We start from the raw sequence: 55,457 nt of genomic DNA on the forward strand, positions 1-55,457 counted from the left end.
GGCTGGAGCTGCGGCCGTTCCTGACCGCCCCGCCGACCGTCACCGACTGACGGGTGGACGGTGACCTGCTGCGTCGGCTCATCCCGGAGGTGATCGGGGTGCTCGTGCGGCGCGGGGCCGACTTCGCGGCGGCCGAGGACGCCGTGCAGGACGCGCTGGTCCGGGCGCTCGACGTCTGGCCGGCCGACCCGCCCCGGGACCCGAAGGGCTGGCTGGTCACCGTGGCCTGGCACCGGTTCCTCGACGCGGGCCGGGCGGACGCCGCCCGTCGTCGGCGTGAGGACCTCGTCGTCGAGGAACCGGCGTCCGGCCCGGCGTCGGGGGTGGACGACACGCTCCGGCTCTACTTCCTGTGCGCCCATCCGTCGCTGAGCCCGTCGTCGGCGGTCGCGTTGACCCTGCGCGCCGTCGGCGGGCTGACCACCCGCCAGATCGCCCGCGCCTACCTGGTGCCGGAGGCGACCATGGCGCAGCGGATCAGCCGGGCCAAGCGCACCGTGTCGGGCGTGCGCCTCGACCGTCCCGGCGACGTCGCCACCGTGCTGCGAGTGCTCTACCTGGTCTTCAACGAGGGCTACTCCGGCGACGTCGACCTCGTGGCCGAGGCGGTCCGGCTCACCCGGCAGCTCGCCGCGTTGGTCGACCATCCCGAGGTGGCCGGGCTGCTCGCCCTGATGCTGCTGCACCACGCCCGGCGCGCGGCCCGGACCACACCCGACGGTGGCCTGGTCCCGCTCGCTGCGCAGGACCGCAGCCGGTGGGACACCGACGCGATCGCCGAGGGGGTGCGCATCCTCCAGGCGGCGCTGGCCCGCGACCGGCTGGGCGAGTTCCAGGCCCAGGCGGCCATCGCCGCGTTGCACGCCGACGCGCCCGTCGCCGCGGAGACCGACTGGGTGCAGATCGTCGAGTGGTACGACGAACTCGTGCGGCTGACCGACAGCCCGGTCGTCCGGCTCAACCGGGCGGTCGCCGTCGGGGAGGCCGACGGGGCACGGGCGGGGCTGGCGGCCCTCGCGGCGGTGGACCCGGCGGTGCCCCGCCACGCGGCGGTGACGGCGTACCTGCACGAGCGCGCCGGTGATCCGGTGACGGCGGCCCGGTGGTACGCCGAAGCCGCCCGCCGGGCCGCTCACCTGGCCGAACGCGACCACCTGATCCGCCAGGCCGCCCGCCTCAACGCCCGTCCGGCCGGCTGACCTCCGGCCCGCGCCTGCCGGGCGGGGCTGACGGCGGCGCCGTCGACCCCGGGACCTGATGGATCGGTATTCTTGAATACTGCCGGGAGGGTCGCCTCCGCGGGTGCTGGGACGGGGGACCGGGCGATGACGGACCGTCGAACCCCCGCGGTGACCGTTGCGCCCCGGGCGGTCGCGGCGCTGGTCGCGCTGTCCGTCTCGGCGTTCTGCTACGTCGCCGTGGAGACGTTGCCGGTGGGCATCCTGCCCCTGGTGGCCACCGACCTGGACGTGTCCGTGTCGCACGCGGGGCTGCTCGTCACCGGCTACGCGGTCACCGTCGCGGTCGTCTCGGTGCCGCTGACCCACGTCACCCGGCGGGTGCCGCGTCGCCGGCTGCTCGCTGTCCTGCTGGGCGTACTGGTGGTCGCCACGCTGGTGTCGGCCGCCGCCCGCGACTACCAGGTGCTGCTCGGGACCCGGGTGGTCGTCGCCCTCACCCAGGCGCTGTTCTGGGCGGTGGTCGCGCCGGCCGCCGCCGGCATGTTCCCGGCCCGGGTACGCGGCCGGGTCACCTCCGTGGTGTTCGCCGGGGCGTCGCTCGGGCCGATGCTCGGCGTACCGGCGGGCACCTGGCTCGGTCAGCAGTGGGGCTGGCGGGCGGCGTTCCTGGCCCTGGCCGCTCTGGCGCTGGCCGCGTTCGTGGCGATCGTGACGCTGATGCCGCCGGTGCCGGTCGGGGCGACGCACGCGTCGACCGGCACCGCCCCGGACGCCCGCCGGTACGCGGTCGTGGTGGTGGCGACCGCGCTGTCGGTGGGGGGCCTGTTCACGGCGTTCACCTACACCGCCGTGTTCCTGACCGACGTCTCCGGGTTCGCCGCGGGCGCCCTCGGGCCGCTGCTGCTGGTCCGGGGCCTCGCGGACTTCGCCGGTATCACCGCAGGGGGGATCGCGAGCGACCGTCACCAGCGGGTGGCGCTGGTGACCCCGGTGCTGCTGCTGGTGGTGGCCCTGCTCGGGATGTTCCTGCTGGCCGCCTCGCCGGTGGCGACCGGGGTGCTGCTGGCGGTGTCCGGGTTGGCCATGGGCGCGTTGACCCCCGCCCTGCAGAACCGGGTGCTGGAGGTGGCCCCCGGCAGCGCCGACCTGGCGGCGGCCGGCAACTCCGCCGCCTTCAACGTCGGCATCGCCGGTGGGTCACTGCTCGGCGCGGCGGTGCTGTCCGGGTTCGGGGTGCGCGGCACGGCGTTGGCGGGTGGCCTGGTGGCCGCGGCGGCGCTGGCCGTCCTGCTGGCCGAGCCGCTGGTCGCCCGGGACGGTCAGGCGCGACGGGCCGCCCGGGAACGCGGATAGATCGTATTGCGAGACGGTGTCTCTGTTGACGTTGCGGCGGGGGTTGGTTAGCCTGGACCGATCATCGCCAGCCGCAGGAGAACGCCATGATCCGAGTTCCGCAAGGCTCTGGATTGCTGGTGCGCGGTTACGAGGAGCCGCTGCGGGTCCACCCGCCGCGGGAGGGCATGCGCCCCGGGACCGCCGCCGGGGACCCGCAGACCCCGTTCTGACGGATCGGCCCGCCGTCTCCCGCCCGGGACGCGGCGAGCGCCCACGTCGTTGATCAGCCCGGTGGCGGCACCGCCCGCCCGGGACACCGACCCGTTTCCGCAGAACCGAACCTCGGAGCGCATCATCATGACCACCGCAATCGATCTCGCCCCCATCTCCGGTCCGTCCGCCTGGCGCGGTGACGAGCTGCGTACCTCGACCGAGTGGGTCTACCAGCTCAGCGACGCCGAGCGCGCCGAACTGGAGACCGTCGGTCGTCAGTTCGTCGCCGACAACCCCGACCTGCGTACGGTGACCGCCGCCGACTACCCGCTGCCGGCCTGCGCCGGCCTCAACGAGGAGTGCGCCCGCCAGCTCGACTCCGGACGCGGCTTCATCCTGGTCCGGGGCCTGCGCACGGAGGAGTACGGCGACACCCTCGCCGGGGCGATCTTCTTCCTGATGGGGCTGCACCTCGGCGTGCCGATGGGGCAGAACCAGATGGGTGACGTGCTCGACCACGTCATCGCCACCTCCAACAAGACCCTCGACGACCCGTCGGCCCTGCCGTCGCGGGTCCGCGACCGGCTGCCGTTCCACTCCGACAGCTCCGACGTGGTCGCGCTGATGTGCCTGCGGGCGGCCAAGGCCGGCGGGGCGAGCAGCCTGGTCAGCGGCACCACGATCTACAACGAGATCCTGCGCCGCCGGCCGGACCTCGCGCCGCTGCTGTTCGAGTCGTGGCACTGGGACTGGCACCGGCAGGACCCGGACGCCCCGGCCCGCACCTACACCTCGCCGATCTGCAGCTACGTCGACGGCGTGTTCAGCACCTACGCCGGCAGCTCGATGATCTTCTCGGCGCAGGACTACCCCGAGGTGCCCCGCCTCACCGAGGCGCAGATCGAGCTGCTGCACCTCTACGACGAGGTGTCCCAGGCCCCCGGCCTGGCCCTCGACATGGACTTCCAGCCCGGTGACGTGCAGTGGCTGCTGAACTACGCCGCCCTGCACTCGCGTACCGGTTACGTCGACTTCCCGGAGCCGGAGCGTCGCCGGCACCTGCTGCGGCTGTGGCTCAAGCGCGACGTCGGCCGGCCGCTGGTCGACGGGTTCGGCAAGCACGTGGTGACCGAGCGCGGCACCGAGATCGCACCGGGCGGCCGGTTCCGCATCGCCGAGGCGGTCGAGCCCAACTTCGAGTGGGGCAACTGACCCACCGGCCCCTCGTCAGGACGGCCCGCAGCGCCCCAGTGTCGTGGCGCGGCGGGCCGTCCGCGTACGGTCACCCACTTCGAGGTGCGGTCACGTCGTGGCGAGCGGCCGGGCGTCGGCGACCGGGCATGCCATGGGCCGCCCCTTCGGCCTCGACCTGATCCGCGAGACCTGATCCGCGAGACGCTGGCGAACGCGGCGTGACGACCACCGCTGGCGGACGGCCGGACGGGCCGGCCCCGGGACCCGGGCCGGCCCGTCCGGACAGGACCTACAGGTCCAGCACCAGCCGCTCCGAGCGGCACCGCCCGACGCAGATCATCATGCTGCGCCCGGCCGTACGCTCCTCGTCGGTCAGCAGCGAGTCACGGTGCTCCGGCGTGCCGGCGAGCACCCGGGTCTCGCACGCGCCGCAGTAGCCCTTCTCGCAGTCGTAGGTCAGGCCCGGGACGGCCTCGCGCAGCACGTCGATCATGCGACGGTCCCGGGGTACCCGTAGGGTCGCCCCGGTGCGCGCCAGGTGCACCTCGAACTCGGTGTTCGTCGCCGGGTCGAAGGCGACCTCCAGGTCGTCCCCGGCGGTGAACCGCTCGACGTGCAGCCGCTCCGAGCGGCCCGTCGCAGCGCAGACCCGCTCCAACGCGTCGATCATCCCGGTCGGCCCGCAACAGTAGACGGCGGTGTCCGGGCCGGTGGAGTCGAGCAGCGCCCCCAGGTCGGGCAGGCCCGCCTCGTCCTGCGGCAGCAGGGTCACCCGGTCACCGGCGAGCGCCGTCACCTCGTCGACGAAGGCCATCGAGGCCCGGCTGCGACCGCCGTACACCAGCCGGAACGGCACGCCCCGGCGGTCGGCCTCGCGGGCCATCGCCAGGATCGGGGTGATCCCGATGCCCCCGGCGAGGAAGAGGTAGTCGGGGGCGTCGACGAGCGGGAAGTGGTTGCGCGGGCCGCGTACCGACAGGGTGGCGCCCGCGCGGGCGAGCGCGTGCAGTTCCACCGAGCCGCCCCGGCCGGCGGGCTCGCGCAGGGCCGCGATCCGGTAGTGCCGGGTGTCGTCCGGGTCGCCGCACAGCGAGTACTGCCGGACCCGACCGGACGGCAGCCGCACCTCCAGGTGCGCGCCCGGCGCCCAGGGCGGCAGCTCCGCGCCGGTCGGGTCGGCCAGGCGGACCTCCAGCACCTCGTCGGTGGCGGTGGCGGTGCCCGCCATGACCAGCTCGCGGTCCCCGGTCAGGCTGGCGGTGGGCCGGGTCCCCGCCGCGTCGGCGTCGCGGCGGGGACCCGGGGTGAAGACGGCCGGGATCGCGTCCCAACCGCTCTGGTTGCCCCGGGTGGGATAGGCGACGAGCCCCTCCTCCACCACCCGGAAGTCGGGCAGCCGGGTGAGCACCTGCGTGATCATCTCGCGGAACATCAGCCGGGCCAGGTGCGCCCCGGCACAGCGGTGGCTGCCGATGCCGAAGCTCAGGTGCCGGGCGGCGTCACGGTCCAGCCGCAACTGCTCCGGGTCGGGGAAGACCGCCGGGTCGTGGTTGGCCGCGACCCAGGGGATCAGCACCCGCTCACCGGCGGCGACCGGGCAGCCGCCGACCTCGGTGTCGGCGCGGACGGTACGGGCCATCGACTGGGACGGGGCGAACACCCGCAGGAACTCGTCGGTGGCGGTGAGCAGCAGGTCGGGGGAGTCGATCAGGCGCTGCCGGTCCTCGGGGTGCCGGCTCAGGTGCACCAGGGTGGAGCCGGTCAGCGAGGTGGTGGTGTCCACCCCGCCCGCGATCAGCAGCCCGATGACCGAGACCAGCTCGTCGGCGTCGAACAGTTCCCCGTCGGGGCGGCGCTGGGCGGCCAGGTAGCTCACCGCGTCGCCGGTCGGCGCGGCCCGCCGCTCGACGATCAGCTCGCGGATGCGCTGGTCGAGGTAGGCCAGGCCGGCGGCTCCGCGTACGGCGCGTTCGCTGCCGGGCAGCGCGGCGAAGATGTCGTGGATCGGGCCGGCGAGCTTGGCCCAGTCGGACTCGGGGAAGCCCAGCCAGTCGAGGGTGACGGCGGCCGGCAGCGGGTTGGTCAGGTCGCGGACGAAGTCCACCGACCCCTCGGCGATGAACGCGTCCACCACGCGGGTGGTGTGCCGGGCGACCATCGGGGCCAGCTCGGCCACCGCGTCCTGGGTGAGCAGCGGGTTGATCAGGTCGCGGTAGCCGGTCGCGGCGGGCGGGTCCAGCTCGATCGGGTACTGCTCCAGGCCGGGACCCCGGGGGATGACGATGGCGGTGCCGTCACCCCCGGCGGTGGCGCGGGCGGAGGAGAAGGTGTCGTCGTCGCGGGCGATCCGGACCACGTCGGCGTACCGGGTGGTGTAGACGAAGCCGCCGTGCGCGTCGGTGCGACCGACCGGGCAGGTCTGCCGGAACTCGCGGTAGTAGCCCACCGGGTCGGTGTTGCACTCGGCCGAGTGGTGGTCGAAGGGTGCGGCGGGCCGGTCTGCGGTCGCGGTCGGCGCGGCGGCCGGGGCGGTGCGCTGCTGTTCGGTCATCGGGACGTGCTCCACAGGTGCGGGACGCTGCGCGGTGTTGCCCAGCCGCGCCACTGGGTGTGGGTCTGACGCCAAGGGTAATGTCGCTCACATTGCGAGACAATGTTTCACGATGAGATGCAGGGATGTTGATGGGTGGGTGGCACCCCTGCTCAGAGGGTCAGGACGGCCTTGCCGACCTCGCCGGAGCGCAGCGCCGCCACCGCCTCGTTGATCTGCGTGAAGGGGAACCGGGTGATCAGGCGGTCCACCGGGAAGTTGCCGGCGGCGTGCAGGTCCAGCAGCTTGGGCAGGAAGACCTGCGGCAGGCTGCTGCCGCCGATGATGCCGGTGATGCTGCGGCCGTTGAGCACGCTGCGCCACTCGAAGCTCATCTGCTCGCTCGGGCCGATCCCGACCACGCCGCACCGGCCGAGCGGGCCGAGCGACTCGACCGCGAGCCGCAGCACGTCCTCCCGGCCGGTGGTGTCGATCGCGACGTCGAAGCCGTGCGGGGCGATCGCGGTCAGCAGCTCGCGCGGGTCGCCGTCGGTGGAGTTCACCCCGTGGGTCGCGCCGAGCAGCCGGGCCGTGTCCAGCTTGCCGGCGTTGACGTCGACCGCCGCCACGACGGCGCAGCCGGCCACCCGGGCGGCCAGGATCGCCGCCACGCCCACCGCGCCCGCGCCGAAGACCACGAGCGAGGAGCCGACCTCCGGGCGCAGCACGTTGAGCACCGCGCCGGCACCGGTGCCGAAGCCGCAGCCGAACGGGCCGACCACGCCCAGGTCGATCTCCTTGCTGATCGGCACGACCGCGCGGGCCGGGGCGACCACGTGACTGGCGAACGACGACTGGCCCAGGAAGTGGCCGTTCACGGGCTGCCCGTCGCGGGAGAGTGCCGAGCTGCCGTCCGGCCGGCGGCCGGTGAAGTTGACCGCGTCGAACCGGCGGCAGTAGGCGGGGTTTCCGCCGCGACACAGCGGGCAGTCGCCGCAGGAGGTGAAGCTCATCGCGACGTGGTCGCCCGGGGAGACGCCGGTGACCCGCTCGCCGACCTGCTCGACGACTCCGCTGCCCTCGTGGCCGAGCACCGCCGGGGTGGGGAAGAAGTTGGCGAACTCCAGGTCGGTCGCGCAGATCCCGACGCTGTGCACCCGGACCAGCACCTCGTCCGGTCCCGGGTCGGCGAGGTCGATCTGCTGGAGGGAGAACGGCCCTCCCGCGTTCTCCAGCACCGCCGCTGTGATCCGCACGCGCCCTCCTAGTGACTCACAAAGCGAGATTGCATCTTGACATGCGAAACGTGAAGGGTCAAGGATTCGCACATGGCTGACCTGGACATTCCCACCGCCCGCCAGCTCGTCGACGGCGACTGGACCCCCGCCGCCGACGGCGGTGAGCTGCCGGTGCTCGATCCCGCCACCCGGGAGCCCATCCAGTCGGTGGCCCGCGCCCGCGAGGTGGACGTCGACCACGCCGTCGCCGCCGCCCGCCGGGCCGCCCCCGGCTGGGCGGCCACCTCGCCCAGCGAGCGGGGCGCGATCCTTTCGCGCTGGGCCGCGCTGATCGGCGAGCACGTCGAGGAACTCGCCGCGTACGAGGCGCGTGACGTGGGCAAACCCCGCTCCGGCGGGCGGCTCAACATGTACATCACGCAGGGCATCGTCGACTACTTCGCCGGGGCCGCCGACAAGCTCACCGGGGTCACCCTGCCCACCCGTACGCCCGACTACTTCGGCTACACCCGGCCCGAGCCGTACGGCGTCTGCGCGGTGATCATCCCGTGGAACGTGCCGGCCGTGCTCACCGCCGCCAACGTCGCCCCGGCCCTGGCCGCCGGCAACACGGTGGTGCTGAAGCCGTCCGAGGTCGCCCCGTTGTCGCCGTTCGCGCTGGCCGAGCTGGGCCGCCGGGCCGGCCTGCCGCCGGGCGTGCTCAACGTGGTCACCGGGCTCGGCCCCGAGGCCGGGGTGGCGCTCACCGGGCACGCCGACATCGACCACATCAGCTTCGTCGGCTCGACGGTGACCGGCCGCTCCGTCATGCGCGCCGCCGCGCAGCACCTCGTCCCGGTCAAGCTGGAGCTGGGCGGCAAGTCCCCGAACGTGGTCTTCGCCGACGCCGACCTGGACGCGGCGATCCCGGCGATCATCGCCTCGATCACCGAGAACGCCGGGCAGAACTGCTACGCCGGCTCCCGGCTGCTGGTCGAGGAGTCGATCCGGGCGGAGGTGGTCGAGCGGGTCGCCGCCGGCATGGCGGCCGTCCGGACCGGCCCCTGGGACCAGGACCTGGACATGGGTCCGCTGGTCAGCCAGGCCCAGTACGAGCGGGTCCGGGGGTTCCTGGCCGAGGCCCCGGCCGCCGGGGCCCGGCTGGTCGTCGGTGGCGAGCCGGCCACCGCCGCGTTCGACGACGGCTGGTACGTCGCCCCGACCGTCTTCGACCAGGTCGACTCGGACATGCGGCTGGTCCGCGAGGAGATCTTCGGCCCGGTGCTGGCGGTGCAGGGGTTCCGGGGCGTCGACGAGGCGGTGGCGATGATGAACGACACCGACTTCGGTCTGCTGGCCTGCATCTGGACCACCGACGTGTCGCGCGCGCTGCGGGTGGCCGGGCTGGTCCGCGCCGGGCAGGTCGCGGTGAACCAGTTCCACGACGCCGGGGTGATCGGCTTCCCGTTCAACATGCAGAAGGAGAGCGGCTTCAGCCGGGGCGGCGGTTACGCGGCGCTGCGCGAGTACACCCAGGAGAAGGCTGTCGCGGTCCGGCTGCTCGACCGACCGTCGGCGTGAGCCGATCGGGTGAGCTGGCGGCGGCCCGCCCGCGGCTGGCCGTCGCCGCCGCGCCCCCACCTGCCGCGTTCGCCCAGTGGCTCGCCGAACTCGCGTTCGGCGGCGCCGGCTGGCCGGAACTGCTGGCCGCGGTGGCAGAGCGGACCGGTGCGGCCTGCCGGCTGGTGGCCGAGACGGGCGAACTGCTCGCCGACAGCGACGGCGCGGGCGGTCCCGGGCGCGACGCCCCGCCGGACGACGTCCGCCGCGCCCTGGCCGCCGGCCGGGCCGGCGGTGCGGGGCCGGGGGGCGTGCCGGCCACGGTGCGCTGCGCCGACGGGTGGACCGGCCGGGCGGTGGCGGTCGGCGCGGGGCCCCGACGGATCGGCGCGTTGCTGGTGGCCGAGCCGGTCTCGGCCGGGCAGTGGGAACTGGCGGCGGCGGCGACCACCGCGCTGTTGATCGAGGCGGTCCGGCACGAGTCGCCGCCGCCCGTCGTGCGGGACGCCCCGACGGTGCTGCGGGCCCTGCGTGACGGCCCCGGCGGTCCGGCCGGATCGGGGTCGCCGCCCCGGCTGGGCGAGGCGGAGCTGCTGCGGGCCGGTGCGGCGCACGGGTGGCGGCTGGACCAGCCGCACGCCGTCGCCGGGATCGCGTACACCGGGGAGCAGCAGCGCCGCTGGGCGTCCGCGCTGAGCTGGCTGGACCGGCCGGTGCTGGCCGAGGGGCGGCTGGCCTGGACCCTGCTGCACGGTGACGTCGAGCGCGAGGTGACCCGGCTGCGGGCGAGGCTGGACCAGATCGTCGGCCCCGGGCAGGTCCGGGTGGTCGCCGGGCCGCTGGTGACCGGGCCGGCCCGGACGGCGGCCTCGTTCCGCGACGCGGACCGGCTGCTGCGGCTGCTGCTGCGTTCCTCGGACGGGCGGCCCGAGCTGCCGTTCGGGCAGGCCGGTCTGGCGCAGGTCCTGCTGGCGGTGCCGGACGAGCGGCTGCGCTGGTTCGTGCACCGGCACCTGGGGCCGATCGCCCACCGCGACGACCTGCTGCGCACCCTGGACTGCTGGTTGGCGACCGGGGGCAGCCGGCAGGCGGTCAGCGAACGGCTGCACCTGCACCGCAACTCGGTGGGCTACCGGGTGGGCCTGATCAAGCGGCTGCTCGGGGTCGACCCGCTCGACCCGCAGACGGTCGCGGTGCTGCGTACGGCGCTTGTCGCCAGGGAGTTGCTGGCCGCGTCCGAGGCCGGTTGATCCCCTGGTGGGTGGCCTGTGAGCGGCCTGGACGCCCGGCTTCGTTAACCGTTCCGCCTCTTTTGCGGCAAGCCGTTGACACGCCGCCGCCCCACAGGCAGAGTACGACCCCAAGCAGCGAGAATCACAATGCAAGACGCCATATTGACTGGTAGACCGTGGGGAGGTTGCGATGCGGGCGATGGTCCAGACCGGTTTCGGCGGCGCCGAGGTGCTGAGCCTGCGGCACCTGCCCGACCCCGAGCCGGGCCCGGCCGACGTGGTCGTCCGGGTGCACACCGCCGCCGTCAACCGCCTCGACCTGCTCCAGCGGCGCACCGCCCTGCTCCCCGGCTTCGAGCTGCCCCACGTCGGCGGCATGGACGTCGCCGGCCAGGTCGACGCCATCGGGCCGCAGGTCACCACGGTACGCCCCGGCGACCGGGTGCTGATCGACCCGACCATCGGCTGCGGAACCTGCGCCACCTGCAAGGACGGCCAGCCGGGCTACTGCGCCACGCTGGCCGTGGTCGGCGGCAACCGCCCCGGCGGCTTCGCCGAGTACGTCACCGTCCCCGCCACCGTCGTGCACCGGGTGCCCGACCACGTCGACCTCGCCGAGGCCGCCGCGCTGCCCACCGCCTGGAGCCTCGGCTGGCACGCCGTGCACCGCGTCGGCGGCGTCCGCGCCGGGGAGTGGGTGCTGGTGCAGGCCGCCACGAGCGCGGTCAGCATCGCCGCCATCCAACTCGCCCGCCGGGCCGGCGCCCGGGTGCTCGCGGTGGCGCGTACCGAAGCCAAGCGGGCCGTCGCCGCCGACCTCGGTGCGGACGTGCTCCACCTCGATGAGCACACCGCCGAACGGGTACGCGAGCACACCGACGGCCACGGCGTCGACCTGGTCGTCGACCACGTCGGCACCGCCACCTGGGCCACCTCGCTGGCCAGCCTGCGCACCGGCGGCCGGATCGTGCTGCTCGGCAACACCACGGGCGACCAGGTCAGCTTCTCCCTCTCCGACGTCTACCGGCGGGGGCTGCGGCTGCTCGGGGCCGGGGCGTACCGCCCGGCCGACTTCGCCGACATGCTCGACGCCTACTTCACCGGCGGCCTGCGGGTGCTCCGCGGCGCGGAGTACGCGCTGGCCGACCTGGCGCAGGCGTACGCCCGGCAGGAGTCCGGTGACCTCGTCGGCAAGATCCTCGTCCGGCCATGACCACCACCCCGACGGCGGCCACCGTCGACCCCCGCCCGGCGGACCTGCTGATCGTCGACGCCGAGATCGTCACCATGGACCCCGACCGGTCGGTCGTCCCCGGCGGCACGATCGCCGTGGTCGACGGCCGGATCGCCGCGGTCGGCCCGGCGGCGACCCTGCGCGCGGCGTACCCGGGCAGCCCGGAACTCGACGCCACCGGCTGTGTGGTCGTCCCCGGCCTGGTCAACGCCCACCAGCACACCACCGCCGACCCGCTGGTGCGCAGCAGCATCCCCGACGACGTCCCGGCCCGGCAGGCGATCTTCGACTGGATCGTGCCGCTGCACGCCGCGGTCACCGGCGACGACGACGAACTGTCCGCCACCCTCACCGCCGTCGAGTCGCTCAGCTACGGGGTCACCACCCTGCTGGAGCCCGGCACGGTGGCGCACCCGCTGCGGGTCGCCGCCGGGCTGCGTACCGCCGGCATCCGGGCCCGGGTCGGCGGCTGGGGCTGGGACGCCGACGACGCGCCGTACGCCCAGCCGGCCGCCGACACCCTCGCCGTGCAGGCCGACACCGTCGCCGCGCTCGCCGGCGACCCGCTGGTCACCGGCTGGATCACCCTGGTCGGGCACGACCTGGTCAGCGACGCGCTGTTCACCGGCGCGGCGGAGCTGGCCGAACGGCTCGACGTGCCGATGACCTGGCACCTGTCGCCCGGCCCCGAGGACGCCGCCGCCTACGCCGCCGCCGGCCGGGCCCGGCCCGTACGCCACCTGCGCGACCTCGGCGTGCTCGGCCCCCGGCTGCTGCTCGGCCACGCGGTCTGGCTCGACGACGCCGAGGTTGACGCGCTCGTCGGGACCGGCACCGCCGTCGCCTCCTGCCCGGGGGCCTACCTGCGGCTCGGGCAGGGCTTCACCCGGGCCGGCCGGCACACCGCGCTGCGCCGGGCCGGTGGCCGGCTCGCGCTGGGCTGCGACTCGCACAACGCCGGGGACACCCCCGACCTGTGGCGGGCCGCCCGACTCTTCGCCGGCCTGGAGCGGGACCGGGGCGTCCCCGACCCGCTGCGCGCCGACGAGGTCTTCGCCCTGGCCACCGTCGACGGCGCCACCGCCGTCGGGCTCGGGGCGCTGACCGGCTCGATCGAGGTCGGCAAGGCCGCCGACCTGGTGCTGCTCGACACCCGGACCATCCTCTGGACCCCGCGCGGTGACCTGCCCACCCAGCTCGTCTGGGGCGCGGCCGGGCACACCGTCCGGGACGTCCTGGTCGACGGCCGGCTGGTGGTCCGCGACCGGCGGGTCACCACCGTCGACGTCGACGCCCTGCGCGAGGAGGCCGCCCAGCGTCGGGCCGCCCTGCTGCGCCGGGTCGGCATCGACATCCCCCCTCGCTGGCCCAGCGTGCCAGCGACCGAGTACTCCGCGCGCCGGTCCGTGCCGGGCGGCGCGCCGACCCCACGTGAAGGGAAAGCACCATGACAATGAGGATTGGTCGGGGTCCGGCGGCGCTGCTCGCCGGAGCGCTGGGGTTCGCCCTGGTCGGTTGCGCGAGCAACGACGCGACCGCGCCGTCGGCGGAAGGGTCGGCCAGCAGCGGTACGGCCCCCGCCGGGCAGCCGGACGCCAACGGTGACGGCAAGGTCGTCATCGGCGTGCTCAGCCCCGGTGACATCAACGACAACGGCTACTACGAGAGCTTCGTCGTCGGTGCCGAGAAGTTCGCCACCGAGAAGGGCTGGCAGGTCATCAAGCGCGGCAACGTGCCGCCGACCGAGGCGCTCAGCGCCGCCCGCGCGCTGTGTCAGCAGGGCGTGGACCTGGTGGCGCTCGGGGCCTCCGAGCTCAAGGACGCCATCCCGGCCTCCGAGGAGCCGGTCTGCGCCAAGACCTCCTGGTACGTGCCGTCGTCGGAGAACATCCCGCAGACGCCGCGGGTGACGCTGTCCAGCGACGACCCCAACCAGAGCATGCTCGCCGCCGGGTACGCCACCGGCCTGGTCATGCAGGCCAAGAACGCCACCAAGGCCGGCTTCGTCACCGGCATGGAGGCCGACTTCTCGGTCAACGCCGCCAAGGCGTACAAGGCCGGCATCCGGATGGTGGTGCCGAACGCGACCCTGGTGACCACCTACACCGGTGACTTCAACGACTCGGCGAAGGCCCGGGAGGCCGTCCAGGCGCAGATCAGCCAGGGCGTCAAGGTCGTCTACCCGTACCTGGGCGGGGCCACCGACGCGGCCGCCAAGCTGGCCAACACCGGTGGCGCGCTCACCCTCACCCCGGGCACCGACCGGTGCGACTCGACCGACCCGCGCTTCGACATCTCGGTCATCTTCGACCCGGGCGCGTACTTCGCCGCCGCGCTGGAGCTGTTCGCCAAGGGTGAGATGACCCTCGGCACCACCAAGAAGTGGGAGCTGGGCAAGGACCCGTACCCGGCCGTCAAGATCTGCAAGGCGACCCCGGAGCAGACCCAGAAGATGGACGCCTTCGTCGCCGACGTGGCCAGCGGCAAGACCGACACCGCCGCGACGGTCGCCAAGCTCGGCTCCTGACCCCCGCTGCCCGACGACCAACGAGGTGTAACGGACTGTGGACGTTGACGACCAGCTGACGCCGGCTCTCACCCTGCGCGGGGTCAGCAAGCGTTACGGTCCGGTTGTCGCCTGCGACGCCGTGGATCTCGCCGTACGACCCGGCGAGATCCACGGCCTGCTCGGCGAGAACGGGGCCGGAAAGTCGACCCTGATGAAGATCCTGCTCGGGTTGGTACACCGCGACGCCGGCACCATCACGCGCGGCACCGAACCGGTCGAGATCGACAGTCCGCAGGTCGCCGCCGACCTCGGCCTGGGCATGGTGCACCAGCACTTCAGCCTGATCGAACCGCTCACCGTCTGGGAGAACGTCATCCTGGGCGACACCGGGCGGATCGACCGGGCGGCGGCCTGCGCCCAGGTCGAGGAGGTGTCCCGGCGCTACGGGCTGCCCATCGACCCGCACGCCCGCATCGACCGGCTCTCCGCCGGGGAACGGCAGCGGGTCGAGCTGATCAAGTGCCTGCGCCGTGACCCGTCAATCCTGATCCTGGACGAGCCGACCTCGGTGCTCACCCAGGCCGAGTCGGCGGAGCTGTTCACCGTGCTGCGCCGGGTGGTGCAGGCGGAACGGCGGGCGGTCATCCTGATCAGCCACAAGCTCGCCGAGATCATGGCGGCCACCGACCGGGTGACCGTGCTGCGGCGCGGCGCGGTGGCGTTCCACGGCGCGACGAAGGACACCACCGCCCAGCAACTCGCCCGGCAGATGGTCGGCCGGGAGGTGTCGTTGCAGTCCGAGAGCGCGGCACTGGGCCTGCTGCCCGTCGAACGTCCCGAACCGGTCGACGGCGTCGCCCCCGCGGCGGGGAACCCGACGACGCCGGAGCAGCCGGCGGCGCTGCGGCTGCGCGAGGTGACCCTGCTCGTCGGCGGCCTGCCGGTGCTGGACAAGCTCAGCCTCGACGTCGCCCCCGGCGAGATCGTCGGCCTGTACGGGGTCGAGGGCAACGGCCAGGCCACCGTCGGTGAGCTGCTGTCCGGGCTGCTCGTCCCCGACTCCGGCACCGTCGAGATCGAGGGTCGCCCGGTCGACCTGGTCCGGCCCGGCGCGCTGCACACCGCCGGACTCGGCATCGTGCCCGAGGACCGGCACCACTCCGGCGTGGTGCTCGACATGAGCGTCGCCGAGAACCTGGTGATGAAGTCCCTCGCCGGGGTCACCGCACGCGGGGTGCTCAGCCGGCGGAAGATGCACCGGATCGCCCAACGGCAGATGGCCGAGTTCAACATCGTCGCGCCCTCGCCGGACACCCCGCTGCGCAGCCTCTCCGGCGGCAACCAGCAGCGGGTGGTGCTCGCCCGGGAGCTGTCCGCCGGGCCGAAGGCGCTGGTCGCCGCGCAACCCACCCACGGGCTGGACGTCGGCGCGATCGAAGACATGTACGTGCGGCTGCGGCAGGCCGCCGCGGAAGGGGTGGCGGTGTTGCTGATCTCCACGGAACTGGAGGAGGTGATGGCCCTGGCCAACCGGATCGCGGTGATCTCCTCCGGCCGGATCGTCGGGGTGCTCCCCACCGCCGAGGCCACCGCCGAGCGGCTCGGCATGCTGGTCGGCGGGGTGAGTCACTGATGGCCACCCTCGGTATCGACGGCACCGGGCAGCGGCTGCTGCGCCGGCTCAACCCCGGCCCCGGCGGCTGGCAGGTCGGCCTCGCCACCGTCGCCACGGTGGGCGTCGCGCTCGGCCTGTCCGCCCTGCTGATCGCGGTCACCGGCGGCTCACCGGCCGCCTCCACCAAGGCCCTCTACCAGGGCAGCATGGCCACCCCGGCGGCCTGGTCCACCTCCCTGCTGTACGTCGCGCCGCTGCTGCTGGTCGCCGTCGGGGCCTGCGTCAGCGCCCGCTCCGGCTTCTTCAACATCGGCCAGGAGGGGCAGGTGCTGATCGGCGCGCTCGCCGGCGCGTGGGTCGCCCTGCGGCTGGCCGTACCCGGCCCGCTGCTGCTGGCCCTGGTGCTGCTCGCCTCGGTGGTCGGTGCCGGCGTCTGGGCCGGGCTCAGCGCGCTGATGTACCGGTTCCGGGGCGTCAACGTCGTGGTCAGCACGATGCTGATGACGTTCCTCGCCCAGCAGCTCATCTCGTTCGCGGTGAACACCCCGTGGCTGCTCCAGGAGTCCCGGCTCGGCCGGGGCACGCTGTCCCCGCAGTCCAACCCGGTGCCCGAGAACGCCCGGCTCGCCTCCCTCGGCGAGTACCCGAACCTCCAGCTCAACGGGGGTCTGGTGCTGGCCGTCGTGGTGGCGGTCGTGCTGGCGCTGGTGATGGCGCGTACCCGCTGGGGTTTCCGGTTGAAGATGGTCGGCCTCAACCCGGCGGCGGCCCGGCACGCCGGGGTACGGGTCGGTGCCCTCGGCGGCATCGCTCTGGCGATCTCCGGGGCGCTGGCCGGCCTGGCCGGGGCGCTGCTGCTGACCAGCCCGGTCAGCACCAACCGGTTGCAGCCGGGGATGTCGCTCAACATCGGCTGGGACGGCCTGCTGGTCGCCCTGGTCGCCCGGAACAACCCGCTGCTGGCCATCCCGGTGGCGGTGCTGTTCGGCGTGCTGCGGGCCGGCGGCAGCTTCCTGGCCGCCACCGGCGTGCCGTCGTTCCTGGTCGACGTGGTCAAGGCGCTGCTGGTGCTGGCGTTCGTCGCACCGCCGGTGGTGATCGGCATGCTGCGCCGACGCCGCCTGGCCGACCAGCCGGCTGCCCCGACCACCCCGACCACCCCCACCGCCCCGGTCACCGCGCCCGAGCCGACCGACCCGCCGGCCCCGGCCACCCCGACCGCGTCGGTGCCCGGCCCCCGCGGCACCGCGCCGGAACCGGCGGACCCCGGCGACGCCGGGACCGCCGGCACCAAGGACGCCATGGAAGGCAGGTTGGCATGAGCGCCGCCGACAACATCGCCACCATCCTCTCCAGCGGGGCCCGGCTCACCGTGCCCCTGGCCTTCGCCGCCTGCGGGGAGTACGTCGCCCAGCGCGCCGGAACCCTCAACATCTCCGTCGAGGCGATGATGCTCGGTGCGGCGTTCGGGTCGATCGCGGTCGCCAGCGCCACCGGCAGCGCCACCATCGGCCTGGTGGCCGGCGCGCTGGTCGGGGTCGCGGTGGCGTTCGTGCACGGCATCCTGTCGCACCGGGTGCAGATCAACACGTTCGTCGTCGGCCTGGTGCTCAACGCGCTGGTGCTCGGCCTGACCAGCTACCTGATCACGGTGAGCACCTTCACCGGCCACCAGGTCTGGCAGGTGGACGTCCCGGTGCTGCGCGACATCCCGATCATCGGCCCGATGCTGTTCGTCCAACGCTGGCCGGTCTACCTGCTGCTGGCGGTGGTCCCGCTGACCTGGTGGCTGGTCGAGCGCAGCCGGTGGGGGCTGGAGCTGCGGGCGGTGGGGGAGAACCCGCAGGCCGCCGACGTCAGCGGGATCGAGGTCAACAAGCGACGGCGGCAGGCGCTGCTGTGGTGCGGGCTGCTCGCCGGGCTCGGCGGGGCGTACCTGGCCGTCGGCGAGGTCGGCTCGTTCAACCAGAACATGACCGCCGGCCGGGGCTACCTGGTCATCGCGGCGGTCATCTTCGGGGCCTGGCGGCTCGGCCGGACCCTGATCGGCTGCGTCGTGTTCGGCCTGGCCGACGCGATGCGGCTGGCGCTGCCGGCGCTCGGGGTCACCATGAACTCGCAGCTGCTGATCGCCGCGCCCTACCTGCTGGCCCTGCTGGCGATGCTGGTGTTCGCCACCGCCCACCGCGAACCCCGTGCCCTGGCCCAGCCGTTCCAGCGCGGCACCACCTGACGGGGAATCCCCGACCCCGGTCCGCCCACACGGCGCAGCGGCCACCCTCCTCCGGTGGCGGTCGCTGCGCCGTGTGGGTTTCTGGGTCGGCACCCGCCCGCCGTGGGGGTCGTTTCTCGTTGCTCACGAGGACCCGGCGACGCTTCTCGCTATTTCGCCGATGTGGCGGTATCGGAGTGACGCCGACCCCCCAACATCGGCGAAACTGAGTCGATCGGAGCTGCCGCCTAAGGGTCGGCGGGCGACGTCTCGGCGTGGAACGAGGGGGTTATGCGCTGGCGGGACGGTCGGTAGCGTTGGTGTGACGGCGGTCGGTTGGTCGGCGGTACATCCTGCACTGACTGGAGGTCGGGGTGGATTCCTTGCCGGAGTTGACGTTCGGGCAGCGGTTGAAGGTCTACCGGGAGCGCTCCGGAAAAACTCGCGCGGTACTCGGTGGGCTGGTCGGCCGGAGTGCCGAGTGGGTCAAGGCGGTGGAGACCGACCGCATCCTGCCGCCGCGCATTCACATGCTGGACCGGATCGCGCGTGCCCTCAAGATCGACGTCTCCGTCCTCGCCGGGGAGCTGGGCAACCGGTCGGCCGTGGTCAACGGCCCGGAGCATCCGGCACTGGCATCGGTGCGGGACGCGGTGAACCGCTTCGCGATCCTCCGGGACGCTCCGGCCGAGTCATTGCCCAGCCTGCGGGAGCGGCTCGCGGCGGCGTGGCGGGCCCGTCATCAGGCATCGGATCACCGAACGGTGCTTGGCGCGTTGCTGCCCGGGTTGCTGCGGGACGTGCAGCACGCCGCCCTGGCGTACGAGGGCGCGGAGCGGCGACAGGCACAGGCGTTGTTGGCCGAGACGCTCGGGCTGGTACAGATGTTCCTTGCCTACCAGCCCGCAGCCGAGTTGATCTGGCGGGTCGCGGATCGGGCGATGGTGGCGGCACAGGAGTCGGGCGAGCCCGAGGCCCTCGCCCACGCCGGATGGTTCCTGGGGCAGGTCCACCGGGACACCGGCGACTGGGACACCGCGATGGCGGTGACGCTGGACGTGCTGTCGGCTCTGGAATCCCGGGCGGCCGAAGGGGAGGCAGGGCTCCTCGCCCTGTGGGGAGCGCTGAACTTCGAGGCCGCCTACACCGCTGCTCGGGCGGGGGAGGAGGGCCGGGCGTGGCGGTACTGGGATCGCGCGGACCGGGTCGCGCAGCGCCTGCCACAGGGCTTCTACCAGCCGCAGACGTCGTTCTCCCGGGTCACCATGGGTGCTCACGCGGTGACCGTGGCGGTGGAGTTGCAGAAGTCCGGCGAGGCGGTGCGGCAGGCGCGCCGACACGAGGCGGCGGCGATTCCGTCGAGGCCGCGTCGGGCGCGGCACCTGATCGAGGTCGCCCGGGCGTACTACGGAAAGGCCGACAAGGAGACGACCGTGGCGATGCTCCGGCAGGCGTACGAGTCAGCGCCGGAGACGATCCGCTTCAACGGGTACGCCCGTCAGATCACCCTGGACCTGCTCGATGGTCCACGGTCCACCCGAGACGAGGCCCGTGACCTCGCGGTGAAGGTCGGGCTCATCCCGTAAACCGGGGTAGGAACCCTACCCGCTCCCCGCCGTGACCTTGCGTAGCTTCTCCGGCACGGGATGTGGCGAGTGGTGCGGCTTCGTCTGCTCGCCACGTCTCCCGCACGGGGGCGGACCGTCCCTGTGACCCGGGCGCGGCAGTGGTGAACTCTCGGTACACCGTCGCGCCCTTGCGGAAGGGGACGCAGGTGGGCGACGAAGAACGTGATCCGGGTGCGAGCCGGGGTGAGCGGATTCAGGCGGTCGAGCGGGAGGCGGCGCGGCAGCGGTTGCTCGCGCAGGCCGAGGCGGAGCGGATTCCGGTGGAGGAGACGACGCGGGCGGTGCCGGATCGGCGGTGGCGTCGTGGAGGGCGGTGAGTTGTTGCCGGTGGGTCGGCGGGTGGCGCACTGGCGGGGGCGGCGTGGGTTGTCGCAGCAGGTGTTCGCCGACCGGTTGGGTAAGTCGAAGAGTTGGGTGGACAAGGTCGAGCGGGGTGTCCGGACGCTGGACAAGGTGTCCACGCTCCAGGACATCGCCGCTGTCCTGCGCATCGATCCGGGTGTGCTGCTCGGCCGGGACCTCCAGGCAGCGGACGTGTCCGGTCCGGTCGAGGGGGTCGCGCAGATGCGGGAAGCCCTGTCGACGTACGACGTCGCGGTGGGAAGGCCGTCAGCGCCGGGCCGGGTCGTGCCGGCGGATCGTGTGGGGCGGGACGCCACCCACGCCTGGGTCGCCTTCCAGCATGCCCGCTATCCGCAGGTGACCGGGATGCTCCCGGGGTTGGTGGGTGGCGCGCAGCGGGCCCGTGCCGGTGATCCGGTCGGGGGCGGGCCGGTGCTGGTGGAGGTGTACCGGCTAGCCGCAGCGCTGCTGGTCAAGCTCGGTGAGGTGGATCTGGCGTGGTTGGCCGCCGATCGGGCGATGACCGCCGCAGCCGGGGAGGTGGTGTCGATGGCTGCCGCGACCGTGCAGCTCAGTCAGGTGTTGCGGGCGTCGGGGCGGGCACGGGTGGCCCGTTCGACGGCGCTGGCCGCCGCGTACCGGATCGCCCCGCCCGACCCCGGCGCTGCGTCCGCCCCGGAGTTGTCGCTGTGCGGGACGCTCGTCGTGCAGGCGGCGTTGGCCGCCGCCCGCGACGGCGACGACCGCGCCACGGCCGCGTTACTCGACGAGGCCGCCGACATGGCCGTCCAGGTCGGCGACGGCCACGACCACCACCGGACCGATTCGGACCGGTGGCGGTGGATCTGGCCCGGGTCACCGCCGCCCTCGACCTGGGCGAGGCGGGAGAGGCGGTGGCCTGGCACGAGAAGACCACCGGCCGCGACGGCTGGCGGTGGCTACCTGCGGAACACCGCGCCGGGCACCTGCTCGACGCCGCCCGCGCCTACCTGGACGCCGGTGATCCGGGCAACGCCTGCCGGGTCCTGGTCGCGGCCGAGCGCACCGCTCCCTGCGAGGTGCGCCTGCGGCCCGCCGCCCGCGCGGTCCTCGCCCGCCTGGTCCGCGACCCGTACGCCCCCGCCACGGTCATCCACCTCGCCACCACCCTCCGGGTGCCCTGACCACGACCGCGCCACCGTTGGGCGCTGTTGTGCCGGTGTGGCGGTATCAGAACGCTCTGATACCGCCACACCAGCGCAACAGCGTCAACGACGGCCGCCGACGGCGACGTCAGGGGCGGCGGCGGAGGGTGGCGTCGGTCAGGGCCGGTACCCGGTAGCCGGCGTCGGCCGGGTTGACGTCGTGGCCCGGCCGGACCAGTTCGTCGATCCGGTCCAGCACGTCGGCCGGCAGCCCGGCCGGCTCCCCGGCGGGCAGTTGGCTGCGCAGTTGGGCGAGGGTACGCGGGCCGATGATGGCGCTGGTGACCGCCGGGTGGCTCAGCACGAACCCGAGCGCCAGGTCGATCAGCGTCAGGCCGCTCTCGTCGGCGAGGGTGGCCAGCTCGTCGACCAGGGCGAGCTTGCGGTCCCGGGCGGCGGCGTCGCGGAAGTCGAAGTGGTCGCCGTTGCGCCCGGCGCGGGAGTCCGCCGGTACGGCAGTCGACCGGTACTTGCCGGTCAGCCAGCCGCCGTTGAGCGGGCTGAACACCAGCACGCCGAGCCGGTACCGGGCGCTGGTGGGCAGGGCGGCGGCCTCGACGCCCCGGGTGAGGACGGAGTAGCCGAGCTGTTCGGTGGTGAAGCGTTCCCGCTGCCGGCGTTCGGCCACCCACTGCGCCTCGACGATCTGCTCGGCGGGGAACGCCGAGGTGCCGATCATCCGGACCTTGCCCTCCCGGACCAGGTCGGTCAGCGCGCCGAGGGTCTCGTCGACGTCGGTGAGCGGGTCGGGGCGGTGCACCTGGTAGAGGTCGATCCAGTCGGTGCCGAGCCGGCGCAGGCTGCCGTCGACCGCCTGCCGGATCCAGCGGCGGGAGTTGCCCCGGCGGTTGCGGTCGTCGCCCATCGGCTCGTGGAACTTGGTGGCCAGCACCACGTCGTCGCGCCGGCCGCGCAGCGCCCGGCCGAGGATCTCCTCGGACTCGCCGTGGGCGTACACGTCGGCGGTGTCGACCAGGTTGATCCCGGCGTCGAGCGCCTCGGCGACGATCCGGTGGCACTCCTGCTCGTCGGTGTTGCCCCAGGCGCCGAACATCATGGTGCCCAGGCAGAGGGTGCTCACCTCGACCCCGGTCCCACCCAGTCTGCGGTACTGCATGATCCGATCGTCCTCCCGTACGCGATGTGCCCCCCACGCTGGCACGCGGGCCGGCCGCCGGCACCGTCCCGGCGCGTCGAAGCTGACCCGCCGGCTTTGTGTCCCCGGCACATCGACCCGGCCGTCGAGCGGTGAATAGGCTGGTGGACGCGATAGTGATGGACATTTCGGTACGGTGGAGGTAACAGTGGCGACCGGCCTGACCCAAGCCCGATGGACGCATGTGGCGTTGCCTACCGGCGACCTCGACAAGGCGATCTCGTTCTACACCACGCTCACCCCGCTGGTGGTCGTGGAGCGGTTCGCCGACGCCGACGGCGAGAGCGTCTGGCTCTCCAACGACAAGCAGGTCGAGACCCCGTTCGTGCTGGTGCTCGTCTCCTTCAACAAGGACAAGGGCGGCCAGCTCGGCCTGCTGCACCCGTTCGCGCACATCGGCATCGAGGTGCCGCAGCGTTCGGACGTCGACGAGATCGCCGGGCGGGCCCGCGAGCTGGGCTGCCTGCACTGGGAGCCGCGCCAGATGCCGCCGCCGGTCGGCTACATCTGCGCGCTGAAGGACCCCGACGGCAACGTCATCGAGATCTCCCACGACCAGCAGGTCTTCGACACCGTGCGGCGTCGGTGGGGGAGCTGACCGCAGCGTCCACCCGCGCCGCCGTGCAGCGGTACCTGGCGGCGCTGAACGCCCACGACGCCGATGCCGTGGCCGGCTGCGTGAGCGCCGACTTCGTCAACGAGCACACCGCCGCCCTCGGCCGGACGGTGGTCGGCCGGGCCCGCTACCGGGCCCGGCTCGACGGCTTCCTGGCCGAGTTCGTCGACCTGCGCTACGAGGTGGAGGAACTGCTCGCCGACGCCGACCGGGCGGCGGTGGCGTACCGGATGTCGTTCCGGCTGGCCTCGGCCGGCCGGGCCCCGGTGCGCATCCGTGGCGTGTTCCGGTTCCGGGTCGACGCCGACGGCCTGATCGCCCACCGGGTCGACTACTGGGACAGCGGCGAGGTGCACCGTCAGCTCGCGGGAGCACCCGATCCGCCGCCCGTCCCCGGTTCGGGGGCGGGCGGCCCGGCGTAGCCGGCTTCCGGATCCGGCGGGCGGTGGTGTCCGTGTCGCCGGATCCGGCCCGTGCTCGGTAGAGTTCGCCTTTCGGTGGACGGCGAGTGCGAGGTGACGCGGTGACGGGCGGAGTCGACGAGTCGGCCGGTGACGCGCCGGCGATCCAGACCGTGCAGCGGGCCGCCACCATCCTCCAGGCGTTCTCCGTGGAGCGGCCCCGGCTCACCCTGGCCGAGCTGACCGCCGACCTGGCCATCAGCCGGGCCACCGCGCACCGGTACGCCCGCGCGCTGCGGGCGGCCAACCTGCTGCGTTTCGACACGGCCACCGCCACCTACACGCTGGGCCCGCAGGTGCTGGCGATGGAGGCCGCCGCCCGCGCGGCGCTGCCCATCGTCACCGCCGCCGAGCCGCACCTGGACCGGCTCACCCGGCTTACCAACCAGACCTCGGTGCTCAGCGTGTGGAACGGTGAGGCGCCGACGGTGGTCCGCTGCATGGACAACACCAGCGGCGACGTGCGGCTCAGTGTGCGCACCGGCTCGCCGTTGGATCTGCTCCGCTCGGCGCAGGGCCGGGTCTTCTGCGCCTACCTGTCGGCCGCCGAGGCGCCCGCCGTGGCCCGCCAGTTGCGGCTGTCGGCGGGCCTGCGGGCCGTCGTCGAACAGGTCCGCCGGGACGGTTTCGCGGTCAACTCTCCGGAGGATTTCGGGGTACGCGTGCTGGCCGCGCCGGTGTTCGAGCGGACCCAGGTGGTGGCCGCCCTGGCGGTGCTGGGCACCAGCACGGCGCTGTCGGGCGCGGTGGAGGCCGCCGCGGCGGACAGTCTGCGGTTGGTGGCCCGGGAGTTGTCCGAGGCGCTCGGCGCGGGCTGAGGCCCCGGCGGCCCGCCGACGTCAGCGGTGACCGTTGCCGCCGGCCGTGGCGCGCTGACCGTTGCCGTCGACCGGCAGGTGGCCGTTGCCGCCGCTGCCCAGCTCGGCGGTGACCAGGGCGGCGACGCGTTGCAGGGCGATGGCGAGCGGGCTGTCGGTGCCCTCGGGGACCGAGGTGGTGGTGCCGACGATGGCCATCGCGGCGATCAGGGTGCTGCCCCGGAAGATCGGCGCGGCGATGCTGCGGACCCCGTTGGCCGAGGGCGTGTTGGCCGAGATGCCGGTCCGCCGGATCTTCTCGATCTCCCGGCGCAGCTCGGCGGAGGCGGCGATCTCGTCGGCCAGCCCCGGCACGTCGGCCTCGGGGAGGAAGGCGCAGAACACCCGGCCCTGGGCGGATTCGGTGCGCGACAGCCGGGAGCCGGTGCGCACGCTGACCCGGATGACCCGGTCGGTGTTGTCGTCGGCGCGGACCACCACGGCGGTGTCGCCGTCCCAGACGCTGAGCACCACGGTCTCGTCGATCTCGCGGACGAGTTGCTGCATGCGCGGGCCGGCGATGCTGATCACCGGCATCGCCGCGCGGGCGGCGGCGGAGAGGGTCAGGATCTGCGGGCCGAGGGAGTAGAGTCCCTCCCGCTCGTCGTAGCGCAGCAGGTTGCTCTCCCGCAGCGCCTTGGTGTAGCGGTGCGCGGTCGCCTTGCTGGTGCCGAGGCTGGCGGTGAGTTCGTTGAGGCTCAGGCGCGGACGTGCCGCCGTGAACGCGTTGAGGATGACCGCCGCGCGCTGCACGGTCTGGATCGCCGGTGAGCTGGGGTCAGCGCTCTTGACCGGCGAAGGGGCATCGTCCGCCATCTGGATTCCTTTGTGCGCAGAGTGAGACAGTATCATGGCATATGACACGTCAGCCTGTCGATGCCTGCTGGTGGCGCAGCGCGATGTCGGCGTACAACCGGGCGAAACGCACCAGTTCCGCCAGGGCGTACCGCTCCCGTCGCGGGTCGGCCGGATCGGGCGGTAACGCCGGCGGGCCCAGCCGCACGGTGGGCACCCCCCGGGCGCGCAGCACCACCCCGTCGGTCGACCCGGTCCACCCGCGCAGCGGCACCGGCGGCCGGCCGTACGCGGCGAGCCAGGCGTCGCCGGCGTGCCGGCAGATCGGCGCGGTGGGCGGGGTGGCCGCGGCCGGGTGGGCCGGATGTCCGGCCACGGCCAGCCCGCAGTCGGCCAGCGGGGTGTTGCGCAGCCGCCGGGTCAGGGTGGCCCGCAGCGCGTCGGTGATCTGCCGCGGATCGTCGCCGGGCACCGTGGTCAGGTAGAGGTGCAGGTCCAGCACCCCGGGCAGCAGGTCGGGCTTGCCCGGCTGACCGGCGCGGACCGCCCCCAGGCCCAGTTCCGCCCCGACCTGGGCGTCCGGGTCGGCCCGCTGGGCCAGGTGGGCCCGGCGGAACTCCTCCAGCGCCTCGACCACCACGCCGAGGTGGGCGAGCAGCCCGCCGGGGGGTGTGGCGGTGTCCCGGAACAGCGCCGGGTGGAATCCGCTGGACAGGCGTACCCGCAGGAACATCGCCCCCGGTTCGGCGGTGAGGATGCCCGGTGGGCTGGTCTTGGCCACGATCGCGGCGGCCGGCCGTGGCCGCCCGCGCAGGTGGTGCAGGACCCCGCCGGTGGTGGGGGCCGGCGCGACGCCGTCCTCCGGGCCGGCGGTGGGGTCGTCGCGGTGGGTGCCGGTGGCGGCGAGCAGCAGGGTCAGCCGGTGTGGCCGGCCGGCGGCCCGCAGGGTCTCGGCAGCGGCGGCGTAGCCGACCAGGGCGGCGGCGGCCGCGGCCCGGGCCACCCCGAGGCCGAAGCCGCTGACCACCTCGTTGGCCGGGCCGGACAACTCCAGCGCGGGGGCGGGGGTGTGCCGGCCGGTGATCGGTGCGTCGAAGTCGGTCCCGCCGGTCAGCGAGGTGTCCAGGTGCGAGTAGATCAGCAGTTCGGGGTGGTCGCCGAGGTCGGAGCCGCCGACCAGGTTGGCGCTGTCGGGCGTGGTTGCCGTGCGCTCCAGCGGGTCGACCCGCCAGGGCAGCTCCGGCCAGCGGGTGGTGGCCCAGTCGGCGACCCGGTGCGCGGTGGCCCGTTCCCGGCCGTACGGGCTGGGCTGGGCGGTGAGCGCGGCCAGGGCGTCGACCAGGGTGGCCTCGTCGACCGCCCGCGCGGCGGCGTGGCGCAGGGGCGCCGGTACCTCGTCGTCCATCCGCTCCCTCTCGCCAGCGTGACTTCATTCAAGATGACGTCTCGTATGTTGACATACTCTGCGCCGGGTCTCTAGCGTGGCCTGACACCAAACGACATCGCCCCGCATCCGGCGACGTCGCGGAACGGGCCCGGCACCCCGGATCGGCTGCCCGCCCGGACCTGCCGCTGCGGCGCGGATGCGGCCGGCCGACCAAACCGCAGGAGGACCGATGACCTACGTGGTCACCGACGAATGTGTGGACGTACAGGATCGGTCCTGCGTCGAGGAATGCCCGGTGGACTGCATCTACGAGGGCGACCGGATGATGTACATCAACCCGGACGAGTGCGTCGACTGCGGGCGCTGCGAGCCGGTCTGCCCGGTCACCTCGATCTTCCACCTCGACGACCTGCCCGCCGACCGCGCCCGGTTCGGCCCGATCAACGCCGAGTTCTTCACCGAGATCGGCACCCCGGGCGGCGCCCGCAAGATCGGCCGGGTCGGCCACGACCACCCGGCCATCGCGGAAAGCGCCAGCTGATGGCCGAGCGGCACGAGGTCGATCTCGCGATCATCGGCGCCGGCCCGGCCGGCCTCTACGCCACCTACTACGCCGGCTTCCGCGGGATGAGCGTGGCGGTGATCGACTCGCTGCCCGAGCCCGGCGGGCAGATCGCCGCCCTCTACCCCGAGAAGGCGATCTACGACATCGCCGGGCTGCCCGCCGTGCGGGGCCAGGAACTCGTCGACGCCCTGCTCACCCAGGCCGCCACCGCCAAGCCGACGTTCCTGCTCGGGCAGAGCGCGATCGAGCTGACCTGCGCCGAGGACCACGTGCTGATCGGCACCGACACCGGCACCGAGGTCCGCGCGGCGGCCGTGCTGCTGACCGCCGGCATCGGCACCTTCACCCCCCGCGAACTGCCCGTCGGCAGCGACCACCTCGGTCGGGGGCTGCGCTACTTCGTCCCCCGGCTGGAGGAACTCGCCGGCCAGGAGGTCGTCGTGGTCGGCGGCGGCGACTCCGCCGTCGACTGGGCGCTGGCCCTGGAGCCGTACGCCAGCAGCGTCACCCTGGTGCACCGCCGACCGCAGTTCCGCGCCCACGAACGCAGCGTCACCCAGCTGCACGAGTCGACCGTGCGGGTGCTCACCCCGTACGAGGTGTGCGGGATCGACGGGGAACAGACCGTCGAGGCGGTGCGGATCGCCGAGGTGCGCGGCGAGGGCCGGCAGACCCTGCCCGCTCAGGCGGTGGTCGCCGCGCTCGGTTTCATCGCCGACCTGAGCGCGATGGAGCGCTGGGGGCTGGAGATGCGCCGCCGCTACGTCGCCGTGGACCGGTCGATGCGCACCAACCTGCCCCGGGTCTTCGCCGCCGGTGACATCACCGACTACGACGGCAAGGTCCGGCTGATCTCGGTCGGCTTCGGTGAGGCCGCCGCCGCCGTCAACAACCTGGCCCCGCTGGTCAACCCGGCGCTCGGCACCGTCCCCGGCCACTCCTCGGACGCCGCATGACCGCCCCCGCGCCCACCGACGTGCACCTCGTCGCCACCCGCTACGGGCTGGGCCGGATCACCGGCGACGACGTCGAACTGCTCGACCTGCCCGCCCCGGACGTGGCCGCCCTGCTGCGCGCCGGCCGGGGGCTCGCCCCCGCCGCCGAGGCCCGCATCCGCCGCCGGCTGCCGCTGGAGACCCTCGTCGGCGACCTGCGTCCACCGATGGCGGGCACCCGCGCGGTGTGGGGCGTCGGGCTGAACTACCACTGCAAGGCCCGGACCACCGGCCGGGCCCTGCCCACCCAGCCGGTGCTGTACCTGAAGTCGCCGAGCGCCGGCTCCGGCCCGGGGGACACCGTGCCGCTGCCCGGCTCGGTGAGCAGCCAGCCCGACTACGAGGGCGAGGTCGCCCTCATCGTCGGCGCGCGGATGCACCACACCCCGGCCGGGCGGGTCTGGGCGCACCTGGCCGCCGTCACCGCCGCCAACGACCTGACCGCCCGGGACGTGATGGCCGCCACGGGCAACCCCACCCTGGCCAAGAGCTTCCCCGGGTTCGGCGCACTGGGCGCCTCCGTGCTCGGTCTGGGCGCGGTCGCCGACCGCGACGCCATCGGCGTACGCACCACCGTCAACGGCGAGCTGCGCCAGCAGGCCAGCACCGCCGACCTGATCTTCCCGGTGCCCGACCTGCTCGCCTGGATCACCCGGTACGTGGTGCTGGAGCCGGGTGACGTGGTGCTCACCGGCACCCCGACCGGCACCGGTCAGGACCGGGGTTGCTTCCTGAGCCCCGGCGACCAGGTGGAGGTCACCGTCGCCGGGGTGCTGCCCCTGCGTACCCGGTTCCGTGCCGAGAGCCCGGACCACCCCGCGCCGGCCGCCGTCGACGCGTCGACCCACTCGCTTCGCACAGAGAGCCCGATGTCATGAGTGAGAATTCCGAGCGGTACGACCTGGTGCTGGCCGGTGGCCAGGTGTTCGACGGTGAGACCGGAGCCAGCCGGGTCGCCGACGTCGCGGTGACCGGCGACCGGGTGGCCCGGATCGCGCCCGGCCTCGCCGCCGCCGCCGACCGGGTGGTCGACTGCGCCGGGCAGTACGTGCTGCCCGGCCTGGTCGAGGCGCACACCCACATCTTCGCCGAGGTCTCGAAGGTCGGCGCGCCGCCGGACGAGGCGCACCTGCACCGGGGCGTCGTCGCGGCCTGCGACGCCGGCACCGTCGGCGCGTCCACCTTCGCCGCGTTCGAGAAGTACGTCGCCGCGCCGGCCCGGATGCGGCTGGTGAACTTCCTCAACGTCTCGGTCCTCGGCCTGATCGACTTCCGGTTCGGTGAGCTGATCAACCCGGGCACGCTGGTCCCGGAGGACGCCCTGGCGGTGGCCGAGGCGAACCCGCACCGGGTCCGCGGTTTCAAGATCCGGCTCTCCGAGGACGTCGTCGGGTTGGACTGGCGTCCGCTGCTCAAGCGTTCCCTGGCGCTCGCCGGTGAGGCCGGCCTGCCGCTGATGATCCACATCGGGGAGACGCCGGAGCCGCTGCCGGTGATCCTGCCCCTGCTGCGCCCCGGCGACGTGGTGGCCCACTGCTACACCGGCAAGCCGTACGGCATCCTCAACGACGGCACCGTGCTGCCCGAGGTCCACGCCGCCCGCGAGCGCGGGGTGCTGTTCGAATCCGCCCACGGCAAGAGCAACCTCAGCTTCGCCGTCGCCCGCCCGGCGATCGAGCAGGGCTTCCTGCCCGACGTGGTCACCTCCGACACCAGCGCCCGTAACTGGCGCGGCCCGGTGTTCGACCTGGTCACCAGCATGGCCAAGCTGCGGGCGATGGGGATGACCCTGGAGCAGCTCGTGCCCCGGGTGACGACCGCGCCGGCCCGGCTGACCGGCCTGGACGCCGAGGGCTACGGCACCCTGGTCGAGGGTGGCCCGGCGCACGTCACCGTGCTGGCCGAGGCCGAGGAGGCGGTGCTGCCCGACGCCGCCGGTAACACGATCACCGCACCCCGGCTGGACCCGAGCGTGGTGCTGCTGGCCGGTGAGCAGGTGCCGACCGTGCCGTGGCGCGGGCTGCTCGCCACCGGGGCGTGAGGCCCTGATGTCCGCCGTCGGGCCGGTGGCCGGCGAGCCGGGGCCGGCCCAGCCCACCCCGCCGACGTCCGTCGAGCCGAACCCGCCGGCCGGGGTGCACGGCCACCGCGCCCGGCTGCGGGCGGCGCTGCATGCCGGCGGGCAGCTCGCCGGCACCTTCGTCAAGCTGCCCGGGGCCGACGTGATCGCCCTGGCCGCCCGCTCCGGACTCGACTTCGTCGTGATCGACCTGGAGCACTCCGGCCTGGACGAGCGGGCCGCCACCGACCAGCTCCGGCTCGCCGCCCTGGCCGGCCTGCCGGCGCTGGTCCGGGTGCCGGCGGTCGACCCCGGCCAGGTCAACCGGCTGCTGGAGGCCGGGGCCGTCGGGATCCAGCTGTCGACGGTGCGCCGCCGGGCCGACGTCGAGGCGCTGCGCTCGGCCAGCCGGTACGCCCCGCACGGGCGGCGCAGCATCAGCCTGGCGCACCCGTCGGCCGGGTACGGCGGCGACGGCCTCGACCGGTACCTCGCGGCGGAGGCCGGGCACCCGCCCGTACTGGTGGCCCAGATCGAGACGGCGACCACCGACGACCCGCTGCCCGCCCTGCTGGCCGGGGTGGACGTGGGCTTCGTCGGGACCACCGACCTGGCGGTGAGCCTGGGCCTGTCGACCACCGACGACCCGGGACCGCTGCTGCGGCGTACCGGGGACATCGCCGCCGCGGCCCGCACCACCGGGACCCACCTCGGCGGCTGGGTGCCCGAGCGGTCCGCCGCGGCGCTGGACCGCTGTGGCCTGACCGATGCGCGCTATCTCGTCGTCGGCTCCGACCTGCACCTGCTCGGCACCGGCCTGCGTCGGCTCGCCGCACCCCTCTGACCCGCCCGAGAAGGGACGCGTTCACATGCTCAACCCGCAGCTCTACCGCACCTCGGTCAACTGGGACGACATCCCGGCCACCGACGTCCGGCCCGGGGTGCGCCGCAAGGTGTACGCCACCGACGAGGTCCTCTTCGCCTGGCACGAACTGGCCGTCGGGATGGACCTCAACCCGCACCACCACGACGACTTCGACCAGCTGGTGCTGATCCTCGGCGGCCGGTGCAACTACTACGTCGACGGCGTGCCGCACCCGATGGGGCCGGGATCGATGCTGCTGGTGCCGCGCGGCGCGGAGCACTACATCGAACCGACCGAAGGCCCGTGCATCAACGTGGACGTCTTCGCCCCGCCCCGGGCGGACTTCCTGCCGCACGCCTGGCGTCCCGGGCAGGGCTGACCGACGATGACCGACATCGTGGTGGTGGGCAGCCTCAACGTGGACGTGGTGGTGCCGCTGCACGAGCTGCCGGCCCCCGGGCAGACCGTGCTCGGCGCGGCCGACCACCGGCGGGCCGGCGGCGGCAAGGGCGCCAACCAGGCCGTCGCCGCCGCCCGGCTGGGTCGCCGGGTGGCGATGGTCGGCGCGGTCGGCATCGACGCCGACGGCGACTGGCTGCTCGGGCTGATCGCCGCCGAGGGGGTGGCCACCGAGGCGGTGCTGCGCGCCCCCCGGCCCACCGGGCAGGCGATCGTGCTGGTCACCGCCGACGGTGACAGCACCATCGCGGTCAGCTCGGGGGCGAACATGTGGCTCGCCGCCGAGCACCTCGGCCCGCTGCGTGACCTGCTCGGGTCGGCTCGGGCGGTGCTGCTGCAACAGGAGGTCGACGCGGCGGTGGTGGCCGAGGCGGTCCGGCTGGCCGAGGGGCTGGTGGTGCTCAACCCGGCACCGGCCCGCCCGGTCGACCCGGCCACCCTGGCCCGGGTCGACGTGCTGGTGCCCAACCGGGGTGAGCTGGCCGCCCTGGCCGGCGCGCCGCCGACGGACGCCGGGGTGGACGCGCTGGCCGCGATGGCCCGGTCGCTGGGCACCCGGGGGCCGGTGGTGGTGACCCTCGGCGGTGACGGCGCGCTGGTGGTGACCACCGACCGGCAGTGGCTGATCCCGGCCGAGCGGGTCGACGCGGTCGACGCGACAGGTGCCGGGGACACCTTCTGCGCCGCCCTGGCCGACGCGCTGCTCGACGGGGCGGCGATCGACGAGGCGGCCCGGTGGGCGAGCCGGGCGGCGGCGGTGACCGTCACCCGGCCGGGGGCGATGGAGGCCGCACCCCGTCGCGTCGAGGTGCCCACCGCCGCCTGAACCCCGCCCCTGTCCTGCCGGCCCGGTGCGTCGTCGCCCGGTTCCGGCTGCCGCCGCAGCCCTCGAACCTGCCGCCCGTCGCATGCTGCCTGTCGGCGACGGTGCGGCCCGGCTCCGGCTGGCTGCGCCCGCTGCCCCCGGCCCGTCCCGGTCGGGGGCAGCGGCGTGGCGGCGATCCCGTGCGCGTCGGTGCACGCCCCGGTTGTCGCCGACCCGGCCCGGCCCGCGGCGCAGCGCCACGGGCCGGTTGGCGGGCCGGTCAGAAGTGGGCCGGGAAGTCGGCCTTGCGGATCAGGCAGTGGATGCCCTTCACCCCGTCGACGACCTGGCTCACCTCGAAGTCGGCGGCGGCGCTCAGGTAGGCCAGCGCGGTCTGCGGTGGCATGCCCTGGGTGCGGACGAGGAAGTCGACGGCGGCCCGGACGGCCCGGCGCATCGCCTCGTCGAGGTCGGCGTGCAGGCCCACCGGCAGCCAGTGGGTGGCGGTCTCGCCGAACGGGCCGTCGACGGCCCCGAGCAGTCCACCGGCCTGTGCCCGGGGGATCACCGAGAGCCGCAGGGTGGCCCGCAGCGGCGCCTCCAGGGCGGTCAGCGCCACCTCGCCGTCGCCCTGGGCGTAGTGCGGGTCACCGGCGTAGAAACCCGCCCCGGGTAGCTGTACCGGCAGGTAGAGGGTGGAGCCGACCTGCAACTCGTTGATGTCGAGGTTGCCGCCGAAGGCGCCGGGCGGCACCGAGTGCACCGGCTCGTCGGTGTCCACGGCGACGCCCATCAGGCCGAGGAAGGGGGCGAGCGGGAAGCGGGCCGCCCGGCCGTCGCCGTACGGCAGGGTGCCGAGCAGCCGGCCGCCGTGGTGGATCACCTCGGTGAAGTGGCTGACGGTGCCGTACTCCCGGGGGCCGTCGCCGTCCGGGCCGGTGTCGGTGGGGGTGAGCGGGTACTCCCCGGGCAGCGCGCCGTAGCCGTGCCGGCTGCTGATGAAGCCGTACGGGGCGCGGACGAGCAGGTCGAGCACCTCGATGCGGAGCAGGTCGCCGGGTTCGGCCCCGGCCACCGCGATCGGGCCGGTGACCACGTGCGGGCCGTCGGCGTCGTAGTCGTGGGCGACGTCGGAGGCGGCCAGGTCCCGGGCGTCGGTGAGCACCTGGTCGCTGGGCACGTCGAACTGCTTGAGGAAGCCGACCGGGTCGCGGCCCTGGTCCTCCAGGATGCCCTCGTGGCTGAGCGTGTCGATGGTCACGGTCTCGCCGGAGCCGACCCGGAGCACGGGCTCGTGCCGCCGGTCGGGCAACCGGCCCCACAGGCAGGTGTCGGGGGTGCTCGGCAGGTAGTGGGTTCCACCGATCGGGCCATCGTGCGGCTGGAGCATGACATCCTCCGGAAGGGGTGACACCGGCTGGCGGTGCGACGGGACGGCGCGGCCCGGTGCGGGTGGCCGGCGGCCGGCGACGGGATGCGCGGGCCGCGTCCGAGGGCCGGCGATCGGGGTCGGGCGGATCGGCCGGGCCACGTCGGATGCAGGGGATCGTGACCGGCGAAGCAACCGTTGCGTGTTGCATTCGTATTAACAGCGAGTAACCCGATGCCGGAGTCTGCCCTGCTCTTGACAGTTGCCATGGCCGAGTAGCAGCATCGTGTAGCGAGATGCTGTCTCGCATGACGTAGAAGGCGGTGAGGTGATGGCGCAGCAGACGCCGGTACGTCCGCTCGGTGCCACCGGTGACGGCGCGATGATCGACGAGGACTGGGAGGCGCTGCGGTTCCGGGTGCACCGCTCGGCGTACCGTGACCCCGAGGTGTTCCGGACCGAGATCGACCGGATCTGGAATCACACCTGGCTCTATCTCGGCCACGAGACCGAGATCCCGAAGGCGGGCGACTTCAAGACCCGCACCCTCGGCGGTCGACCGCTGATCTTCTGCCGGGACGCCGGGGGCCAGGTGCGGGCCTTCTTCAACGCCTGCACCCACCGGGGCACCGTGCTGTGCCGGCACAGCGAGGGCAACACGAAGTTCTTCCAGTGCTTCTACCACGCCTGGGCGTTCAGCAACTCCGGCGAACTGGCCGCGCTGCCCGGCGACGACGCGTACCCCGACGACCCGGCCTTCCGGGCGTCGATGGCGCTGCGCCAGGTGCCCCGGCTCCAGATCCACGAGGGTTTCGTCTTCGTCGCCTTCGACGCGGACGTGCCCGACCTGCTGACCCACCTCGGGCCGGCCGCGCACTACATGTCGCTGACCGCGAAGATCGGCGAGCACGGCATGACCACCCTGCCGGGCGTGCAGCTCTACAGCGTGAAGGGCAACTGGAAGCTCGCCGTCGAGAACGCGATGGACGGCTACCACTTCGCCCCCACCCACAACACCTTCGTCGGCTACCTGCGCGAGACCGGGTTCGCCGTCACCGACGACGACCAGTACGCCTACGACCTCGGCGGCGGCCACGGGCTGCTCGTGCTCACCGGGCACAACGGCCGGATCGGGATGGTCTGGGAGCCCCGCTTCGGCGACGAGGAGAAGACCCGCACCGTCGCCAAGCGCCGCGAGCTGGAGGCCCGTCTCGGCCCCGAACTCGCCGCCGAGGTCGCCGACGCCAGCCGCATCCTGTTCGTCTTCCCCAACCTGCTGCTGTTCGACCTGGAGGCGCTGACCATCCGGCAGCTCGAACCGGTCGCCGCCGACCGCACCGACGTGCGGGCGTGGCAGTTCGTCGAGGTCGGCGAGCCGGAGTCGGTCCGCGCGTTGCGGATCAAGACGATGGTCAGCTTCGTCGGGCCGGGCGGCCTGGCCACCCCCGACGACATCGAGGCGTACGAGGCGGTGCAGCGCGGCATCACCGCGACCGCCGACTCGGTCGACCCCGCCCACGACTGGAGCGACATGTCGCGGGGCATGGCCAACGAGAAGCAGGGCAACCAGGGCCGCTCGATCGACGAGGGCGCGATGCGCAGCTTCTGGCGGCGCTGGGCCGAAAAGGTCGGGGCGAGCACCAGCGTGGCCGGCGACCCGCCGGCCGGTACGCCCGCCGCCGGACCCGCCGCGGGGGGTGCGGGCAAGTGAGCGTGTCGTCGACGACGGCCGGGAGCCGTGGGGGAGTGGTCAGTGTGGCATCGCGCGAGGTGACCCGGGCCGAGGTGGAGGAGTTCCTCTACCGGGAGGCGCAACTGCTCGACGAGTGGCGGCTCGACGAGTGGCTCACCCTCATCGAGCCGGGTGGCCGGCTGGAGGTGCCGACCACCGACTGGGCCGGCTGGGACGCCACCACCGCCGGGTACTTCGTGGCCGACGACTACGAGCTGATCCAGGCCCGGGTCAAGCGGCTCAAGAGCCGCAAGGCGCACGCCGAGAACCCGCACTCGCGGACCCACCGGATGGTCTCCAACGTGCTGCTGCTGGAGGCCGGCGCGGAGACCGTCTGGATCAGCGCCAACTTCATCATCCACCGCTACCGCGACAACGGCGCCTACACCTACGTCGGCCGCTACGAGCACGTGCTCAAGGTCGACCCGGACGGGCTACGGTTCCGGCTGCGCCGGGCCGTGCCGGTGATGGAGTCGATGGACCCCGGCGCCCGACTCAGCTTCATCCTCTGAGCCGGCCGCCATGATCACCCACATGCTGGTCTTCCGGTTCCGCGACGACCTGCCGCCCGGCGCGGCCGAGTCCGTCCTGGCCGAGCTGGAGACCTTCCCGAGCCGCTATCCCGCCATGCGCAACTGGCGCAGCGGGGTCAACGTCAGCACCCGCGACACCAGCATGACCCACGGCTTCGTCGTGGAGTTCCCCACCGAGCAGGACCTGCTCGACTACCTGCACAGCGACTCGCACGAGCGGTTCGTCCGGGAACGCTGGCGGCCGGTCATCGAGCGTCAGGCCATCGTCAGTATCCCCACCGCCGGGGACGCCCAGCCCATCGAGAGGGGTCACAGATGACCACCGAGGCCACCGCCCGCCGCCGTGGGCCCTACGGCATGGAGTACGCCCGGATCGAGGTGCCCGACCTGGCCGCCTCCATCGAGTTCCTCCAGTACCACGTCGGGCTGCAACTGGAACAGCACGACGACGAGTACGCGTTCCTGCGCGCCGACCTCGAACACCACAGCATCGAACTGGTCGCCGCGCCGCAGCGTACCGAGTCGTGGACCACCGCGGTCGGGTTCAGCGTCGAGAACGACGCCGTCCTGGACGACCTGCGGGAGCGGGTCACCGCCGCCGGGCACGAGGTGTTCGAGCTGGCCGACCGGGTCAAGGGCCTGGTCCAGCGGGGCTTCGCCGTCCGCGACCCCAACGGGCTGATCGTCGAGCTGTTCACCGGGTTCCAGGAGTACGCCGAGCCGCCGCTGATCGAGCTGCGCCCGCTGGACCTGGTGCACCCGTTCCTCGCCACCGACAAGTACGACGAGACGCTGGCCTTCTACACCAAGGTGCTCGGCTTCCTGGAGTCCGACCACGTCGGCGACGTCACGGTCTTCCTGCGCAGCGAGGACCGCTACCACCACAGCCTGGCGATCCAGCGCAACAACGAGTTCTACGTCGCGCACCTGTGCTTCATGATGAAGAGCTTCGACCACGTGATGCGCGGCCGGGCACGGGCCCAGTACAAGCAGGTCCCGATCGCCTCCGACCTGGTCAACCACTCGGCGTCCACGTCGATCGCCTTCTACATGCACGACACCCGGCACGGGCCGCGCTACGAGCTGTGCGACAGGCACCGGGTGTTCACCCCGCAGGAGCACGAGACCCACCGGGCCCGCCGGATGGCGGTCGACCCGCGCAACATCGACGTGTGGCGTCCCGCCGCCGACGACTGGGCGCGTTTCTGACCCGCGCCCCGGTCAGGACCGGCCGGCGGACTGTCGTAACCGCCCGCCGGTGAGGGGTGCGAACGCGGGGTGGCCCGGTCAGGGGGCCACCCCGCCTCCCTTTCCAGCCCGGCATGTCCGGTGTCAGGTGTCCGGGCGTGTCCAGCCGCGTCCAGCATCCCACTTGCGTCCCCACTCCCCGTTGCGAGGATTGCCGTCCGGTCGGCCCCTGGTCCGGCCGACGGGTCCTCTCGTGATGGGAGTGGTGAATGTCAGAACGTGTCGTCAGCCGGCCGGACAGGAGAAGACCGGGCCGCAGGTCCCTGCTCGCCGTGGCACTCGTGGCAGTGTCGTCGGTGGCCTTCGTACCGGCCGCCGCGGCGGCCGGGCCGGTCGACCGGCCGTCGGGTCCCGGGGGCGCGGCGGATCCGGCCCGCGCCGATGGCCGGGCAGCCCCGGCGTCCACCGCCGCCATCGCCGGGCCGGGCCGGGCGACCGGGGCGGCGGACATGGCCGGGGCGATCGCCGCACAGCGGGGCATCAGCCGCGACGCCGCCGAGAAGCTGCTGCGTGCCGAGGACGCCCACGTACGGCTCGCCAACCGGTTGACCGCCGAGCTGGGCGCCAGCTCGGGCGGCGCCTACCTGTCCGACGGGACCCTCGTCGTCACCGTCACCGACGCCGCTGCCGCCGCGAAGGTGACCGCCGCCGGCGCGAAGGCGCGCCTCGTCGCCCGGGGCGAGCGGCAACTGCGGACCATCCAGCGGACGCTGGAGGCCGCGGCGAGTGAACAGGGCACGACCTGGGGGGTGGACCCGGCGACCAACCAGGTGGTGGTGAGCCTGCCGGCATCGGGAGCGAAGAACGCCGTGCAGCGCTCGGCGGCGCGCCGGTTCGGCACGGCGGTCCGGTTCGAGACCGGCACCGGCCAGATCCAGCCGAACGTCGGGATCTCCAGCGGGGATTCGTTGGGTGGCTGCTCGGCCGGCTTCACCGCCACCGACTACACCTTCAACTACATCATCACCGCCGGCCACTGCACCCAGGGCTACCCGCACTGGACGCTGCCCAACGGGCAGGACGTCGGGCCCTCGCTGGAGAGCGACTATCCGGAGAACGACTTCGGTCTCATCTGGATGAACGGTCCGTCGGTCTGGGCCACCGGCACCATCAACCTGTGGAACAACACCAGCCGCAGCATCCACGGCTGGGCGACGGCCGTGAGCGGGCTGTCGGTCTGCAACTCGGGCCAGACCACCGGGTTCCGGTGCGGCTCCGTGCTCAAGACCAACGTGACGGTCAACGGCGCGGGCGGCACCGTACGTCAGATGATCGAGACCAACATCTGCACCCTCGGCGGTGACAGTGGCGGGCCGCTCTTCGCCGGCAACACCGGGTACGGGCTGAACTCGCACGCCAACCGTAACGGCAGTCAGTGCAACTCCTCGCCGCGAACCTGGCACCAGCCGGTGGGCGAGGCGATCAACACGTACCAGGTCGTCATCTACGGTGCGCCGTGACGTGCGGCGACGAGCAGAGGAGACAGCGATGAGAACCGCACTCACCCGGGCCGTACGCCTCACCGCCGCGGCCGTCACGGCGACGGCGGTGGCCCTCACCGTGGCCGTCGGCCCCGCCCAGGCGGACCTCTGGCAGCACACCGACGGGTTCGAGAGCAACCCGGCGGCGGTGTGGGAATTCCACCGCTCCGGAGCCGGGAGCGGAGCCTTCGAGCTGGGCGCGGGGAAGGCCCGCTCCGGTGCGAACAACGCCATCCTCACGACGTCGGCCGGCGGCTGGTCCGGGGTGGGCAAGCTGCTCACCGTACGGCCGCGTACCGCCGGGCACTCCACCACCTGCGGCGGCGGGTTCTTCGTCCAGGCGGTCAGCGGGCCGGCGGTGCTCAACGTCGAGGTGATCGATCCGGCGAGCTGGACCTACCTCGCGCTGCGCACCGTCCGGATCACCGACACGGTCTGGCGGCGGCACGACGTGGCCAGCTACGCCAACGGTCCGAGCGAGGTGTTCGTCCGGGTCTCCCTGCTGGGTGGCAGCGGCCCCGTACGGGTGGACGACATGGCGTTCCAGTGCACGTTCTTCAGTAACTGAGCAGGTCGACCACGGCGGGGCCGGCGCGCGTCGCGTCGGCCCCGCGACGTCCGTACTCCTGCGCGGGATCCGTCGCCGTCCCGGTGCGGAGTGTCGCGGCGTCGCCTCAGGGCAGCGGGACGACGTAGGAGTCGACCCGGGCGATCAGCCCGTCGCGGAAGGTGAACAGGTCGTTGAAGGCGAAGCGGAACGGCCCGTGCCCGACGCTGACTCCCCGGCCCTCGCCCGTGACGACGACGACCGGGCCGTCCTCGTGTACGCGGTGGACGTCGAGCGCCGGGCTGCCGGTGAACGCCGGGTTCTCGATCTCCCCGTCGAACTCAGCCCGGCCGTGGGTGGTCCGGTGCCCGTGGATGACCCACTCGACGTCGTCGGTGAGGGTCGCGAGGATGCGCGGGTGGTCGCCCGTCCGGAACCCGGCGAAGTATTCCGCGACGAGGTCGCGTTGGGTCTGCGGCGTCATGGTTGCTCCGTCGTCACGTGGTCGGGTGCGGGCGTCGGGTCGGGCTGGCGCAGGTGCGCGGCGAGGGCGTCGAGGATCGCGGCGAGCCCGTCGACCGCCTGGGCGGTGCGTAGCCCGGGAGGAAGCCGTCGCTGGTGGACGGTGAGGTCCGTACCGTCGGCGGTGGGACGCAGGGTGACGGTCGTGCGCAGGCCGGTGACCGGTTCGTCGAAGACGAGTTCGTGCGGTGCGGTGACGCGCACGTAGACGAACCGGAGCCGGTGGGTGCGGCCGTCCGGTGCGCGCGTGTCGAGCGCGAACTCTCCGCCGGGGCGCACGTCCACTGTCACCGACCCGGCCGGCACGGTGGCGTGCGAGCCGCCCCAGAAGGCGGTGATGCCGGCCGGCGAGGTGAACGCGGCCCAGACCCGCTCGGGCGGCGTGGCGAGCTGGCGTCGGGCGATCAGTTCGTCGCCACGCAGGTGCGCGTCGGTCACCGGGCCGCCCCGTCGTCGGTGAGGTGTTGCTCCAGGGCGTCGAGCCGGTCGTTCCAGGTGCGCCGCTGCTCGTCGATCCAGGTGCCGAGCAGCGAGAGCTGATCCGTCCGGAGGCGGCAGGGGCGTCGGGTGCCCTCGCGTCGCTGCTCGACCAGGCCGCACCGGCGCAGTACCCCGACGTGGTGCGAGATCGCCTGCGGGGTCAGGTCGAACGGCGCGGCGAGCTGTCCCACCGTGGCGTCCCCACGGGCGAGGCGGGCCACCAGGGCGCGCCGGACCGGGTCGCCGAGCGCGGCGAAGGCCGCGTCGAGATCCGGACCGGGTGCCACGGGTGCGGGGGACATGGCTCCACGGTAATGCAAACAATGGCTTGCGCAAACACCTAATTGTCGACGGGTCACCCGGGAGCAGTTGCGGGCGCCCGGCGTCGTGCCGGCCGGGCGAGCAGCAGCGCGACCGTGAGGACGGCGGCGGTGACCGGCAGTCCCCAGGGCCGCCGGGTGGCCGCCACGGTGAACGCGAGCGGCCGACCCGGCACCGCGATCCGACCGTCCACCTCGTACCGGCCGAAGGGTGCCGCGCCGGTGGACACCGGCACGTGGTACTCCCGGGTCTGCCCGGCGGCGATGGTGCCCACCGCCGGGGCGGCCACGATGGTCCGGGCCTGTCCGGGTGGCCCGACGGTGAGCTGCACCGGCGGGTCGGTGACCTCCTGCGCGCCGGGGTTGTGCAGGGTGATCCGGACCGCGAGTTCGCCGGGCAGGCCGAACCAGCCGCGCGGCCCGGACCGGTCGACGGCCCGCACCGCCACCAGGGTCAGCCCGGGCGGGGCGGCCGGCGCGACGGCCGGAGCGGTCACCCCGGCCAGTGTCAGGTCGGCGCTGGCAGTGGCGGTGCCGGTCGGCGTGCGGACCCGCAGCACGCAGGGGCAGGCCACCGGCGGGGCGGCCACCAGCACCGGCAGGGTGGCCCGGCCGGACGGCGGCACCTGGCCGTGGGTGGCGGCCCCGGTCGCGCAGTCGAGCACGCCGCGCCGGGCGGCGTTGCCGCACACCTCGGCCTGCACGGTGCCGGCCGGCCAGCCGTCGAGGCCGACCAGCACCCGCTGGCCGACCCGCAGCGCCCCGGCCGGCACGGTGACGCCGGGACCACCGCCCGCCGGTGTGCCGGCCGCGACGCCTGCCCCCGGGGCCGGAGCCAGCGCGGTGGCCACCGCCAGCAGGGCGACGGCACGCAGCGGCCCGGTCATCGGGCGGGCGGGGCGTCGGGACGCGGGTCGACGCCAGTCGGGGCCGGCCCGGCGGTGGCAGCCGCAGCCGGCCCGGCAGCGACCCGCCGTCGCCACCACCGCAGCCCGGCCCAGCCGGCCGCCCCGGCGAGCAGGGCCAGCAGCAGCCACGGCGGGGCCCACACGCCGGCGGTCCGGACCACCGGCGGCAGCGCGGTGTCCGTGCTGGTCGCCGCGATGTCGACCTCGGCGGTCAGCCGCAGCAGCGGAGGTACGCCGGTGATCCGCTCGGTGACCGTGAACGTGGCCCCGGGCAGCAGTTCCGGCAGGTCGGTGGGGGAGGTGCGGGCCTGTTCCCGGCCGAACGGCGCGCGTACGGTCACCGTGCCGCTGCCGCCGACCCGCACGTTGCCGTCGTTGCGCAGCCGGTAGCGGACCACCAGGTCGCCGCCGCCGAAGGGGTTGACCGGGTTGTCGTAGGAGACGTCGACCGTCTCGACGGTGACGGCGGGCCGGACCGGGCCGGTGACCCGCAGGTAGACCCGGGCGGCGAGCCGCTGGTCGACCAGGACGCGCTGCCCGTCGGCGGTGGTCCGGACCCGGGCGACGGCACCGATCACCCCGCCGGTGTGGTCGCCCGGGGTGGCGTTGGCCGGCACGGTGAGCCGGAACGGGATGTCGACCCGCCTACCCGCCGGAATCGTCCATTCGCGCCGTTCGACCCTGATCCAGGAGCCCACGTCGGTGGCCCGCCGGTCCGCCGGCAGCAGGGCGAACGCGCCGTCGGTGGAGGTGTAGGCGTCGGTGCCGTACACGTCGAAGGTGACCGGGCGGTCGCCGAGGTTGGTGATGCCGACGTGGTCGGTCAGGGTGCTGCCCGGGGCCAGGTCGTAGATGAAGTAGTTGCGCCCGGTCGGGCCCTTGGCGCTGGACGGCTGGACGGCCCAGCGCGCCGCGCCGGTCTGGCCGGCGGCGGCCGTCGGGGAGGGCGAGGGGGTGGGCGCGGCGGGGGCCGGTGCGGGCGGGGCCGTGGCCACGAGCAGCGCGGCGGCGAGCACGGCGCTCGCCCGGGACAGGGTGGTACGCAGGGACATGCCGGGCTCCGGGAACGTGATCGGGCCCGGTGGGGCGGGTGGCGAGCCCGTCCCACCGGGGTGGTGCCGAATCAGGAGAGGGTGAGGGTGAGCACCGCGCTGTAGTCGCCCGCCGGGGCGGACGCCGGAACCCCGAGCCGGAGTTCGGCTCCACAGGTGAAGGTGCCGTTGCTGGCGCCGGTCGCCGAGGTGCACAGCGCCCGGGCGGTGCCGAGACCGGCGCCGGGCGCGGCGGGCGCGCCCGGGGTGACCACGCCGGGGGTGCCGGCGAGGCCGTCGGTGCCGACGGCGGCGTTCGGTGTCCAGCCGAGGTTGTCCGCGGCGATGGTGCCGCCGGTGGCCGAGGCGAAGTCGGCGACCTGCCCGACGAGGCTCCAACCGGCGTTGGTGCCGCGCAGGTCGGCCACCGTGGCGGTGTTGAGCGCCCCGGTGGTGACCTGCCCGTTGCTGACCGCCGGCAGGGCGACCGAGGAACCGGTCACGCCGAGGGTCAGCGCGCCACCGGTGACGGTGGTGGTGATCTGCTGGCTGGCGTCGCCGTCACCGGCCGGGGTGCGGCTGAACGTCACCGGGGTGAAGGTGTCCTGGCTCCGGTCGGCCGCGCCCCGGGCGGCGAAGGTGATCACATAACACTGGACCTTCGTGCAGTCGACAGTTGTCCCGGTGCGGTCGGTGTAGACCGCGCTGATCGGCAGGGTGGTGCGGAACGTGCCGTCGGCGTTGAGCCGGTCGCGGGCCTCGGTCGGCTCGTTCGTCTTGTTGACCCACTTGGTGACCTGGAGGACACCGGCGTTGGTCCAGTGCTCGTCGACCTTCGGGCCGAAGGAGACGTAGATCCCCGCCGCCCCGTTGGCCTCCGGGTCGAAGCCGCTGCCGGTGACCGTGACGGTCGCCCCGGCCGGGTCGAGCCCGGTGGCGGGGGTGACGCCGACGGCCGGTCCGGCCGGTTCGCCGCCGCCACCGGTGGAGAGGGTGAACGACAGCGGGTCGAGTGCGGTGCCGGCGGTGTAGAAGCCGTTGAACGCCGAGGCGCCCTCGGCGGTCAGCGTCGCCGCCAGGTCGGTCGCGGTCACCGTGCCGCCGCTGCCACCGGGGTTGCCGTCGCCGACGGTGATGGTGGCGATGGTGGCCTGGCGGACCGAGACCGGCTCGGCCGCCGTGGTGGTGAGGTCCACGTCCGCCCTGACGGCGGCCGTGCCACCGGTCACGACGACCGTCGGGTTGGCCAGCGCGATGGTGAAGAAGTGTGCCGGGTACGAGAAGACGACCTTCCCGCCGTACTCGGCGTCGATGCCGCCGGTGCCGGCGTCGTACGTGCCGCCCTTCGCCGGGAAGGTGAAGGTGCCGTCGCTGTTGATGGTGGCGCCGTCGCTGGCGGCGATCGGCGGGTTGCCGTTGCCGGTGTTCACATAGGCGCGGAACGACGCCTTGAAGCCCCAGGTCAGGCTGCCGGAGCTGATCTCCGTCCCGGCGGCCTGGGCGGGGCTGACCCCGACGAGGACGGTTGCCGCGCCGAGCAGGGCGACCGCCGCCCAGCGCGACGACCGCCACCGACCGGCATTGGTGCTGGATCTGACCATGCTGCTCCCTCTGTGGTGCCCAATACGGACAGTGGTTTAGGTTAGGCAAACCTAACTACGGCGGCACCCGGCGAGCGGCCGAAGATCTTGGGCCGAAGAACCTCTTGTGAACAGCGGATCAGTTGCTTAGGTTAGGCAAACCTTAGCTACGGTCGGTGGGGAAGCCGGCCCGATCCGTCATGGGAGGAGCCTGATGCGGGCACTGCCTCGCGCCATCCTGACCGCCACTGTGATTACTTTCAGTATCGGTGTGGGGTCGCCGCCGGCCCACGCCGGCACCGGGCGGGGCCCCGCCGGACAGACCCTCACCGCCACCCCCACCAGCGGCGTGCCCCGCACCGGGGCGACCGTCACCGTCACCGGCAGTGGATACGACGTCACCAAGGGCATCTACGTCGCCTTCTGCGTGGACAACGGCGTCGGCGTCGCCCCCAGCCCGTGCGGCGGTGGGGCCGACACCACCGGCAGCACCGGCGCGTCGCACTGGATCTCGTCCGACCCACCCTCCTACGGGGAGGGACTGGCCGTCCCGTACGGTCCGGGCGGCTCGTTCCGGGTGACGCTCACCGTGAACTCCCGCATCGGCACGGTCGACTGCACCGTCCGCCGGTGTGTGGTCGCCTCCCGCGCCGACCACACCCGCACCGCCGACCGCTCCCAGGACGTCCGGGTGCCGGTCACCTTCACCGCCGCCGCGGTGGCCACGCCGACCCGTACCCAGGCCGTCGCCGCCCCGGCGACCACCGGTGCCGGCGGCACCGCCCGGACCACCCCACCGGCGGCGGCCCCGACCGGCGCGGCCGGCACCCCCACGGGCGGTAGTGCGGCACCGGCAGTCACCGCCGGTTCCGGCGGCCCGCCGGGCCCGGCCGACGACGGCGGGCAGGCGCAGGTGACCCGGGTCAGCGCCGCCTCCGACACCGGCCGCTGGTGGCTCGTCGCGCTGGTCGTACCCCTGGTCGGGACGGCCCTGCTCGCCGGCCTGCGCCGGCGTCGTCGACGCCGGAGCGCGTCGTGAGCCGGCGCGCGCTGCCGCTGGTCCTGGTGCTGCTCGCCGGGACGCTTCTCGGCTGCACCGACCCGGCCGCCGAGGCCCGGCCCGGCACACCGGCCTCCTGCGGCCCGGTCACCGCCACCATGGGCGACACCGACGTCACCCCGCTGACCCCGCCGCCGGCCCCGGCCCTGCCGGCCACCGTCACCTCCACCGACGGCGTCGTCACCACCGTCGCCGACGCCACCCGCATCCTGCCGGTCAACCTCTACGGGTCGATCGCCGAGATCGTGTTCAGCCTCGGCCTCGGCGGCAACGTGGTCGGCCGGGACACCTCCACCACCTTTCCCGCCGCAGCCCACCTGCCGGTGGTCACCCCGGCCGGGCACGACCTGTCCGCCGAGGCGGTGCTCGCGCTGGCCCCCACGGTGATCCTCGCCGACGACAGCATCGGTCCGCCCGAGACGCTGCGGCAGCTGCGCGCCGCCGGCATCCCGGTGGTCCTGGTCGCCGCCGAACAGACCCTCGACGCCGTCCCCGGGCACGTGCGGGCCGTCGCGGCGGCGCTCGGCGTCGGTGCGGCCGGCGACCGTCTGGTCACCCGGATCGAGGCCGACATCGCCGCTGCCCGCGCCGGTACGCCCACCGACGCCGCCCCCCGGGTCGCCTTCCTCTACCTGCGCGGCACCGCCGGGGTCTACCTGATCGGCGGGCGGGGCGCCGGCAGCGACGCGATGATCGAGGCCGCCGGGGGAGTGGACGCCGGCAGCGCCATCGGCCTGGCGAAGTTCCGCCCGCTCACCAGCGAGGGCCTGATCAACGCCGCTCCCGACGTGATCCTGGTGATGAGCGGAGGACTGGAGTCCGTCGGCGGCGTCGACGGCCTGCTCCGGCTCCCCGGGGTGGGACAGACCCCGGCCGGGGCCGCCCGCCGGGTCGTCGACATGGACGACGGCGTCCTGCTCACCTTCGGCACCCGCTCCGGGCAGGTGGTCCGGGCGCTGGCCGACGCGCTGCACTGCCGGGGCCCGCGATGACCGTCACCGGCACCCGCCCGGCCGGCGGCGACACCGGAACCGGCCGCCCCCGCCGTCGGGTCCGACGCGGACCGGTCCTGCTCACCGGGCTCACCGCCGGCCTGCTGCTGGTCGCGCTGGTCGCCGCCGGCCGGGGGCAGGTCGCCGTCGCTCCGGCGGAGGTGCTCGGCTCGGTGCTGCACCGCGTCGGCCTGGACCTCGGCCCCCGGCCCGCCGCCGTGCACGGCGAGAGCGCACTGTGGCTGGTCCGCTTCCCCCGGGTCGCGCTGGCCGCCGTGGTCGGCGCGGCGCTCGGCTGCGCGGGTGCGGTCATGCAGGGGGTGTTCGGCAACCCGCTGGCCGAACCGGGCGTCATCGGCGTCTCGGCCGGCGCGGCGGTCGGCGCGGCGCTGGCCATCGTCACCGGCGTCACCGTCCTCGGCGGCTGGACGGTGCCCGCCGCCGCGTTCGCCGGTGGCCTCGCCACCACCTGGCTGGTCTACCTGCTGGCCCGCTCCGGCGGCCGGACCGAGGTGGTCACCCTGGTCCTCACCGGCGTCGCGGTCAACGCCGTCGCCGGGGCCGCCATCGGGCTGCTGATGTTCGTCGCCGACGAGTCGGGCGTACAGGCCATCGCCTTCTGGAACCTCGGCAGCCTGGCCCAGGCGAACTGGTCGGCGGTATCGCTGGCCGCGCCGTGCCTCGCGGTGGGGCTGCTCGCCACCCTCGCCGACGCCCGGCGGCTGGACCTGCTGGCCCTGGGCGAGAGGTCCGCCCGGCACCTCGGGGTCGACGTGGAACGGCTGCGGGTCCGGATGATCGTGGTCACCGCGCTGCTCGGCGCGGCGGCGGTCGCCTTTACCGGCATCATCAGCTTCGTCGGCCTGGTCGTGCCCCACCTGGTGCGGATGGTCGCCGGTCCCGGGCACCGGCTGCTGCTGCCGGCCAGCGCGCTCGGCGGCGCGATCGTGGTCGTCGCCGCCGACCTCGCCGCCCGTACCCTCGTGGACTATCAGGAACTACCGTTGGGGGTGCTCTCCGCCGTCGTGGGTGGACCCGCCTTCTTCTGGCTGCTGCGCCGCACCCGCGATCGCGCGGGAGGCTGGGCGTGAGCGGGCAGCCGGCGGGCACGCGCGGTGGGAGGGCGTGGTGAGCGTACGGCAACGCCGGCGTCGGGGGCCGCTGCGGCTGCTCGGCCGCCGGTCGACGCCCCGGCTGCCGACCCCCTCGACGCCCGGCTCCACCCGGGTCCGGGCCACCGGGATACGCGTCGAGCGGGCCGGCCGACCGGTGCTCGACCGGGTCGACCTCGCCATCCGCGCCGGTGAACTGCACGCCCTGGTCGGCCCGAACGGTGCCGGCAAGTCCACCCTGCTGGCCGCCCTCAGCGGTGACCTGCCGCTCGCCGCCGGCACCGTCGAGGTCGACGGCCGGCCGCTGGCGCAGTGGTCGGCGGTGGAGCTGGCGATGCGTCGGGCGGTGCTGACCCAGCGTAGCGCCCTGAGCTTCCCGTTCGCCGTGGCCGAGGTGGTCCGGATGGGCCGGGCGCCCTGGGCCGGCCGCCCCGAGGAGGCCCACGACGACGCGGTGGTCGCCGAGACCATGCGCTGCTGTGACGTGATCCGGTTCGCCGCCCGGCCCTTCCCGTCGCTGTCCGGCGGCGAGCAGGCCCGCGCCGCGCTGGCCCGGGTGCTGGCCCAGCGGGCCGGGGTGCTGCTGCTCGACGAACCGACCGCCGCCCTCGACCTGCACCACCAGGAGCTGGTCATGCGGATCGCCCGGGAGCGGGCCGAGGCCGGGGACGCCGTCGTGGTGGTGCTGCACGACCTCGCCCTGGCCGGCGCGTACGCCGACCGGGTCACCCTGCTCGCCGAAGGGAGGGTCCGGGCCGCCGGCCCCCCCGACGCGGTGCTGACCGCGCCCCTGCTCAGTGAGGTCTACCGGCACGACATCGAGGTCGTGCCGCACCCCGACACCCGCCTGCCGCTGGTCGTGCCCCGCCGTCGGGGCCCGGCCCGGAACACCTGCGTCACGGAGGAATAGATGGACGACACCCCACCCCTGCCGTTCTCGGCCCGGTTGCGGGCCGCCACCCAGGGTGCCCACGCCGCCGCCGAGGGGCAGCGCTACGTCGCCGCCCTGGTCGCCGGTGAGCTGGACCTCGCCGGGTACCTCGACCTGGTGGTCCAGCACCACGCTCTCTACCAGGCGTTGGAGTCGGCCGCCGAGGCGATGCGGTCCGACCCGGTCGCCGGGGGTTTCGTCGACGACGCGTTGACCCGGCTGCCCGCGCTGGAGGCGGACCTCACCGGGCTGGCGGGGCCGGACTGGGCGCTGCGCACCGTGCCGCACCCGGCCACGGTGGCCTACGCCGACCGGATCCGGGCCGTGGCCGGCACCTCCCCGGTGCGGTTCATCGCCCACCACTACACCCGCTACCTGGGTGACCTCTCCGGCGGGCTGTACATCGGGCGGGCGGTGGCCCGGCGGTACGGGCTGACCGACGGGTCCGGGGTGTCCTTCTACGCATTCGACCGGATCACCCGGCCGAAGGCGTACAAGGAGGCGTACCGGGCGCGGTTGGACGCACTGCGGCTGAGCCCGGCCGACGAGGCGGCGCTGCTCGACGAGGTGCTGGTGGCGTACCGGCACAACATGGCGGTGTTCGCCGCCCTGGCCCGGCACGTGCCGGACGGCCCGGAGATCACGGAGGCGGTGGCGTGACCGGGCAACCGTTCGACGCGGACACGGTGGCGGCGGTCAGCCGGCACATGAACGACGACCACGCCGCCGACTCGCTGCTGATCTGCCGGACCCTCGGCGGCTGCCCGGACGCCACCCGGGCCCGGGTGACCGGGCTGGACGCCGACGGGATGGACTTCGCCGTCACCCTCGACGACATCGAGGTGCCGGTACGGCTGCCGTTCGCCCACCGGCTCACCGAGCGGGCCGAGATCCGCCGCGAGGTGGTCCGGATGTACGAGCAGGCGTGCGCCGCGCTCGGCGTCCCGCCCCGCGGGGCGGGCTGAACCCCGGCGTCCCGCCCCGCGGGGCGGGCTGAACCCCGGCGTCCCGCCCCGCGGGGCCGGCTGGACCCCGGTCGCTCAGTCGCGGGTGAGCTGCTCCGGCAGCGGCTTGCTGTGCAGGATCACCAACTCCCCGACGGCCCGGGTCAGCGCGACGTAGAGCCGGTTCATGCCCCGGGGTTCGGCGGCGACGATGTCGGCGGGTTCGACCAGCACCACCCGGTCGTACTCCAGGCCCTTGACCTGGCTGACCGGGACCGCGCCCAGGGCTTCGGCCAGGTGGTCGGGGGCGATGACGGTCCCGGTCTCCCCGGCCACCGCCGCGGCGAGGTCGTCGACCCGGCGGATCTCCAGGCTGCCGCCGGGCCGGAACGACCGGGTCGGCGCGATGCCGGGCGGCAGGGCACGGGCCGCGAAGTCGGCGATGACCCCGGGCACCCGGTAACCGGTGGGCAGGTCCAGCGTCCGGGCGGTCCGCTTGCCGAGCCGTCGCAGCAGCTCCGGCCACGAGTCGGCGGCCAGCGGGTGGGTGGCCTGACCGAGGTCACCCACGACGGTCATCGAGGCGTACTCGGCCCGGCGGGCGATCATCCGGCACTCCATCGGCGACAGGTCCTGCGCCTCGTCGAGGATGACGTGCTGGTAGGCGTCCGCGACGGGCTCCTCGGCCTCGGCCACCGGCAGCGGCTCGGCCAGCACCGGAACGTAACCCTCCTCGCCGTACGGGTCGACGCCGTCGACCCAGCCCACCACCCGGTGACCCTCCCGGAGGATGATCGCGGCCGCCCAGCGCTGGGCACCCCAGTGGCCGCTGTCGAGCGACTGACCGGACTGCGCCATGGGGGTGGCCAGGCCGGGAGCGAAGAGCTGCCACCCGTCGGCGAGGCTCGGGCTCAGCACGAAGGTCTCCGCCAACCGGATGCCGCTGCGCAGTTCCCGGCGCTGCCACTCGGGCTGGACCTCGGTGACCTGTGGCGCTCGGCCCAGGATCTCGGCCAGTTCGTCGAGCAGCGGGACGTCGTCCACCGACCACTCGCCCCGCTGGGCGGGCAGGACGTCCTGCGGGGTCAGCGTCGGCCACCAGGCGGTCAGGAAGGCGTCGGGGACCTCCCGACCGGGCAGCAGTTCCGCGAGCACCGTGGCGGCCTGCGGCCGGGCGGCGTTGGGGGTGATCCCGGCGGCCTCGCACCGGCGGCGGACCTCCCGGCGGGCCCGGGCCAGGTCGTCGGCGTCGAGACCCCACAGCCGGTTCGGCACGTTCGGCGGGGTGTCCCAGGCCAGGTCGGTCAGCACCCGCACCATTCGCAGGTCACCCTTGGCGCGGGCCACCTCGGCGGTGTCCCGCCGGGTCGCCACGACACCGTCGAACAGTTCGCCGACGGCGCGCAGGTGGACGCTGTCCTCGCCGAGGCCGGGCAGCACCCGCCCGATGTACTCGGTGAACACGGCGGACGGACCGACCACCAGCACCCGGCCGTCGGCGTACCGGCCCCGGTCGCGGTAGAGCAGGTAGGCCGCCCGGTGCAGGGCCACCTGCGTCTTGCCGGTGCCCGGACCGCCGGTGATCAGGGTGACGCCGTGGGTCGGCGCGCGGATCGCCTCGTCCTGCTCGCGTTGGATGGTCGAGACGATGTCGCGCATGTGCGCGCCGCGTTCCCGGGTCAGCGAGGCGAGCAGGGCACCCTCGCCGACCACCCCGTCGACGGGCGTGGCCGACAACACCTCGTCGTCGAGGCCGACCACGGTACGTCCGGCACAGGTGATGACGCGGCGACGGGTCACCCCGAGCGGTTCGCCGGGGGTGGCCCGGTAGAACGGTGCGGCGGCGGGGGCCCGCCAGTCCACCACCAGCGGCTCCCGGTCGGCGTCGCGGACCCCCAACCGACCGATGCGGTACGTCTCGTCGTTGTCGTAGTCGAGCCGGCCGAAGACGATCCCCTCCTCCTGGCCGTCGAGGTCGGACATCCGGGTGGCGGCACCCAGCACCATGGCGTCCCGCTCGACCAGCCCGGTGGCCGGTCCGCCGCCGGCCCGCCGACGCCCCTCCTCGCCGAGCTGCCGGGCCTGCGCGCGCATGACCTCCAGGCGGGCGTACACCTGGTCGACCACCTGCTGTTCGATGGCGATCTGCCGGGTCGTCTCGGACACGGGCCCCCCGTTCTCTCCGCCGGGCCCCGCAGCCCGGACCGGTCGAGACTAGGCCCGGTACGGGGTGCCGAAAATCGTCATCCGGGACGATCCGGACGGCTTGACCGGCCCATATGATGAACATGGCGCACCCGGGAGGACGACGGGATCCGGTGCCGGTCGGGGTCGATGGACCGGCCGGACGGTCCTCCTCCCGGCGGGGTTCCGTCGCCTACGCTCGCTCTCGCGCCGGACCGGTGGCCGGGGAGTACACCTCGACCCGAACGCGGTACGGCGTGCCGCCGTCCACCGTGGTCGCCGGCGGTCACGGGTACCGGGCGGGAGGCTGGGCATGGTGGTCACGGGTGGTCCGCAGGGCGGGGTGGCGGTGCCGGTGGGCTCGCGTCGCAGCGGGGTGGCGGCCACCGTCGGCGCGGTGGTGGCGGTGCTGTTCCTGGTCGCGCTCGCCCTGGCGGTGGCGCTGGTCGGGATGTTCCTGCCGATGGCGGCGGACGGCTGCGGCACCGAGGGCACCGAGGGCCTGCTGATCTGCGGCCCGGCCGGTCAGCTCGTGGTGCTGGGCGCCCCCACCGGGGGTGCCCTGCTCGGGGTGCTGCTCGCCCTCGTCGGCTTCCTGCCGATGCCGTTGCGGCACCGGCGGGCCCTGTTCATCGGCGTCGGCTACCTGGTGGTGCTCGGCGGGCTGGGGGTGGCCTTCCTGGTGGCGTTCAGCGGGTGGTGACGGGTCACCGGGTCTTCTTCGTGGCCCGTTTGCGCGGCGGGGTCAGCAGGTCGGCGATCGCGGCGATGGTGGACGGCACCGTGCGGTAGTACGCCCAGACCCCCCGCTTCTCGCGTTCGATCAGCCCGGCCTCGGTGAGGATCCGCAGGTGGTGGCTCACCGTCGGCTGGGAGAGCCCGAGCGGGGCGGTGAGGTCGGTGACGGACGCCTCGCCCTGCGGGGCGGACTGGATGAGACTGAGCAGTCGTAGGCGGGCCGGGTCGGCGAATGCCTTCAGCACTCCCGCGAGCCGTTCCGCATCGGCACGTTTGAACGGCTCACCGGTCAACGGCGAGACAGCAGGCGTGTTCGTTTTCGCAGCTCCCACGTCCGCCATCATGGCAGCCGGAGTCGGGTCGGGCCGGGGGATCGCCGATCGGCCGCCACGAATTTCGCGGATCGGGTGACAGCGACCGGCGCGTCGGCCGACCCCGGTCGTGGCGGGGACGGTGGGCCGCGGCCGGTGGACGGGATGCGCTCCCGCCCACCGGCCGCCGGGTCCCCCGCCGCCCCGGCGGGCCGTGACCTACCCGGCGGTGACCTGTCCGACCCTGCCCGGCCGGTCTTACCCAGCCGGCCGTGGCCGGCCGGTCGTCAGCGGGCGGTGCAGGTGGGGGTGAGCCCGGATCCGCTGCCGGTGCCCTGGAAGCCGAACTCGGTGACCTGGCCGGGGGCGAGCTGGCCGTTGTAGTTGACGTTGGTGAAGCGGACCGTCCCGGTGCTGCCGCTGGCGGTGGCGTTCCAGGTGTTGGTGACGCTCGCGCCGCCGGGCAGGGTGGTGCTGACCGTCCAGCCGGTGGTGCCGGCGGACCCGGCGGTCACCCGCAGGGAGGCGGTGAAGCCGCCGTTCCACTGGTTGACCGACACGGTCGCGGTGCAGCCGCCACCGCCGGGCGGGGGCGTGGTCGGGGTCGCCGGGGGCGTGGTGGGGGTCGCCGGCGGGGTGGTGACCGGCGGCGTCGTGGGGGGTGTGGTGCCGTCGAACTGGGTGAAGAAGTTCCACACCACGGGCCGGGTCCAGGACTTCTCGCCGGGGGCGTACACGTCGGCGGTGCCGTCCACGGCGTTGGGGGCGTGCCCGCCGTCGAACGGGGCCCAGGCGACCGGGTAGCCCGCCCGGCAGCCCGAGTAGTAGGTGACGGTGTGGGTCAGGCTGCCCTGGGCCGGCTCCGGGGGGTTCTGCGGGGTGCAGCCGTTGTTACGCACGAACCGGTCGCGCAGCGACCGCCCGGTCGAGATGGGGAGCACGTTGTCCCGCAGGCCGTGGATGCCGATGTACGCGATCGGCTGGGTGCCGCCGTTGCAGCCGCTGAGCTGCCCGCCGGAGTAGACCGCGACGGCGCGGAAGGCCGAGGCGCGGGCGCAGGCGATGGCGTAGCTCATCCCGCCGCCGTAGCTGAACCCCATGGCGAAGCGCTGGGTGGTCTCGACGCACAGGTTCGACTCGATCTGGCGCATCATGTCGTCGACGAAGGTCAGGTCCCGGTCGCCGGTGTTGGCCCAGCCGTTGCCGATGCCCTGCGGGGCGACGAAGATCGCGCTGTTGTTGGCCAGGGCACGGATGCCGTAGTACGACCAGGGGTAGCCGCTGGTGCCGCCCGAGTCGACGTCGTTGGCGGTGCCGCCGTTCCAGTGGAAGCCGAAGATCAGCTTGTAGGGGTGGTTGCGGTCGTAGTTGTCGGGGATCCGCAGGATGAAGGTGCGGTTCTGGCCGCCGCTGGAGATGGTGCGGGTGCCGCTGGTGAGCGTCGGTGCCTTGCCGCATCCGGCGGTCGCCGCGAGCGGGCCGGCCTCGTTGGCCCAGGCGACGGGCCCGGTCCCGGTGGTGATCGCGGCGCCGCCCAGCGCGAGGGCGAGTGTCGCCGCTGCCGCGACGACGCCGGCCACGAGTCGGTGTCTCGACATCAGGGGAACTCCTTCGACATCAGGGTGGTGGTGGGGGCGGTGGCCGGCCCGCCCGAGCGGACGGCGGCGGTGACCCGGCGGTGATCCCGGCCGATCCGGTGGCGGGCCACCGGATCGGGGCAGACGATCACATTCATCGATGATTACGAACGTAATCCGTATGACGTATGATGTCAACAAACGGGCGGTCGGCGGTGCCCACCGAGGGGATCCGTGACGTGCCGGTCCGGCGTCAGCGGTTCACCAGGTCAGCGGCAGGGTGTTGACGAACCGGGTGAGCGCGCCGGCGATGAGCTGGTCGTCGCGCCGGGAGGGGTGCCAGTCGCAGCCCAGCTTGTCGAGTCCCAACGCGTTGTCGTCGTAGTAGAGCGACCGGATCCGGGTGTCGCCCCGGCTGGCGCGGGTCTGCACGACCTGCTGCACGGAGCTGGCCAGCGCGGTGGTGGGGGACAGGTCGGGGTAGGTGAGCACGATGAACGTGTCGGGCCCGTACCGGCTGCGCAGCTTGTCGAGGAAGGCCAGGTAGGCGCTGCGGAAGTCGGCCGCGAGCTGGTCGACGGTGGCCCACCGTTCGCCGGGGTTGAGGGCGGTGGAGAAGTCGTTGATGCCCAGCCCGACCACCACCAGTTGCGGCTTCCAGGTGGCCGGTTTCTGCCACACCGTGCTGTTCCACAGGGCCTGGAGATCCGTCTCGTAGTAGGTGCGGAAGTTGTCGGTGCCGCCACCGTTGTAGTTGCGCACCATGCCGAGCCCCGACCAGGCGGTGAGCTGGTAGTCGGCGTTCAGGCTCTGCGCGGTGAGGGCGCCGAAGGTGACGTCGGCGTTGGAGTTGCGGGTGACCCCGCCGTTGCCGGAACAGTCGCGGGTGGTCGACATGTTGCCGTAGCCGGCGGTCCACGAGTCGCCGATGAACTCGATCTGCCGGCTGCGGGGGGCGGGCCGGGCCAGGATCTCCCCACCGGCGGCGGGGACGAGGCCGCCGAACTCGCCGACGGCCCACGGGCTCTCGGTGCGCTTGACCAGTCGTACGGTGTGCTCGCGGTCGGCCAGGTCGCGGACCCAGTAGGTGGTCCGGCCCGGCGTGACCAGGGTGGCGACGGTCGCGCCGTCGACCTGCACGAGGTAGTCGTTCTGCGAGTCGTCGAGGACGATCCCCACCCCGGTGCCCCGGAACCGACCCTCGAAGTAGATGCCGGGCCAGGTGTACTGGGCGCTGCCGCCGACCGCCCTGACCCGTCCCACCGTCGTCGTCTGGTCCAGCGCCCCGGTCCCCGGCGGCGGCGTGGTCGGGGGTGGGGTGGTGGGCGGTGCGGTGGTGGGCGGCGGCGTGGTCGGGGGCGGGGTGGTCGGCGGTGCGGTGGTCGGCGGCGGCGTGGTGGTCGGTGGTGCGGTGGGCCCGGTGGTACGGCCGGTGCAGGGCACCCCGTTGAGGGCGAAGTCGACGGGCACCGGGTTCGCCGAGTTGTTCCAGGACGCGCCGAAGCCGAACTGGGCGCTCGCCCCGGTGCCGAGGTTGCCGTTCCAGTCCACGTTGCCGACGGTGACCCGGCCGGCCGACTGGGTCGCCGTGCCGTTCCACCACTGGCTGATCACCTGCCCGGCGGTGAAGGTCCAGGTGAGCCGCCAGCCG

General features: G+C 74.0%; 56 protein-coding genes and 1 pseudogene (2 of these 57 cut by a window edge). 39 read left to right on the forward strand and 18 right to left on the reverse strand.

Features of this window, described 5'->3' with window-relative positions; genetic code table 11:
* The 4 genes from ACN260_RS10500 to ACN260_RS10515 form a co-directional block, all read left to right on the forward strand.
* A protein-coding gene (locus ACN260_RS10500; protein ID WP_088647355.1) for a YciI family protein crosses the window boundary here: on the forward strand, nt 1-50 show its 3' end. 358 nt of this gene lie to the left of the window's left edge; only the last 50 of its 408 coding nucleotides appear in the window; its start codon lies off the left edge, out of view; it ends in the stop codon at nt 48-50.
* Between the two features lie 3 nt (nt 51-53).
* Nucleotides 54-1,199: an RNA polymerase sigma factor gene (locus ACN260_RS10505; protein ID WP_422755773.1), complete on the forward strand. Its 1,146-nt coding sequence runs from the start codon at nt 54-56 to the stop codon at nt 1,197-1,199.
* Nucleotides 1,200-1,325: 126 nt separating this feature from the next.
* Nucleotides 1,326-2,534, forward strand: coding sequence for an MFS transporter (locus ACN260_RS10510; RefSeq protein ID WP_422755774.1), 1,209 nt, complete (start codon nt 1,326-1,328; stop codon nt 2,532-2,534).
* A gap of 339 nt (nt 2,535-2,873) precedes the next feature.
* The gene (locus ACN260_RS10515) at nt 2,874-3,941 is read left to right on the forward strand and encodes a TauD/TfdA family dioxygenase (RefSeq protein WP_422755775.1); all 1,068 of its coding nucleotides are present in this window, start codon (nt 2,874-2,876) and stop codon (nt 3,939-3,941) included.
* Between the two features lie 271 nt (nt 3,942-4,212).
* Here the strand turns inward: ACN260_RS10515 and ACN260_RS10520 are convergent, their stop codons facing one another.
* A complete protein-coding gene (locus ACN260_RS10520; RefSeq protein WP_422755776.1) occupies nt 4,213-6,474 on the reverse strand; it encodes a cytochrome P450 in 2,262 nt (753 codons plus the stop codon).
* A 152-nt stretch (nt 6,475-6,626) separates the two neighbouring features.
* Entirely contained in the window at nt 6,627-7,709 is a 1,083-nt protein-coding gene (locus ACN260_RS10525) for an NAD(P)-dependent alcohol dehydrogenase (RefSeq protein ID WP_422755777.1), read from the reverse strand.
* A gap of 72 nt (nt 7,710-7,781) precedes the next feature.
* On the opposite strand from ACN260_RS10525, the gene ACN260_RS10530 reads away from it, so the two are divergent.
* From ACN260_RS10530 to ACN260_RS10580, 11 genes and pseudogenes are all read left to right on the forward strand, one after another.
* Nucleotides 7,782-9,251: an aldehyde dehydrogenase family protein gene (locus ACN260_RS10530; RefSeq protein ID WP_422755778.1), complete on the forward strand. Its 1,470-nt coding sequence runs from the start codon at nt 7,782-7,784 to the stop codon at nt 9,249-9,251.
* Nucleotides 9,248-10,480: a PucR family transcriptional regulator gene (locus ACN260_RS10535; RefSeq protein ID WP_422755779.1), complete on the forward strand. Its 1,233-nt coding sequence runs from the start codon at nt 9,248-9,250 to the stop codon at nt 10,478-10,480. The genes ACN260_RS10530 and ACN260_RS10535 overlap by 4 nt, the downstream gene beginning before the upstream one ends.
* Nucleotides 10,481-10,652: 172 nt before the next feature.
* Nucleotides 10,653-11,675: an alcohol dehydrogenase catalytic domain-containing protein gene (locus tag ACN260_RS10540; RefSeq protein WP_422755780.1), complete on the forward strand. Its 1,023-nt coding sequence runs from the start codon at nt 10,653-10,655 to the stop codon at nt 11,673-11,675.
* Nucleotides 11,672-13,147 carry an amidohydrolase family protein gene (locus ACN260_RS10545; RefSeq protein ID WP_422755781.1) on the forward strand — a complete coding sequence of 492 codons (1,476 nt, stop codon included), beginning with the start codon at nt 11,672-11,674 and terminating at the stop codon, nt 13,145-13,147. The genes ACN260_RS10540 and ACN260_RS10545 overlap by 4 nt, the downstream gene beginning before the upstream one ends.
* The gene (locus ACN260_RS10550) at nt 13,144-14,223 is read left to right on the forward strand and encodes a BMP family ABC transporter substrate-binding protein (protein WP_422755782.1); all 1,080 of its coding nucleotides are present in this window, start codon (nt 13,144-13,146) and stop codon (nt 14,221-14,223) included. Before ACN260_RS10545 ends, ACN260_RS10550 begins: the two co-directional genes overlap by 4 nt.
* 37 nt (nt 14,224-14,260) lie before the next feature.
* Nucleotides 14,261-15,838, forward strand: coding sequence for an ABC transporter ATP-binding protein (locus tag ACN260_RS10555; protein ID WP_422755783.1), 1,578 nt, complete (start codon nt 14,261-14,263; stop codon nt 15,836-15,838).
* Nucleotides 15,838-17,142 carry an ABC transporter permease gene (locus ACN260_RS10560; protein WP_422755784.1) on the forward strand — a complete coding sequence of 435 codons (1,305 nt, stop codon included), beginning with the start codon at nt 15,838-15,840 and terminating at the stop codon, nt 17,140-17,142. The genes ACN260_RS10555 and ACN260_RS10560 overlap by 1 nt, the downstream gene beginning before the upstream one ends.
* Nucleotides 17,139-18,053, forward strand: a complete 915-nt coding sequence (locus ACN260_RS10565; RefSeq protein ID WP_357761296.1) for an ABC transporter permease — start codon at nt 17,139-17,141, stop codon at nt 18,051-18,053. The genes ACN260_RS10560 and ACN260_RS10565 overlap by 4 nt, the downstream gene beginning before the upstream one ends.
* Before the next feature lie 353 nt (nt 18,054-18,406).
* Nucleotides 18,407-19,618, forward strand: coding sequence for a helix-turn-helix domain-containing protein (locus ACN260_RS10570; protein ID WP_422755785.1), 1,212 nt, complete (start codon nt 18,407-18,409; stop codon nt 19,616-19,618).
* Nucleotides 19,619-19,806: 188 nt separating this feature from the next.
* Nucleotides 19,807-19,977: a hypothetical protein gene (locus ACN260_RS10575; RefSeq protein WP_422755786.1), complete on the forward strand. Its 171-nt coding sequence runs from the start codon at nt 19,807-19,809 to the stop codon at nt 19,975-19,977.
* Between the two features lie 61 nt (nt 19,978-20,038).
* Nucleotides 20,039-20,104 (forward strand): annotated as a pseudogene (locus ACN260_RS10580) (hypothetical protein); the annotation flags it as partial.
* A 473-nt stretch (nt 20,105-20,577) separates the two neighbouring features.
* Here the strand turns inward: ACN260_RS10580 and ACN260_RS10585 are convergent.
* Nucleotides 20,578-20,754, reverse strand: coding sequence for a hypothetical protein (locus tag ACN260_RS10585; protein ID WP_422755787.1), 177 nt, complete (start codon nt 20,752-20,754; stop codon nt 20,578-20,580).
* 81 nt (nt 20,755-20,835) lie between these two features.
* On the opposite strand from ACN260_RS10585, the gene ACN260_RS10590 reads away from it, so the two are divergent.
* Nucleotides 20,836-21,165 (forward strand): hypothetical protein, encoded by a 330-nt coding sequence (locus ACN260_RS10590; RefSeq protein ID WP_422755788.1) that lies wholly within the window; start codon nt 20,836-20,838, stop codon nt 21,163-21,165.
* 109 nt (nt 21,166-21,274) lie between these two features.
* Here the strand turns inward: ACN260_RS10590 and ACN260_RS10595 are convergent, their stop codons facing one another.
* Entirely contained in the window at nt 21,275-22,303 is a 1,029-nt protein-coding gene (locus ACN260_RS10595) for an aldo/keto reductase (protein WP_422755789.1), read from the reverse strand.
* A 223-nt stretch (nt 22,304-22,526) separates the two neighbouring features.
* Between ACN260_RS10595 and ACN260_RS10600 the strand changes: the two genes are divergently transcribed.
* From ACN260_RS10600 to ACN260_RS10610, 3 genes are all read left to right on the forward strand, one after another.
* On the forward strand, nt 22,527-22,940 hold the full coding sequence (locus tag ACN260_RS10600) for a VOC family protein (protein WP_240762839.1): 414 nt from the start codon (nt 22,527-22,529) through the stop codon (nt 22,938-22,940).
* Nucleotides 22,928-23,380 carry a nuclear transport factor 2 family protein gene (locus tag ACN260_RS10605; RefSeq protein WP_422755790.1) on the forward strand — a complete coding sequence of 151 codons (453 nt, stop codon included), beginning with the start codon at nt 22,928-22,930 and terminating at the stop codon, nt 23,378-23,380. The genes ACN260_RS10600 and ACN260_RS10605 overlap by 13 nt, the downstream gene beginning before the upstream one ends.
* 101 nt (nt 23,381-23,481) lie before the next feature.
* Nucleotides 23,482-24,237 carry an IclR family transcriptional regulator gene (locus ACN260_RS10610; protein WP_158224267.1) on the forward strand — a complete coding sequence of 252 codons (756 nt, stop codon included), beginning with the start codon at nt 23,482-23,484 and terminating at the stop codon, nt 24,235-24,237.
* Nucleotides 24,238-24,258: 21 nt separating this feature from the next.
* On the opposite strand, the gene ACN260_RS10615 is transcribed toward ACN260_RS10610, so the two are convergent.
* Both ACN260_RS10615 and ACN260_RS10620 read right to left on the reverse strand, forming a co-directional pair.
* Nucleotides 24,259-25,092, reverse strand: a complete 834-nt coding sequence (locus tag ACN260_RS10615; RefSeq protein ID WP_422755791.1) for an IclR family transcriptional regulator — start codon at nt 25,090-25,092, stop codon at nt 24,259-24,261.
* Between the two features lie 49 nt (nt 25,093-25,141).
* The gene (locus ACN260_RS10620; protein ID WP_422755792.1) at nt 25,142-26,476 is read right to left on the reverse strand and encodes a hypothetical protein; all 1,335 of its coding nucleotides are present in this window, start codon (nt 26,474-26,476) and stop codon (nt 25,142-25,144) included.
* A 211-nt stretch (nt 26,477-26,687) separates the two neighbouring features.
* Between ACN260_RS10620 and fdxA the strand changes: the two genes are divergently transcribed.
* From fdxA to ACN260_RS10655, 7 genes are read left to right on the forward strand one after another with little or no spacing between them, the layout of a single operon-like run.
* Nucleotides 26,688-26,999 carry a ferredoxin gene (fdxA, locus tag ACN260_RS10625; protein WP_088647241.1) on the forward strand — a complete coding sequence of 104 codons (312 nt, stop codon included), beginning with the start codon at nt 26,688-26,690 and terminating at the stop codon, nt 26,997-26,999.
* Entirely contained in the window at nt 26,999-27,979 is a 981-nt protein-coding gene (locus ACN260_RS10630) for an NAD(P)/FAD-dependent oxidoreductase (RefSeq protein WP_422755793.1), read from the forward strand. The genes fdxA and ACN260_RS10630 overlap by 1 nt, the downstream gene beginning before the upstream one ends.
* Nucleotides 27,976-28,896 (forward strand): fumarylacetoacetate hydrolase family protein, encoded by a 921-nt coding sequence (locus ACN260_RS10635; RefSeq protein ID WP_422755794.1) that lies wholly within the window; start codon nt 27,976-27,978, stop codon nt 28,894-28,896. The genes ACN260_RS10630 and ACN260_RS10635 overlap by 4 nt, the downstream gene beginning before the upstream one ends.
* On the forward strand, nt 28,893-30,059 hold the full coding sequence (locus tag ACN260_RS10640; protein ID WP_422755795.1) for a hypothetical protein: 1,167 nt from the start codon (nt 28,893-28,895) through the stop codon (nt 30,057-30,059). The genes ACN260_RS10635 and ACN260_RS10640 overlap by 4 nt, the downstream gene beginning before the upstream one ends.
* A 7-nt stretch (nt 30,060-30,066) precedes the next feature.
* Nucleotides 30,067-30,921: an HpcH/HpaI aldolase family protein gene (locus ACN260_RS10645; RefSeq protein ID WP_422755796.1), complete on the forward strand. Its 855-nt coding sequence runs from the start codon at nt 30,067-30,069 to the stop codon at nt 30,919-30,921.
* A 25-nt stretch (nt 30,922-30,946) separates the two neighbouring features.
* A complete protein-coding gene (locus ACN260_RS10650; protein ID WP_088647236.1) occupies nt 30,947-31,321 on the forward strand; it encodes a cupin domain-containing protein in 375 nt (124 codons plus the stop codon).
* A gap of 6 nt (nt 31,322-31,327) precedes the next feature.
* Complete coding sequence (locus tag ACN260_RS10655) at nt 31,328-32,227, forward strand: ribokinase (protein WP_422755797.1); 900 nt, start codon at nt 31,328-31,330, stop codon at nt 32,225-32,227.
* A gap of 259 nt (nt 32,228-32,486) precedes the next feature.
* Here the strand turns inward: ACN260_RS10655 and ACN260_RS10660 are convergent, their stop codons facing one another.
* The gene (locus ACN260_RS10660; RefSeq protein WP_422755798.1) at nt 32,487-33,596 is read right to left on the reverse strand and encodes an acetamidase/formamidase family protein; all 1,110 of its coding nucleotides are present in this window, start codon (nt 33,594-33,596) and stop codon (nt 32,487-32,489) included.
* A gap of 310 nt (nt 33,597-33,906) precedes the next feature.
* Here ACN260_RS10660 and ACN260_RS10665 point away from each other — a divergent pair, with 310 nt between their 5' ends.
* From ACN260_RS10665 to ACN260_RS10690, 6 genes are all read left to right on the forward strand, one after another.
* A complete protein-coding gene (locus ACN260_RS10665; protein ID WP_422755799.1) occupies nt 33,907-35,286 on the forward strand; it encodes an aromatic ring-hydroxylating oxygenase subunit alpha in 1,380 nt (459 codons plus the stop codon).
* A gap of 44 nt (nt 35,287-35,330) precedes the next feature.
* Nucleotides 35,331-35,819, forward strand: coding sequence for an aromatic-ring-hydroxylating dioxygenase subunit beta (locus ACN260_RS10670; RefSeq protein WP_158224284.1), 489 nt, complete (start codon nt 35,331-35,333; stop codon nt 35,817-35,819).
* Nucleotides 35,820-35,841: 22 nt separating this feature from the next.
* Nucleotides 35,842-36,159, forward strand: coding sequence for a Dabb family protein (locus tag ACN260_RS10675; protein WP_168222470.1), 318 nt, complete (start codon nt 35,842-35,844; stop codon nt 36,157-36,159).
* Entirely contained in the window at nt 36,156-37,049 is an 894-nt protein-coding gene (locus ACN260_RS10680; protein ID WP_422755800.1) for a VOC family protein, read from the forward strand. Before ACN260_RS10675 ends, ACN260_RS10680 begins: the two co-directional genes overlap by 4 nt.
* 311 nt (nt 37,050-37,360) lie before the next feature.
* On the forward strand, nt 37,361-38,548 hold the full coding sequence (locus tag ACN260_RS10685; protein WP_422755801.1) for a S1 family peptidase: 1,188 nt from the start codon (nt 37,361-37,363) through the stop codon (nt 38,546-38,548).
* Nucleotides 38,549-38,576: 28 nt separating this feature from the next.
* Nucleotides 38,577-39,137: a hypothetical protein gene (locus ACN260_RS10690; RefSeq protein WP_422755802.1), complete on the forward strand. Its 561-nt coding sequence runs from the start codon at nt 38,577-38,579 to the stop codon at nt 39,135-39,137.
* A 106-nt stretch (nt 39,138-39,243) separates the two neighbouring features.
* Here ACN260_RS10690 and ACN260_RS10695 read toward each other — a convergent pair whose 3' ends face one another.
* From ACN260_RS10695 to ACN260_RS10720, 6 genes are all read right to left on the reverse strand, one after another.
* Entirely contained in the window at nt 39,244-39,600 is a 357-nt protein-coding gene (locus ACN260_RS10695; RefSeq protein WP_422755803.1) for a nuclear transport factor 2 family protein, read from the reverse strand.
* Nucleotides 39,597-40,076, reverse strand: a complete 480-nt coding sequence (locus ACN260_RS10700) for an SRPBCC family protein (protein WP_422755804.1) — start codon at nt 40,074-40,076, stop codon at nt 39,597-39,599. Before ACN260_RS10700 ends, ACN260_RS10695 begins: the two co-directional genes overlap by 4 nt.
* The gene (locus ACN260_RS10705) at nt 40,073-40,420 is read right to left on the reverse strand and encodes an ArsR/SmtB family transcription factor (protein ID WP_422755805.1); all 348 of its coding nucleotides are present in this window, start codon (nt 40,418-40,420) and stop codon (nt 40,073-40,075) included. The genes ACN260_RS10700 and ACN260_RS10705 overlap by 4 nt, the downstream gene beginning before the upstream one ends.
* 53 nt (nt 40,421-40,473) lie before the next feature.
* The gene (locus ACN260_RS10710; protein WP_422755806.1) at nt 40,474-41,325 is read right to left on the reverse strand and encodes a hypothetical protein; all 852 of its coding nucleotides are present in this window, start codon (nt 41,323-41,325) and stop codon (nt 40,474-40,476) included.
* Nucleotides 41,322-42,398, reverse strand: a complete 1,077-nt coding sequence (locus ACN260_RS10715; protein WP_422755807.1) for a WxL protein peptidoglycan domain-containing protein — start codon at nt 42,396-42,398, stop codon at nt 41,322-41,324. Before ACN260_RS10715 ends, ACN260_RS10710 begins: the two co-directional genes overlap by 4 nt.
* A 71-nt stretch (nt 42,399-42,469) precedes the next feature.
* A complete protein-coding gene (locus ACN260_RS10720; RefSeq protein ID WP_422755808.1) occupies nt 42,470-43,978 on the reverse strand; it encodes an HtaA domain-containing protein in 1,509 nt (502 codons plus the stop codon).
* 250 nt (nt 43,979-44,228) lie between these two features.
* On the opposite strand from ACN260_RS10720, the gene ACN260_RS10725 reads away from it, so the two are divergent.
* The 6 genes from ACN260_RS10725 to ACN260_RS10750 are packed head-to-tail and all read left to right on the forward strand — an operon-like array spanning nt 44,229 to nt 49,017.
* Nucleotides 44,229-44,996, forward strand: a complete 768-nt coding sequence (locus tag ACN260_RS10725) for a hypothetical protein (protein ID WP_422755809.1) — start codon at nt 44,229-44,231, stop codon at nt 44,994-44,996.
* Nucleotides 44,993-46,009, forward strand: coding sequence for a heme/hemin ABC transporter substrate-binding protein (locus tag ACN260_RS10730; protein WP_422755810.1), 1,017 nt, complete (start codon nt 44,993-44,995; stop codon nt 46,007-46,009). The genes ACN260_RS10725 and ACN260_RS10730 overlap by 4 nt, the downstream gene beginning before the upstream one ends.
* Complete coding sequence (locus tag ACN260_RS10735) at nt 46,006-47,100, forward strand: FecCD family ABC transporter permease (RefSeq protein WP_422755811.1); 1,095 nt, start codon at nt 46,006-46,008, stop codon at nt 47,098-47,100. Before ACN260_RS10730 ends, ACN260_RS10735 begins: the two co-directional genes overlap by 4 nt.
* A gap of 37 nt (nt 47,101-47,137) precedes the next feature.
* The gene (locus ACN260_RS10740; RefSeq protein WP_422755812.1) at nt 47,138-48,031 is read left to right on the forward strand and encodes a heme ABC transporter ATP-binding protein; all 894 of its coding nucleotides are present in this window, start codon (nt 47,138-47,140) and stop codon (nt 48,029-48,031) included.
* Entirely contained in the window at nt 48,032-48,712 is a 681-nt protein-coding gene (locus ACN260_RS10745; protein ID WP_422755813.1) for a heme oxygenase (biliverdin-producing), read from the forward strand.
* Nucleotides 48,709-49,017, forward strand: a complete 309-nt coding sequence (locus ACN260_RS10750) for a DUF2470 domain-containing protein (RefSeq protein ID WP_422755814.1) — start codon at nt 48,709-48,711, stop codon at nt 49,015-49,017. Before ACN260_RS10745 ends, ACN260_RS10750 begins: the two co-directional genes overlap by 4 nt.
* Nucleotides 49,018-49,092: 75 nt before the next feature.
* Here ACN260_RS10750 and ACN260_RS10755 read toward each other — a convergent pair whose 3' ends face one another.
* Entirely contained in the window at nt 49,093-51,162 is a 2,070-nt protein-coding gene (locus tag ACN260_RS10755; RefSeq protein ID WP_422755815.1) for a HelD family protein, read from the reverse strand.
* A gap of 331 nt (nt 51,163-51,493) precedes the next feature.
* On the opposite strand from ACN260_RS10755, the gene ACN260_RS10760 reads away from it, so the two are divergent.
* Nucleotides 51,494-51,883, forward strand: coding sequence for a hypothetical protein (locus ACN260_RS10760; RefSeq protein WP_422755816.1), 390 nt, complete (start codon nt 51,494-51,496; stop codon nt 51,881-51,883).
* A 4-nt stretch (nt 51,884-51,887) separates the two neighbouring features.
* Here ACN260_RS10760 and ACN260_RS10765 read toward each other — a convergent pair whose 3' ends face one another.
* The 4 genes from ACN260_RS10765 to ACN260_RS10780 form a co-directional block, all read right to left on the reverse strand.
* Nucleotides 51,888-52,259, reverse strand: a complete 372-nt coding sequence (locus ACN260_RS10765) for an ArsR/SmtB family transcription factor (RefSeq protein ID WP_422755817.1) — start codon at nt 52,257-52,259, stop codon at nt 51,888-51,890.
* A gap of 257 nt (nt 52,260-52,516) precedes the next feature.
* Nucleotides 52,517-53,827: a cellulose binding domain-containing protein gene (locus ACN260_RS10770; RefSeq protein WP_422755818.1), complete on the reverse strand. Its 1,311-nt coding sequence runs from the start codon at nt 53,825-53,827 to the stop codon at nt 52,517-52,519.
* A complete protein-coding gene (locus ACN260_RS10775; RefSeq protein ID WP_422755819.1) occupies nt 53,827-53,964 on the reverse strand; it encodes a hypothetical protein in 138 nt (45 codons plus the stop codon). The genes ACN260_RS10770 and ACN260_RS10775 overlap by 1 nt, the downstream gene beginning before the upstream one ends.
* 103 nt (nt 53,965-54,067) lie before the next feature.
* Nucleotides 54,068-55,457, reverse strand: partial view of a cellulose binding domain-containing protein gene (locus ACN260_RS10780; RefSeq protein ID WP_422755820.1) — the 3' portion only. 197 nt of this gene lie beyond the right edge of the window; the window shows 1,390 of its 1,587 coding nt (coding positions 198-1,587); its start codon lies off the right edge, out of view; the stop codon is at nt 54,068-54,070.

Source organism: Micromonospora sp. WMMD708 (assembly GCF_049315245.1).
In the GTDB taxonomy this organism is placed as follows: domain Bacteria; phylum Actinomycetota; class Actinomycetes; order Mycobacteriales; family Micromonosporaceae; genus Micromonospora; species Micromonospora wenchangensis.

Excerpts from the sequence above, each read along its gene's own strand:
- ACN260_RS10510 (WP_422755774.1), top strand. The coding sequence starts at position 1,326 with ATGACGGACCGTCGAACCCCCGCGGTGACCGTTGCGCCCCGGGCGGTC.
- ACN260_RS10515 (WP_422755775.1), top strand. The coding sequence starts at position 2,874 with ATGACCACCGCAATCGATCTCGCCCCCATCTCCGGTCCGTCCGCCTGG.
- ACN260_RS10520 (WP_422755776.1), bottom strand. The coding sequence starts at position 6,474 with ATGACCGAACAGCAGCGCACCGCCCCGGCCGCCGCGCCGACCGCGACC.
- ACN260_RS10530 (WP_422755778.1), top strand. The coding sequence starts at position 7,782 with ATGGCTGACCTGGACATTCCCACCGCCCGCCAGCTCGTCGACGGCGAC.
- ACN260_RS10540 (WP_422755780.1), top strand. The coding sequence starts at position 10,653 with ATGCGGGCGATGGTCCAGACCGGTTTCGGCGGCGCCGAGGTGCTGAGC.
- ACN260_RS10545 (WP_422755781.1), top strand. The coding sequence starts at position 11,672 with ATGACCACCACCCCGACGGCGGCCACCGTCGACCCCCGCCCGGCGGAC.
- ACN260_RS10550 (WP_422755782.1), top strand. The coding sequence starts at position 13,144 with ATGACAATGAGGATTGGTCGGGGTCCGGCGGCGCTGCTCGCCGGAGCG.
- ACN260_RS10560 (WP_422755784.1), top strand. The coding sequence starts at position 15,838 with ATGGCCACCCTCGGTATCGACGGCACCGGGCAGCGGCTGCTGCGCCGG.
- ACN260_RS10565 (WP_357761296.1), top strand. The coding sequence starts at position 17,139 with ATGAGCGCCGCCGACAACATCGCCACCATCCTCTCCAGCGGGGCCCGG.
- ACN260_RS10595 (WP_422755789.1), bottom strand. The coding sequence starts at position 22,303 with ATGCAGTACCGCAGACTGGGTGGGACCGGGGTCGAGGTGAGCACCCTC.
- ACN260_RS10615 (WP_422755791.1), bottom strand. The coding sequence starts at position 25,092 with ATGGCGGACGATGCCCCTTCGCCGGTCAAGAGCGCTGACCCCAGCTCA.
- ACN260_RS10620 (WP_422755792.1), bottom strand. The coding sequence starts at position 26,476 with ATGGACGACGAGGTACCGGCGCCCCTGCGCCACGCCGCCGCGCGGGCG.
- fdxA (WP_088647241.1), top strand. The coding sequence starts at position 26,688 with ATGACCTACGTGGTCACCGACGAATGTGTGGACGTACAGGATCGGTCC.
- ACN260_RS10630 (WP_422755793.1), top strand. The coding sequence starts at position 26,999 with ATGGCCGAGCGGCACGAGGTCGATCTCGCGATCATCGGCGCCGGCCCG.
- ACN260_RS10635 (WP_422755794.1), top strand. The coding sequence starts at position 27,976 with ATGACCGCCCCCGCGCCCACCGACGTGCACCTCGTCGCCACCCGCTAC.
- ACN260_RS10640 (WP_422755795.1), top strand. The coding sequence starts at position 28,893 with ATGAGTGAGAATTCCGAGCGGTACGACCTGGTGCTGGCCGGTGGCCAG.
- ACN260_RS10645 (WP_422755796.1), top strand. The coding sequence starts at position 30,067 with ATGTCCGCCGTCGGGCCGGTGGCCGGCGAGCCGGGGCCGGCCCAGCCC.
- ACN260_RS10650 (WP_088647236.1), top strand. The coding sequence starts at position 30,947 with ATGCTCAACCCGCAGCTCTACCGCACCTCGGTCAACTGGGACGACATC.
- ACN260_RS10655 (WP_422755797.1), top strand. The coding sequence starts at position 31,328 with ATGACCGACATCGTGGTGGTGGGCAGCCTCAACGTGGACGTGGTGGTG.
- ACN260_RS10660 (WP_422755798.1), bottom strand. The coding sequence starts at position 33,596 with ATGCTCCAGCCGCACGATGGCCCGATCGGTGGAACCCACTACCTGCCG.
- ACN260_RS10665 (WP_422755799.1), top strand. The coding sequence starts at position 33,907 with ATGGCGCAGCAGACGCCGGTACGTCCGCTCGGTGCCACCGGTGACGGC.
- ACN260_RS10675 (WP_168222470.1), top strand. The coding sequence starts at position 35,842 with ATGCTGGTCTTCCGGTTCCGCGACGACCTGCCGCCCGGCGCGGCCGAG.
- ACN260_RS10680 (WP_422755800.1), top strand. The coding sequence starts at position 36,156 with ATGACCACCGAGGCCACCGCCCGCCGCCGTGGGCCCTACGGCATGGAG.
- ACN260_RS10690 (WP_422755802.1), top strand. The coding sequence starts at position 38,577 with ATGAGAACCGCACTCACCCGGGCCGTACGCCTCACCGCCGCGGCCGTC.
- ACN260_RS10695 (WP_422755803.1), bottom strand. The coding sequence starts at position 39,600 with ATGACGCCGCAGACCCAACGCGACCTCGTCGCGGAATACTTCGCCGGG.
- ACN260_RS10705 (WP_422755805.1), bottom strand. The coding sequence starts at position 40,420 with ATGTCCCCCGCACCCGTGGCACCCGGTCCGGATCTCGACGCGGCCTTC.
- ACN260_RS10710 (WP_422755806.1), bottom strand. The coding sequence starts at position 41,325 with ATGACCGGGCCGCTGCGTGCCGTCGCCCTGCTGGCGGTGGCCACCGCG.
- ACN260_RS10715 (WP_422755807.1), bottom strand. The coding sequence starts at position 42,398 with ATGTCCCTGCGTACCACCCTGTCCCGGGCGAGCGCCGTGCTCGCCGCC.
- ACN260_RS10720 (WP_422755808.1), bottom strand. The coding sequence starts at position 43,978 with ATGGTCAGATCCAGCACCAATGCCGGTCGGTGGCGGTCGTCGCGCTGG.
- ACN260_RS10735 (WP_422755811.1), top strand. The coding sequence starts at position 46,006 with ATGACCGTCACCGGCACCCGCCCGGCCGGCGGCGACACCGGAACCGGC.
- ACN260_RS10745 (WP_422755813.1), top strand. The coding sequence starts at position 48,032 with ATGGACGACACCCCACCCCTGCCGTTCTCGGCCCGGTTGCGGGCCGCC.
- ACN260_RS10760 (WP_422755816.1), top strand. The coding sequence starts at position 51,494 with ATGGTGGTCACGGGTGGTCCGCAGGGCGGGGTGGCGGTGCCGGTGGGC.
- ACN260_RS10765 (WP_422755817.1), bottom strand. The coding sequence starts at position 52,259 with ATGGCGGACGTGGGAGCTGCGAAAACGAACACGCCTGCTGTCTCGCCG.
- ACN260_RS10770 (WP_422755818.1), bottom strand. The coding sequence starts at position 53,827 with ATGTCGAGACACCGACTCGTGGCCGGCGTCGTCGCGGCAGCGGCGACA.
- ACN260_RS10775 (WP_422755819.1), bottom strand. The coding sequence starts at position 53,964 with ATGAATGTGATCGTCTGCCCCGATCCGGTGGCCCGCCACCGGATCGGC.